Origin of the sequence: Streptomyces sp. NPDC127117, from assembly GCF_042677325.1 — a bacterium.
Taxonomy (GTDB): Bacteria; Actinomycetota; Actinomycetes; order Streptomycetales; family Streptomycetaceae; genus Streptomyces.
The window spans coordinates 1-53,257 of sequence record NZ_JBHXTM010000053.1; the positions used below are offsets into that span (position 1 = coordinate 1).

The 53,257-nt window shown below is 69.2% G+C and carries 47 protein-coding genes, 1 tRNA gene and 4 pseudogenes; 26 read left to right on the forward strand and 26 right to left on the reverse strand.

Annotation, left to right across the window (positions count from 1 at the left end):
- Positions 1-128: 128 nt before the first annotated feature.
- The gene (grpE, locus tag ACFVH0_RS32860; RefSeq protein ID WP_266417311.1) at positions 129-779 is read right to left on the reverse strand and encodes a nucleotide exchange factor GrpE; all 651 of its coding nucleotides are present in this window, start codon (positions 777-779) and stop codon (positions 129-131) included.
- Positions 776-2,629 carry a molecular chaperone DnaK gene (dnaK, locus tag ACFVH0_RS32865; RefSeq protein WP_385698714.1) on the reverse strand — a complete coding sequence of 618 codons (1,854 nt, stop codon included), beginning with the start codon at positions 2,627-2,629 and terminating at the stop codon, positions 776-778. The genes grpE and dnaK overlap by 4 nt, the downstream gene beginning before the upstream one ends.
- Before the next feature lie 297 nt (positions 2,630-2,926).
- On the opposite strand from dnaK, the gene ACFVH0_RS32870 reads away from it, so the two are divergent.
- From ACFVH0_RS32870 to ACFVH0_RS32890, 5 genes are all read left to right on the forward strand, one after another.
- Positions 2,927-3,655 carry a sugar transferase gene (locus tag ACFVH0_RS32870; protein ID WP_385826237.1) on the forward strand — a complete coding sequence of 243 codons (729 nt, stop codon included), beginning with the start codon at positions 2,927-2,929 and terminating at the stop codon, positions 3,653-3,655.
- Between the two features lie 98 nt (positions 3,656-3,753).
- Positions 3,754-6,021 carry a (Fe-S)-binding protein gene (locus tag ACFVH0_RS32875; protein WP_385826239.1) on the forward strand — a complete coding sequence of 756 codons (2,268 nt, stop codon included), beginning with the start codon at positions 3,754-3,756 and terminating at the stop codon, positions 6,019-6,021.
- 202 nt (positions 6,022-6,223) lie between these two features.
- On the forward strand, positions 6,224-7,198 hold the full coding sequence (locus ACFVH0_RS32880) for a Yip1 family protein (protein WP_385826241.1): 975 nt from the start codon (positions 6,224-6,226) through the stop codon (positions 7,196-7,198).
- A gap of 180 nt (positions 7,199-7,378) precedes the next feature.
- A complete protein-coding gene (locus tag ACFVH0_RS32885) occupies positions 7,379-7,786 on the forward strand; it encodes a YciI family protein (RefSeq protein ID WP_385826300.1) in 408 nt (135 codons plus the stop codon).
- An 8-nt stretch (positions 7,787-7,794) separates the two neighbouring features.
- Positions 7,795-8,940, forward strand: coding sequence for an RNA polymerase sigma factor (locus ACFVH0_RS32890; protein WP_385826301.1), 1,146 nt, complete (start codon positions 7,795-7,797; stop codon positions 8,938-8,940).
- A gap of 78 nt (positions 8,941-9,018) precedes the next feature.
- Here the strand turns inward: ACFVH0_RS32890 and ACFVH0_RS32895 are convergent, their stop codons facing one another.
- Both ACFVH0_RS32895 and dcd read right to left on the reverse strand, forming a co-directional pair.
- A complete protein-coding gene (locus ACFVH0_RS32895) occupies positions 9,019-9,534 on the reverse strand; it encodes a phosphoribosyltransferase (RefSeq protein WP_385826243.1) in 516 nt (171 codons plus the stop codon).
- Between the two features lie 5 nt (positions 9,535-9,539).
- Complete coding sequence (gene dcd, locus ACFVH0_RS32900; RefSeq protein WP_072487843.1) at positions 9,540-10,115, reverse strand: dCTP deaminase; 576 nt, start codon at positions 10,113-10,115, stop codon at positions 9,540-9,542.
- 467 nt (positions 10,116-10,582) lie between these two features.
- Here dcd and ACFVH0_RS32905 point away from each other — a divergent pair.
- Positions 10,583-10,656: transfer RNA gene (locus ACFVH0_RS32905), tRNA-Gly, on the forward strand.
- 216 nt (positions 10,657-10,872) lie between these two features.
- On the opposite strand, the pseudogene ACFVH0_RS32910 reads toward ACFVH0_RS32905, so the two are convergent.
- Positions 10,873-11,199 (reverse strand): annotated as a pseudogene (locus ACFVH0_RS32910) (site-specific integrase); the annotation flags it as partial.
- 12 nt (positions 11,200-11,211) lie between these two features.
- Between ACFVH0_RS32910 and mobC the strand changes: the two are divergent.
- Positions 11,212-11,484 carry a plasmid mobilization relaxosome protein MobC gene (gene mobC, locus ACFVH0_RS32915; protein ID WP_385826245.1) on the forward strand — a complete coding sequence of 91 codons (273 nt, stop codon included), beginning with the start codon at positions 11,212-11,214 and terminating at the stop codon, positions 11,482-11,484.
- Positions 11,485-11,534: 50 nt separating this feature from the next.
- On the opposite strand, the gene ACFVH0_RS32920 is transcribed toward mobC, so the two are convergent.
- From ACFVH0_RS32920 to ACFVH0_RS32945, 6 genes are all read right to left on the reverse strand, one after another.
- Positions 11,535-12,794, reverse strand: a complete 1,260-nt coding sequence (locus ACFVH0_RS32920; protein ID WP_385826247.1) for a hypothetical protein — start codon at positions 12,792-12,794, stop codon at positions 11,535-11,537.
- Between the two features lie 468 nt (positions 12,795-13,262).
- Positions 13,263-13,700, reverse strand: a complete 438-nt coding sequence (locus tag ACFVH0_RS32925; protein WP_385826249.1) for an NUDIX domain-containing protein — start codon at positions 13,698-13,700, stop codon at positions 13,263-13,265.
- A gap of 30 nt (positions 13,701-13,730) precedes the next feature.
- Positions 13,731-14,522 carry an SDR family NAD(P)-dependent oxidoreductase gene (locus ACFVH0_RS32930; RefSeq protein WP_385826251.1) on the reverse strand — a complete coding sequence of 264 codons (792 nt, stop codon included), beginning with the start codon at positions 14,520-14,522 and terminating at the stop codon, positions 13,731-13,733.
- Positions 14,503-15,621 (reverse strand): hypothetical protein, encoded by a 1,119-nt coding sequence (locus tag ACFVH0_RS32935; protein ID WP_385826253.1) that lies wholly within the window; start codon positions 15,619-15,621, stop codon positions 14,503-14,505. The genes ACFVH0_RS32930 and ACFVH0_RS32935 overlap by 20 nt, the downstream gene beginning before the upstream one ends.
- Entirely contained in the window at positions 15,618-17,525 is a 1,908-nt protein-coding gene (locus tag ACFVH0_RS32940; protein ID WP_385826255.1) for a nucleotidyltransferase domain-containing protein, read from the reverse strand. The genes ACFVH0_RS32935 and ACFVH0_RS32940 overlap by 4 nt, the downstream gene beginning before the upstream one ends.
- Before the next feature lie 118 nt (positions 17,526-17,643).
- On the reverse strand, positions 17,644-17,829 hold the full coding sequence (locus ACFVH0_RS32945; RefSeq protein ID WP_385826257.1) for a hypothetical protein: 186 nt from the start codon (positions 17,827-17,829) through the stop codon (positions 17,644-17,646).
- A 564-nt stretch (positions 17,830-18,393) separates the two neighbouring features.
- Here ACFVH0_RS32945 and ACFVH0_RS32950 point away from each other — a divergent pair.
- Together ACFVH0_RS32950 and ACFVH0_RS32955 are read left to right on the forward strand one after the other, a co-directional pair.
- Entirely contained in the window at positions 18,394-19,419 is a 1,026-nt protein-coding gene (locus ACFVH0_RS32950) for a tetratricopeptide repeat protein (protein ID WP_363068770.1), read from the forward strand.
- A gap of 661 nt (positions 19,420-20,080) precedes the next feature.
- Positions 20,081-22,282 (forward strand): P-loop NTPase fold protein, encoded by a 2,202-nt coding sequence (locus tag ACFVH0_RS32955; protein ID WP_385826259.1) that lies wholly within the window; start codon positions 20,081-20,083, stop codon positions 22,280-22,282.
- Between the two features lie 595 nt (positions 22,283-22,877).
- Here ACFVH0_RS32955 and ACFVH0_RS32960 read toward each other — a convergent pair.
- The 4 genes and pseudogenes from ACFVH0_RS32960 to ACFVH0_RS32975 all read right to left on the reverse strand — a co-directional run bounded on the left by ACFVH0_RS32960 (position 22,878) and on the right by ACFVH0_RS32975 (position 27,170).
- A complete protein-coding gene (locus ACFVH0_RS32960) occupies positions 22,878-23,807 on the reverse strand; it encodes a hypothetical protein (protein ID WP_350979680.1) in 930 nt (309 codons plus the stop codon).
- Positions 23,808-24,319: 512 nt separating this feature from the next.
- Positions 24,320-25,096 (reverse strand): annotated as a pseudogene (locus ACFVH0_RS32965) (ABC transporter ATP-binding protein); the annotation flags it as partial.
- Positions 25,093-26,058, reverse strand: a complete 966-nt coding sequence (locus ACFVH0_RS32970) for a FecCD family ABC transporter permease (RefSeq protein ID WP_385826303.1) — start codon at positions 26,056-26,058, stop codon at positions 25,093-25,095. The pseudogene ACFVH0_RS32965 and the gene ACFVH0_RS32970, both read right to left, overlap by 4 nt.
- A gap of 56 nt (positions 26,059-26,114) precedes the next feature.
- A complete protein-coding gene (locus ACFVH0_RS32975) occupies positions 26,115-27,170 on the reverse strand; it encodes an ABC transporter substrate-binding protein (protein ID WP_350979675.1) in 1,056 nt (351 codons plus the stop codon).
- 312 nt (positions 27,171-27,482) lie between these two features.
- Between ACFVH0_RS32975 and ACFVH0_RS32980 the strand changes: the two genes are divergently transcribed.
- The 7 genes from ACFVH0_RS32980 to ACFVH0_RS33010 all read left to right on the forward strand — a co-directional run bounded on the left by ACFVH0_RS32980 (position 27,483) and on the right by ACFVH0_RS33010 (position 33,507).
- Positions 27,483-27,863, forward strand: a complete 381-nt coding sequence (locus ACFVH0_RS32980) for a DUF5134 domain-containing protein (RefSeq protein ID WP_385826261.1) — start codon at positions 27,483-27,485, stop codon at positions 27,861-27,863.
- Between the two features lie 203 nt (positions 27,864-28,066).
- Complete coding sequence (locus tag ACFVH0_RS32985) at positions 28,067-28,285, forward strand: hypothetical protein (RefSeq protein ID WP_350979673.1); 219 nt, start codon at positions 28,067-28,069, stop codon at positions 28,283-28,285.
- Positions 28,285-30,564, forward strand: coding sequence for a heavy metal translocating P-type ATPase (locus ACFVH0_RS32990; protein ID WP_385826263.1), 2,280 nt, complete (start codon positions 28,285-28,287; stop codon positions 30,562-30,564). The genes ACFVH0_RS32985 and ACFVH0_RS32990 overlap by 1 nt, the downstream gene beginning before the upstream one ends.
- Positions 30,564-31,082: a copper chaperone PCu(A)C gene (locus tag ACFVH0_RS32995; RefSeq protein WP_385826265.1), complete on the forward strand. Its 519-nt coding sequence runs from the start codon at positions 30,564-30,566 to the stop codon at positions 31,080-31,082. Before ACFVH0_RS32990 ends, ACFVH0_RS32995 begins: the two co-directional genes overlap by 1 nt.
- 136 nt (positions 31,083-31,218) lie before the next feature.
- On the forward strand, positions 31,219-32,049 hold the full coding sequence (locus tag ACFVH0_RS33000) for a hypothetical protein (RefSeq protein ID WP_385826266.1): 831 nt from the start codon (positions 31,219-31,221) through the stop codon (positions 32,047-32,049).
- Positions 32,050-32,298: 249 nt separating this feature from the next.
- A complete protein-coding gene (locus tag ACFVH0_RS33005) occupies positions 32,299-32,928 on the forward strand; it encodes a sigma-70 family RNA polymerase sigma factor (protein WP_385325894.1) in 630 nt (209 codons plus the stop codon).
- 360 nt (positions 32,929-33,288) lie between these two features.
- On the forward strand, positions 33,289-33,507 hold the full coding sequence (locus ACFVH0_RS33010) for a hypothetical protein (protein ID WP_385826268.1): 219 nt from the start codon (positions 33,289-33,291) through the stop codon (positions 33,505-33,507).
- 285 nt (positions 33,508-33,792) lie between these two features.
- On the opposite strand, the gene ACFVH0_RS33015 is transcribed toward ACFVH0_RS33010, so the two are convergent.
- Positions 33,793-34,323: a MarR family transcriptional regulator gene (locus tag ACFVH0_RS33015; protein WP_308427402.1), complete on the reverse strand. Its 531-nt coding sequence runs from the start codon at positions 34,321-34,323 to the stop codon at positions 33,793-33,795.
- Between the two features lie 91 nt (positions 34,324-34,414).
- Here ACFVH0_RS33015 and ACFVH0_RS33020 point away from each other — a divergent pair, with 91 nt between their 5' ends.
- The 6 genes and pseudogenes from ACFVH0_RS33020 to ACFVH0_RS33045 all read left to right on the forward strand — a co-directional run bounded on the left by ACFVH0_RS33020 (position 34,415) and on the right by ACFVH0_RS33045 (position 38,012).
- Entirely contained in the window at positions 34,415-35,008 is a 594-nt protein-coding gene (locus tag ACFVH0_RS33020; RefSeq protein WP_385826270.1) for a malonic semialdehyde reductase, read from the forward strand.
- Between the two features lie 134 nt (positions 35,009-35,142).
- Positions 35,143-36,384 carry an MFS transporter gene (locus tag ACFVH0_RS33025; protein WP_385826272.1) on the forward strand — a complete coding sequence of 414 codons (1,242 nt, stop codon included), beginning with the start codon at positions 35,143-35,145 and terminating at the stop codon, positions 36,382-36,384.
- Between the two features lie 78 nt (positions 36,385-36,462).
- Positions 36,463-36,984 (forward strand): cupin domain-containing protein, encoded by a 522-nt coding sequence (locus ACFVH0_RS33030; protein WP_385826274.1) that lies wholly within the window; start codon positions 36,463-36,465, stop codon positions 36,982-36,984.
- Between the two features lie 188 nt (positions 36,985-37,172).
- Positions 37,173-37,313, forward strand: a pseudogene (locus tag ACFVH0_RS33035) (IS30 family transposase); the annotation flags it as partial.
- A gap of 52 nt (positions 37,314-37,365) precedes the next feature.
- Positions 37,366-37,614, forward strand: a complete 249-nt coding sequence (locus ACFVH0_RS33040; RefSeq protein WP_385826275.1) for a hypothetical protein — start codon at positions 37,366-37,368, stop codon at positions 37,612-37,614.
- The gene (locus ACFVH0_RS33045; protein WP_385826304.1) at positions 37,611-38,012 is read left to right on the forward strand and encodes a PIN domain-containing protein; all 402 of its coding nucleotides are present in this window, start codon (positions 37,611-37,613) and stop codon (positions 38,010-38,012) included. The genes ACFVH0_RS33040 and ACFVH0_RS33045 overlap by 4 nt, the downstream gene beginning before the upstream one ends.
- Before the next feature lie 1,157 nt (positions 38,013-39,169).
- Here the strand turns inward: ACFVH0_RS33045 and ACFVH0_RS33050 are convergent.
- From ACFVH0_RS33050 to ACFVH0_RS33085, 8 genes are all read right to left on the reverse strand, one after another.
- The gene (locus ACFVH0_RS33050) at positions 39,170-39,769 is read right to left on the reverse strand and encodes a hypothetical protein (RefSeq protein WP_385826277.1); all 600 of its coding nucleotides are present in this window, start codon (positions 39,767-39,769) and stop codon (positions 39,170-39,172) included.
- Positions 39,770-40,689: 920 nt separating this feature from the next.
- Positions 40,690-41,304: a TetR family transcriptional regulator C-terminal domain-containing protein gene (locus ACFVH0_RS33055; protein WP_385826279.1), complete on the reverse strand. Its 615-nt coding sequence runs from the start codon at positions 41,302-41,304 to the stop codon at positions 40,690-40,692.
- Between the two features lie 598 nt (positions 41,305-41,902).
- A complete protein-coding gene (locus ACFVH0_RS33060; RefSeq protein WP_385826280.1) occupies positions 41,903-43,495 on the reverse strand; it encodes an oleate hydratase in 1,593 nt (530 codons plus the stop codon).
- Between the two features lie 431 nt (positions 43,496-43,926).
- Positions 43,927-44,496 carry an AAA family ATPase gene (locus ACFVH0_RS33065; RefSeq protein WP_385826282.1) on the reverse strand — a complete coding sequence of 190 codons (570 nt, stop codon included), beginning with the start codon at positions 44,494-44,496 and terminating at the stop codon, positions 43,927-43,929.
- Positions 44,493-44,978 carry a hypothetical protein gene (locus ACFVH0_RS33070; RefSeq protein WP_385826284.1) on the reverse strand — a complete coding sequence of 162 codons (486 nt, stop codon included), beginning with the start codon at positions 44,976-44,978 and terminating at the stop codon, positions 44,493-44,495. The genes ACFVH0_RS33065 and ACFVH0_RS33070 overlap by 4 nt, the downstream gene beginning before the upstream one ends.
- A 163-nt stretch (positions 44,979-45,141) precedes the next feature.
- On the reverse strand, positions 45,142-45,924 hold the full coding sequence (locus ACFVH0_RS33075) for a polysaccharide deacetylase family protein (RefSeq protein WP_385826286.1): 783 nt from the start codon (positions 45,922-45,924) through the stop codon (positions 45,142-45,144).
- 266 nt (positions 45,925-46,190) lie between these two features.
- Entirely contained in the window at positions 46,191-47,510 is a 1,320-nt protein-coding gene (locus ACFVH0_RS33080) for a phosphatase PAP2 family protein (RefSeq protein WP_385826288.1), read from the reverse strand.
- Positions 47,511-47,766: 256 nt separating this feature from the next.
- Complete coding sequence (locus ACFVH0_RS33085) at positions 47,767-48,291, reverse strand: IPT/TIG domain-containing protein (protein WP_385826290.1); 525 nt, start codon at positions 48,289-48,291, stop codon at positions 47,767-47,769.
- A 473-nt stretch (positions 48,292-48,764) separates the two neighbouring features.
- Between ACFVH0_RS33085 and ACFVH0_RS33090 the strand changes: the two genes are divergently transcribed.
- The gene (locus ACFVH0_RS33090) at positions 48,765-49,526 is read left to right on the forward strand and encodes a DUF1838 family protein (RefSeq protein ID WP_385826292.1); all 762 of its coding nucleotides are present in this window, start codon (positions 48,765-48,767) and stop codon (positions 49,524-49,526) included.
- Between the two features lie 42 nt (positions 49,527-49,568).
- Positions 49,569-49,775, forward strand: coding sequence for a hypothetical protein (locus ACFVH0_RS33095; protein WP_385826294.1), 207 nt, complete (start codon positions 49,569-49,571; stop codon positions 49,773-49,775).
- 217 nt (positions 49,776-49,992) lie between these two features.
- Here ACFVH0_RS33095 and ACFVH0_RS33100 read toward each other — a convergent pair whose 3' ends face one another.
- Positions 49,993-50,946: an alpha/beta fold hydrolase gene (locus tag ACFVH0_RS33100; protein WP_385826295.1), complete on the reverse strand. Its 954-nt coding sequence runs from the start codon at positions 50,944-50,946 to the stop codon at positions 49,993-49,995.
- Positions 50,947-51,107: 161 nt separating this feature from the next.
- Here ACFVH0_RS33100 and ACFVH0_RS33105 point away from each other — a divergent pair, with 161 nt between their 5' ends.
- Both ACFVH0_RS33105 and ACFVH0_RS33110 read left to right on the forward strand, forming a co-directional pair.
- The gene (locus ACFVH0_RS33105; protein ID WP_385826297.1) at positions 51,108-51,719 is read left to right on the forward strand and encodes a TetR/AcrR family transcriptional regulator; all 612 of its coding nucleotides are present in this window, start codon (positions 51,108-51,110) and stop codon (positions 51,717-51,719) included.
- A gap of 90 nt (positions 51,720-51,809) precedes the next feature.
- Positions 51,810-52,922 (forward strand): hypothetical protein, encoded by a 1,113-nt coding sequence (locus ACFVH0_RS33110; RefSeq protein WP_385826298.1) that lies wholly within the window; start codon positions 51,810-51,812, stop codon positions 52,920-52,922.
- Here ACFVH0_RS33110 and ACFVH0_RS33115 read toward each other — a convergent pair.
- Positions 52,922-53,071, reverse strand: a pseudogene (locus ACFVH0_RS33115) (SMP-30/gluconolactonase/LRE family protein); the annotation flags it as partial. The gene ACFVH0_RS33110 and the pseudogene ACFVH0_RS33115 sit on opposite strands and share 1 nt — an antisense overlap.
- Positions 53,072-53,257 lie beyond the last annotated feature (186 nt).

The following is a 53,257-nucleotide window of genomic DNA, read 5'->3' on the forward strand; positions in this document are numbered from 1 at the left end:
TGTGTGATTTGGGGGGGGGGCTTTGTTTTTTTTATCCCCCCCCCGCCCCCCGCGGGCGCGCGCGGGCCCCCGGGGGGGCCCCCCCCCCCCGCCCCGGGCGGTGGGCCGCGAGGTGGTCGGACGGAATGTCAGACCTCCTCGGTGCCACCGCTCTCCTCGTCGGTTGCCTTCTCTTCCTTCGCTGCGGCCGGCGTCGCACCCGGCTGGGGTTCGGCCACCGCCACCCGCGCGGGGCGGATGGTGCGCTCGCCGATCCGATACCCCGGCTGCAGGATCGCCACGCAGGTCGTCTCCGTGACGTCCGGCGCGTACGAGTGCATCAGGGCTTCGTGGATCGTCGGGTCGAAGGGCTCGCCCTCCTTGCCGAACTGCTGCAGGCCCAGCTTGGCGACGACCGTCTCCAGAGACTCGGCCACCGACTTGAACCCGCCCACGAGCTCGCCGTGATCGCGGGCCCGGCCGACGTCGTCGAGCACGGGCAGGAGCTCGGACAGGAGACCCGCGACTGCGATCTCCTTGACCGTGGCCCGGTCCCGCTCGACGCGGCGGCGATAGTTCTGGTACTCGGCCTGGAGCCGCTGGAGGTCGCCCGTGCGCTCGTTGAGCGCGGTGCGGACCTGGTCCAGCTGGGCCGTCAGGCCGACTGTCTGTACTCCGTCCCCGGCCGGGGCCGCCCCCTCCTCCGAAGAGGAAGAGGCGTCCTTCGGCTCAGCTCCGTCAGGGGTGGCGCCGGAGGGGACGTCGGGCTTCTCCTCGAAACCCGGAGTCTCCTCGGTCACACCGCACCGCCCTTGGCGTCCTTCTCGTCGTCCACGATCTCGGCGTCGACGACATCGTCATCGGCCTTGGCCTGCTGGGCACCCGGCTGCGGGTCGCCCTGCGGGGCACCGTCGGCCTGGGCGTTGGCGTACATCGCCTGGCCGAGCTTCTGCGAGACGGCCGCGACCTTCTCGGTGGCGGTACGGATCTCGGCGGTGTCCTCGCCCTTGAGCTTCTCCTTCAGCTCGGTGAGCGCGGTCTCCACCTCCGTCTTCACGTCGCCGGGGACCTTGTCCTCGTTGTCCTTGAGGAACTTCTCCGTCTGGTAGACGAGCTGCTCGCCCTGGTTGCGCGACTCGGCGGCCTCGCGGCGGCGGTGGTCCTCCTCCGCGTACTGCTCGGCCTCCTCACGCATCCGGTTGACCTCGTCCTTCGGCAGCGAGGAGCCGCCGGTGACGGTCATCTTCTGCTCCTTGCCGGTGCCGAGGTCCTTGGCGGCGACGTGCATGATGCCGTTCGCGTCGATGTCGAACGCGACCTCGATCTGCGGGACGCCACGCGGGGCCGGCGGCAGGCCGGTCAGCTCGAACATCCCGAGCTTCTTGTTGTACGCCGCGATCTCGCGCTCGCCCTGGTAGACCTGGATCTGCACGGACGGCTGGTTGTCCTCGGCCGTCGTGAAGATCTCGGAGCGCTTGGTCGGGATCGTGGTGTTGCGCTCGATGAGCTTCGTCATGATGCCGCCCTTGGTCTCGATACCGAGGGACAGCGGGGTGACGTCGAGCAGCAGGACGTCCTTGACCTCGCCCTTGAGGACACCGGCCTGGAGCGAGGCGCCGATGGCGACGACCTCGTCCGGGTTCACACCCTTGTTGGCCTCCTGGCCACCGGTCAGCTCCTTGACGAGCTCGGCGACGGCCGGCATACGGGTGGAGCCACCGACGAGAACGACGTGGTCGATCTCGGAGAGCTGGATGCCCGCGTCCTTGATGACGTTGTGGAACGGGCTCTTGCAGCGGTCCAGGAGGTCGGCCGTGAGCTGCTGGAACTGCGAGCGCGTGAGCTTCTCGTCCAGGTGCAGCGGGCCCTCGGCGGACGCCGTGATGTAGGGCAGGTTGATCGTGGTCTCGGTCGAGGACGAGAGCTCGATCTTCGCCTTCTCCGCGGCCTCGCGGAGACGCTGGAGAGCCATCTTGTCCTTGGACAGGTCCACGCCGTGCCCGTTGGCGAACTGCTTCACCAGGTAGTCGACGACGCGCTGGTCCCAGTCGTCACCACCGAGGTGGTTGTCACCGTTGGTGGCCTTCACCTCGACGACGCCGTCACCGATCTCCAGGAGCGACACGTCGAAGGTGCCGCCACCGAGGTCGAAGACGAGGATCGTCTGGTCGTCCTTGTCGAGCCCGTACGCCAGCGCGGCGGCGGTCGGCTCATTGACGATGCGCAGGACGTTCAGGCCCGCGATCTCGCCGGCCTCCTTGGTCGCCTGACGCTCGGAGTCGTTGAAGTACGCGGGGACGGTGATGACCGCGTCGGTCACCTTCTCACCCAGGTACGACTCGGCGTCGCGCTTCAGCTTCTGCAGGATGAAGGCGCTCATCTGCTGCGGGTTGAAGCTCTTGCCGTCCAGGTCGATCTTCCAGTCAGTGCCCATGTGGCGCTTGACCGAGCGGATGGTCCTGTCGACGTTGGTCACTGCCTGGCGCTTGGCGACCTCGCCGACCAGCACCTCGCCGTTCTTCGCGAAGGCGACGACGGACGGCGTGGTCCTGGCGCCCTCTGCGTTGGTGATGACGGTGGGCTCGCCGCCTTCGAGAACGCTGACGACGGAGTTAGTCGTGCCCAGGTCGATGCCGACCGCACGTGCCATTTCAATTCCTCCAGCTTGACTACTTGAGTGGATCTGACTCAAGGATGCACGACCCCCGCCTCACTGTCAACAGACCTGAGTCGAGGCGACTCAACTATCGTGCACAGACCCCGCGCGGACCGCCATTTCCCGGCCTTTCGGCCCGATCGCGCGCCACACCCCCACCCGCGACACCCCCACCCCCCGGGCGGCGCAGCCCTTCCCCATCATCACCCCGTGGGATCGTTCTGTCACAAAATGCCGTGAGCCACGCAAAACCGGCACTCGATCCGCCGTGAACCCAGGCAGGTGCGAACGATGCAGACACAAGGACAGAGGGGGAGCGCGAGGCACTCCGGGCCGCCACCGACCCGGAGCACGAGGCGGAACGGGCCGCCACCGGCCCTGTCCGCGGTACGCGCACGGGTACGGCAGTGGGAGCCCCCGCCGGCCAAGCGCGTACTGGACCTGACCCTCGGCTCGGCGCTCCTGACCCTGGCCACCCCGCTGCTCGCCGCGGGCGCCCTCGCCCTGGCGGCGCGGCGACCCCCGGGCGGCGTACTGACCCACTCCCCCCGGGTCGGCCTGGACGGCCACGTCTTCGTACTGCGCTCACTGCGCACCCGGCGGCTGCGGCTGGACCTGCTCTCCCGGCTGCCGTACGTCGTCCGGGGAGACCTCTCCCTGGTCGGCCCGGAACCCCTGGCACCGGACGACCCGCGGACCGGCACCGACCCCGCCGGAACCTCGGCTTCCTCCGGCGCGAGACACTGGCGGCAGGAACTGAAACCGGGACTCACCGGCCTGGCCCAGGTCCGCTCCCGCTCCGGGATGCCGTGGGACGAGCCGGCCCTGCTGGACCAGCACTACGCCGAGCACCACGGAGTGCGGCTGGACCTGGCCATCCTGGCGAGCGCCGTACACACTCCGCTGCGCGAGGCGGCCCAAGGCTTCGCCCGGCGCGGCAAGGCACGCCTGAGCGACACAGATCACCGCCTGTCCGGCTACAGCGCGGCGGAAGAAGTGGGTAGTGTCAGCACAGACTGATTAAGTTACTGCTTAGTAATCACTGATAATCGCCAGTACGCGTCTCATTGACGCCGGATCCGACCCTCCCCACCCTCGCAGGCCCGAGGAGCCCTCAAATGCAACTCGCCGCGATCATCGTGTCGCTGGTTCTGATCGTGGTCGGCGTGGCCCTGTTCCTCCGCGCCCTCCTGCAGATCTACAACTTCATGCGGCTCGGCCAGAACGTGCCCGCGGGCACCCGCACGGACGAGCCCGCACAGCGCACCGTCACCGTGGCCAGGGAGTTCCTCGGCCACACCCGGATGAACCGCTGGGGCATCGTCGGTGTCGCGCACTGGTTCGTGGCGGTGGGCTTCTTCTCCCTGCTGCTGACGATCGTCAACGCCATCGGTCAGCTCTTCAAGGCCGACTGGCTTCTGCCGATCATCGGCGACTGGGCGCCGTACAACGTCTTCGTCGAGTTCATCGGCACGATGACCGTGCTCGGCATCCTGACCCTGATCGTGATCCGGCAGCTGGCCCATCCGCGCAAGCCGGGCCGCAAGTCCCGCTTCGCCGGGTCCAACTTCGGCCAGGCGTACTTCGTCGAGGCCGTCATCCTCATCGTCGGCGTCTGCATCTTCATGCTGCACGCCCTCGAAGGCGCCCAGCACCACGTCGACGGCTACGAGTCCTCCTTCTTCATCTCGTACCCGGTCGTCAACTGGCTGGAGGGCATGGACGTCTCCACCCTCCAGAACCTCACCTACTTCTTCGCCGGCCTGAAGATCGCGACCTCCTTCATCTGGATGATCACGGTCGCCCTGAAGCAGGACATGGGTGTCGCCTGGCACCGCTTCCTGGCGTTCCCGAACATCTGGTTCAAGCGCAACGCCAAGGGTGAGACCTCGCTCGGCGAGCTGCTGCCGATGACCTCCGGCGGCAAGGAGATCGACTTCGAGGACCCGGGCGAGGACGACGTCTACGGCGTCTCGCAGATCGAGCACTTCTCCTGGAAGGGCCTGCTGGACTTCTCCACCTGCACCGAGTGCGGCCGCTGCCAGTCGCAGTGCCCCGCCTGGAACACCGGGAAGCCGCTCTCCCCGAAGCTCCTGATCATGTCCCTGCGCGACCACGCGCACGCCAAGGCCCCGTACCTTCTGGCCGGCGGCGGCAAGGACATGGAGGGCAACGAGAAGGCGACCGCGGAGCAGCTGAAGGACGTCCCCGCCTCGGCCCTGGCCGAGGCCGAGCGCCCGCTGATCGGCACGGTCGAGGAGAACGGCGTCATCGACCCGGACGTGCTGTGGTCCTGCACCACCTGCGGTGCGTGCGTGGAGCAGTGCCCGGTCGACATCGAGCACATCGACCACATCGTCGACATGCGCCGCTACCAGGTGATGATCGAGTCCGCGTTCCCGTCCGAGGCGGGCACGATGCTCAAGAACCTGGAGAAGAAGGGCAACCCCTGGGGGCTGGCCAAGAAGCAGCGCGTCGAGTGGACCAAGGAGGTCGACTTCGAGGTCCCGATCGTCGGCAAGGACGTCGAGGACCTCACCGAGGTCGACTACCTCTACTGGGTCGGCTGCGCCGGCGCCCTGGAGGACCGCGCCAAGAAGACCACGAAGGCCTTCGCGGAGCTGCTGCACATCGCGGGCGTCAAGTTCGCGATCATGGGCGGCGACGAGAAGTGCACGGGTGACTCGGCCCGCCGTCTGGGCAACGAGCCGCTGTTCCAGCAGCTCGGCCAGGAGAACGTCGCGATGCTGAACATGGCGTTCGGCGAGGACGACGAGGACGACTCGACGAAGAAGGCGAAGGCGACGAAGAAGATCGTCGCGACCTGCCCGCACTGCTTCAATACCATCGCCAACGAGTACCCGCAGCTCGGCGGCGAGTACGAGGTCATCCACCACACCCAGCTGCTCCAGCACCTCATCGACGAGGGCAAGCTGATCCCGGTGACCCCGGTCGAGGGCCTGATCACGTACCACGACCCGTGCTACCTGGGCCGTCACAACAAGATCTACACCCCGCCGCGCGAGATCATCGCGAAGGTCCCGGGCCTGCGCAACGAGGAGATGCACCGCCACAAGGAGCGCGGCTTCTGCTGCGGCGCCGGTGGTGCCCGGATGTGGATGGAGGAGCGGATCGGCAAGCGCATCAACAACGAGCGCGTCGACGAGGCCCTCTCCCTCAACCCGGACATCGTCTCCACCGCCTGCCCGTTCTGCCTGGTCATGCTGACCGACTCGGTCAACGGCAAGAAGAACGACGGCAAGGCGAAGGAGTCGATCCAGGTGGTCGACGTCTCGCAGCTGCTGCTGGACTCCGTGAAGACCCCGGCCGACCCGGCCGGGGAGGCGGAGTCGGCCGACGCTCCGGAGCCGGAGCCGGTGAAGTAGCCCGGCGAGCCGCACGACGGAAGCGGCCGGACCTGCCCATGGGGGCGGGACCGGCCGCTTCCGCTTTCCTCCGCGACTCCCCCGACGCCCTGGGGCTGTCCCCCCGGGGTTCCCCTAGGGGATGTCACAGCTCGGCGGCAATGGCGGGCAGGTTCCCCAGGCCCCCTGACCGCACCGGCCCGGACCAGGTACGTTCGATGACGTGGCTGGATTCAGGATCGGACGCGGCCGGGACAACCGCACCCCGCAGCAAGCGCAACAGCAACCGCGGCAGCAGCCGTACGGCACACAGGCACCACCGCCGTACGGTCAACAGCCCTGGCCGCCGGCAGGAGGCAACGCGGCCCCGCCCCCGTACAACAACGGCGGACACGGCGGACACGGCAACGGCGGCTACAACGGTGGTGGCCACGGTGGCGGCTACAACGGCGGCGGTCAGGGCGGCCACGGCGAACCGGAGTACTTCGGCGACCCGTACAACCAGCCCCCGCACCCCCAGCACCCCCACAATTCCCCGCAGCACGGCGACCCGTACGCCAACTCCCCCGGCCACACCCAGGCGTTCAGCATCGGCGAGGACCCGTACGGCCCCGGCGACACCTACCGCGCCGGCCAGGCCCCCGCCCAGCCCGCGGGCCCCCGGCTGCCGTGGAAGCAGCTGCTCAGCGGCATCGTGCTCCGCCCGGGGCCGACGTTCTGGCAGATGCGCGACTACCCCGTCTGGGGTCCGGCGCTCATCGTCACGTTCCTGTACGGCCTGCTCGCGCTCTTCGGCTTCGACCAGGCCCGGGACGACGCGATCCACGCGACGATCTCCACGGCCGTGCCCTACGTCGTCATCACGGGCCTCGGCTTCGTCATCGGCGGCCTGGTCCTCGGCGCGGTCACCCACACCCTCGCCCGCCAGCTGGGCGGCGACGGCGCGTGGCAGCCGACGGTGGGCCTGTCCATGCTGATCATGTCGATCACGGACGCGCCCCGCCTGATATTCGCGGTCTTCCTCGGCGGCGAGAACTCCCTGGTCCAGATCCTCGGCTGGGTCACCTGGCTGGCCTCGGCCGCGCTCTTCACCTCGATGGTGAGCAAATCGCACGACCTGCCGTGGCCGAAGGCTCTGGGCGCGTCCGCGATCCAGCTGATCGCCCTGCTGTCGATCATCAAGCTGGGCACCATCTGACGTACGCCCGCGCGTCCACACCCCCGAAACCCCCGGCACATTCCGTGAGCCGGGGGTTTCGGAGTTCCCGGGCAAACTATTTCGGGATCCATGGGCGGGTGATGTCGAGAACCCGTGCCGTGCTCCGTCCCGGTGGTGAGCGCGACCACAATGGTCCGCACCGGCACCGAGGAGAACACGATGGCCAAGTACCTGCTTCTCAAGCACTACCGCGGCGCACCGAGCCCCGTGAACGACGTCCCCATGGACCGGTGGACGCCGGAGGAGATCACCGCGCACATGAAGTACATGAACGACTTCGCGGCCCGGCTGGAGCAGAGCGGTGAGTTCGTCGACGCGCAGGCGCTCGCCCCCGAGGGGACCTTCGTCCAGTACGACGGCGAGGGCCGCCCGCCGGTCACCGACGGTCCGTTCGCCGAGACCAAGGACCTCATCGCCGGCTGGATGGTGATCGACGTCGACAGTTACGAGCGCGCCGTCGAGCTGGCCGGGGAGCTGTCGGCAGCCCCCGGGGCGGGCGGGAAGCCGATCCACGAGTGGCTGGAGCTGCGCCCGTTCCTGACCGCGATGCCCACCATCACCGAGTGACCTCGCCGATGAACGAGGCCCTGCTCCGGAGCCTCACACCGAGCGTGCTCGCGATCCTCGTCCGCCGCGGAGCCGACTTCGCGGCGGCCGAGGACGCCGTGCAGGACGCGCTGGTCGAGGCGGTCCGCGTCTGGCCGGCCGACCCTCCGCGTGACCCGAAGGGCTGGCTGATCACCGCGGCCTGGCGCAAATTCCTCGACGCGACCCGGGCGGAGACCGCCCGCCGTCGGCGCGAGGACCTCGTCGACGAGGAACCGGCGCCCGGACCCGCTCCCGGGGTGGACGACACGCTCCAGCTCTACTTCCTGTGCGCCCACCCGTCGCTGACCCCGTCGTCCGCGGTCGCGCTCACCCTGCGCGCCGTCGGCGGGCTCACCACCCGCCAGATCGCCCGGGCCTATCTGGTGCCCGAGGCGACCATGGCGCAGCGCATCAGCCGGGCCAAGCGCACCGTCTCGGGCGTGCGGTTCGACCGGCCCGGCGACGTCGCCACCGTGCTGCGCGTCCTCTACCTGGTGTTCAACGAGGGCTACTCCGGCGACGTGGACCTCGCCGCCGAGGCCATCCGGCTCACACGGCAGCTCGCGGGCGCGATCGACCACCCCGAGGTGTCGGGGCTGCTCGCCCTCATGCTGCTCCACCACGCCCGGCGCGCCGGGCGGACCGCGCCGGACGGCAGTCTGGTCCCGCTCGCCGAGCAGGACCGCACCCGGTGGGACACCGAGTCGATCGCCGAGGGCGTCGAGATCCTCCAGGCGGCCCTCGCCCGCGACCGGCTGGGCGAATTCCAGGCCCAGGCCGCCATCGCGGCCCTCCACGCCGACGCACCCACCGCCGAGGAGACCGACTGGGTGCAGATCGTCGAGTGGTACGACGAGCTCGCCGGCCTGACCGACAGCCCGGTCGTCCGCCTCAACCGCGCGGTGGCCGTCGGCGAGGCGGACGGACCCCGCGCCGGCCTGGCAGCACTCGCGACGCTGGACGAATCACTCCCCCGCCACACCGCCGCGGCGGCCTACCTCCACGAACGCGACGGCGACCTGACGACAGCGGCACGCCTCTACGCGGAGGCGGCCGGAAAGGCCCCCACCCTCCCGGAGCGCGACCACCTGACCCGCCGGGCAGCCCGCCTCAACGCCCTCGGCCGCCACTGACCGACCCGCGTCCGGACCGGTCCGGGCCGCGTCCGGGCTGCCGGTCCGGGCTGCCTGTCCGGGCTGCCTGTCCGGGGCTCAGGCGTCCAGAACCTGCCCGCTGCGTCGCACGACGGGCTTGTCCACACTCCACGGGAAGTTGATCCAGCGGTCGGTCTTCTTCCACACGTATTCGCACTTCACCAACGAATGCGACTTCTCGTAGATGACCGCGCTGCGCACCTCGGCGACGTGATCGATACAGAAATCACGTACCAGCTTCAGCGTCTTCCCGGTATCGGCGACATCGTCGGCGATCAGGACCTTCTTGTCCGAGAAGTCGATGGCATTCGGAACGGGCGCCAGCATGACCGGCATTTCCAGGGTGGTGCCCACCCCGGTGTAGAACTCCACGTTCACCAGATGAATGTTCTTGCAGTCCAGCGCGTAGGCCAGCCCGCCGGCGACGAATACCCCGCCCCGCGCGATGCTGAGCACCACATCCGGTTCGAACCCGTCGTCCGCCACGGTCTGCGCCAGTTCACGCACGGCGCGGCCGAACCCCTCGTAAGTGAGGTTCTCCCGCGCGTCGTCCACGTTCGCATCGCCGCTCATGGTCATCACACCTGGGTCCGGTGGAAATTCATGAAGGAACGCGACGCGGTCGGCCCGCGCTGGCCCTGGTACCGCGACCCGTACCGCTCGGAGCCGTACGGGAACTCCGAGGGCGAGCTCAGCCGGAACATGCACAGCTGCCCGATCTTCATCCCCGGCCACAGCTTTATCGGCAGCGTCGCCAGATTCGACAGCTCCAGCGTCACGTGCCCCGAGAATCCGGGGTCGATGAACCCGGCGGTCGAATGCGTGACGAGCCCGAGCCGCCCCAGCGAACTCTTGCCCTCCAGTCGCGACGCGAGATCGTCGGGCAACGAAATGACTTCGTACGTCGAAGCGAGCACGAACTCACCGGGGTGCAGGATGAACGCCTCGTCCCCGTCCGGCTCGACCATGCGAGTCAGATCGGCCTGCTCGACGGCCGGATCGATATGCGGATAGCGGTGGTTCTCGAACACCCGGAAGTAGCGGTCGAGCCGCACATCGATGCTCGAGGGCTGCACCATCGACGCGTCGAACGGATCAATGCGCACACGTCCGGCGTCGATCTCGGCCCGGATGTCCTTATCTGAGAGAAGCACGCCCCGAGGATACGCAGAACGCGCGGGCCCACCCCAATCCGGGACCGCCCGCGCGCCCTGCCACCGCCACTACCGCCGCTCGGACACCACGGGCACGGCATGCCGCAACCGCGCACAACGCGGACAGCGAATAAGCCGCCCGGGACCGATCCGCCCGGACCCGAGCTGCTGCATCGGGAACGAAGCGGTAGCGAAAACGTGCCCTTCGGCACAGCGGACGACGGTGCGCTCCATGGAGTCCATCAAGTCCCTTCCCCAACAAGCCTTGGACGAGAAAGCCACATTAGGGGATGAACAGGACGCCACTCCAGGCGGCACTCCGACCACCCACGCTACGCCCCCAACTCCCGCCCACGGCACACGCATCCACCCTCCTCCCACAACAAAAAGGCCCCACGGCTCAAACGCCGGGGACCTGGCATGGGGTACAGTATGGGACGGTAGACGCCGCTTCGGCGGCACACCTCGCGGGTGTAGTTTAATGGTAGAACATGAGCTTCCCAAGCTCAGAGCGCGAGTTCGATTCTCGTCACCCGCTCCATGATGAAGGCCCTGGTCGGAGACCAGGGCCTTGTTTGTTGTCTAGACCATTTTTAGGGCTCGTGCCATTCGCGTGCCATAACGACCCTTCCATCTGCATCAATAGTGGATCCGTCACCCTTGAGGGCGAGCGCTCCACTACCGGGTTCCGCATCGTGAGATCACTTCCAAGTGCCCTGCGTCACACACACGGTGCGGACTGTCTGCTCCTGTGCGATCAACCCCGCGCAGCCCGTGGGGCGGATGGTCCGAGAGGACGCGGCACCAGCGGGTGAACGGTCGCGCCGCCACATCCCGAGGCTGCAGCCGACTGTTGGCGGCGCACGTCGAGATCGATGTTGGCGGCGAGCCTGCGCTGATGCTCCTTGGTGGAGTGCTGATAGATCAGTTGCGCGCGCTCGGATGACTGGCCGGCTCGGACCATGAGGTCCTTGAGCTTGGCACCGGTGTCAGCCGCCAGCGTGTTGCCCGTGTGCCGTAGGTCGTAGAAGCGGAAGCCTTCGGGCAGCCCCACCTTGTCCCGGGCCCTGCGCCACTTGCGGCCGGCGCCGTCGTCATGGCGCACCTCAACGACGACCTCGCCCTTCCCGCCGGGCGCACCGCCGCCGACGACCTGATCGACGAGTACGCGGCCCTACGCGAGCAGGTCGCCAGGATCGGCATGAACTCGAACCAGATTGCCAAGCGTCTCAACTCCGGCGGCGACGCACACCCTGTGGACGCCGCCGTGCTCGCCAAGGCCAGACGACTCGTGGCCCTCATCCAGAAGACGGTCACGGCTGTCGACGTCGCAGCCGATGTGGCGGCCACGAAGCGTTGGGCGGCCTGACTGATCGCGAAGATCGTCAAGCCCGGCCACAAGACCCGAGGCGTCCTGAACTACCTCTGCGGGCCCGGCCTCGCCAACGAGCACACCGACCCCCACCTCGTCGCCTCCTGGGACGGCTTCGCCCCCGACCCCGGCCGCGACCCCGCCGGCACCCTCGCCCAGCTCGCCACCGCCCTTGACCTGCGGGTCAAGCAGGCCGGCCACAAAGCGCCGAAGAGCCACGTCTGGCACTGCTCGATCCGCGCCGCTCCCGAAGACCGCCACCTGACCGACGACGAGTGGGCCACCATCGCCCGCCGCGTCCTCGACGCCACCGGCATCGCCCCCGCCGGCGACCCCGACGCCTGCCGCTGGGTCGCCGTCTGCCACGCCGACGACCACATCCACATCGTCGCCACAAGGTCCGAGGCGACCTCCACCCGCCCCGCAACTGGAACGACTTCCTGCACGCCGACAACGAGCTCGTCGCCATCGAGAAGGAATACGAGCTGTGCCAGGTGCCGCGCGGCGACCGCACCGCCGCCAAGCGCCCCACCCGCGCCGAGCAGGAGAAGGCACGCCGCACAGGGAACACCCGGACCGCACGCGAGCACCTGCGCACCATCGTCCGCACCGCCGTCTCGGCAGCCACGACCACCGAGGAGTTCTTCCGGCTCGTCGAGGGGACCGGCGCCCTTGTCGACGTCCAGTACTTCCCGTCCGGGGACGTCCGCAGCTACAAGGTCGCCCTCGACAGCGACACCAACGCCCAGGGCGAGCCGGTGTGGTTCTCCGGCTCCACCCTCGCCCCCGACCTCTCCTACCCCAAGATCGCCGAACGCCTCACGGCCACCGAGGCAACTCCGCCGGAACGGACCGAAGCCCCGGCTTGGCGACGGCTCGCCTTCGCCATCGACCAGACGCCAGACCACCTCGCCCACGACGAGGACGAGACCGGACAGGCCCACATCACCGTCCTCGCCGAAGCCCTCGACGCACTCCCCCTGATCACCTCCACCGGCCTCCGGCCACACCTCATCCAGGCCGCCACCACCTTCGAACGCGCAGCCCGGTCCCGCATCCGTGCCCAGCACCAACAGGCCCAGGCCACCCGCCGAGCGGTGAAAGCGATCCTGCGTGAACCCGCCCCGAAGGACGGCGTCCTCCTCGCAACCCTCCTCGACGCCCTTCTCCTGGCAGTCGTCGCCGCCCAGCACTGGCACCGCACCCTCGACCACCAGCAGCAGGCCGAAGCCGCCCGCCAGGCCGCCGACCACCTCCACGCCGCCTACCGGGCCGCAGCCACCGAGCCCCTGACCGCGCTCCACCACCGGGGCCAGAATCTCGCCCAGTGGCTGCTGAAGCGACAGGACGCCGCAGTACGCCAAGCGCTACCCGGCCTGGCCGAGCAGATCTTCACCGAACCCGGCTGGCCCGCCCTCGCCGCCACCCTCAACGACGCCACGACAGCGGGCCACGACCCCGCCGCGCTCCTCACCCAAGCCGCGCGCCACCGAGAACTCGACACCGCCACCAACCTCAGCGAAGTCCTCACCTGGCGCCTGAACCGCTTTCAGAAACCGGCAATCGAGAAGCCTCTGGCCGCCAAGGCCGCAGGGCTCGTCCAGCCCGGCTCCGCCCCCCGAGCCCCACGCCGACGGCTTCCCGCCCAAGGAGTCGGTGACGCGGAGACCGCCCAAGCAACGCACCCTCACGTTCATGCAGCAGTACATGGGAACGCCGTCAGGGCCGGCTCATCTCAGTGCCGGTCCTGGCGGCGTGTTGATGTACTCGAAGGCTCAGAGCGATGCCCCGGCTCCAAGGCTTCCGGCGCTGATGGCTCCCCGCAGGACGTGGGCGATCTCCTCGGGCTTGAGGTCGATGCCGTCGAGGCCCTCCATGGTCAGTGGGATCTCCTCCAGCGCGTATTCGCCTCGGCCTTCGGCGCTGAACTCGGGACCGGTGCGGTCGTCGAAAGACCAGGTCGCGATGCGGGCGAGGTAGAAGAGCTGGCGCTCGTCATCGGACTCCATCGTGTGGAAGAGGCGGACGATGTCGGCCTTCCCCGCGATCTCCTCGTGGATCTCCCGATGGAGGGCGGCCTCGCGGGACTCGTCGCTGGGTTCGACGCCGCCGCCGGGCAGGACCCAGTACTCGGGGATGCCGGGCCTGGTGCGGCGGATGACCAGCATCGTGTCGTCCGCGGTGACGAGGACGGCACGGACTCGTTCGATCATTTCGGTTCGTCTCCTTGCTTGTTGACGGTCTCAGTGCAGCAGCCAGCCGCCGTCAACGTGGACGGACTGCCCCGTGATGAACGAGGCGGAGGGGCCTACGAGGAACGCCACCAGAGCCGCGACGTCCTCGGGCCTGCCACGGCGCGGGACGCACTGGCGCTTGATCTGGTCCTCCGGCCGCGCACGGTGCCGGGCGGGGAGGGCGTTCTCGGCCTCCACCTGGATGGCCCCGGGCATGACAGTGTTGACACAGATCCCGTACGGGCCCAGTTCGCGGGCGAGGGAGCGGGTCAGGCCCAGCAGTCCGGCCTTCGCGGTGCTGTACGCGACGAGGTTCGTCCGGCCGGCGCGGGCGTTGACGCTGCCGATGTTCACGATCCGGCCCCAGCGGCGTTCGATCATGCCGGGGGTGAGCGCGTGGCAGGTGCGGTAGTGGGCGGTGAGGTTCACGTCGAGGGAGTAGTTCCAGGCGGTCTCGTCGGTGTCCTGCCAGGTGACGCGGGGGTAGGAGCCCGCGTTGTTGACCAGGATGTCGACGGGTCCGATCTCGGCGCGAACGAGGTCGGCCATGGTCCGGACGGAGTTTGGGTCGGACAGGTCGGCGTTCACCGCGATCCCGGGGCTGCCCGCGCGCTCGAAGGCTGCAAGGAGAGTGTGGGCGTCGAGGTCCTGGCCGAGGTGGTTGACCACGACGGTCGCTCCGGCGGCGGCGAGTGCCCGCCCGATCTCGGCGCCGATGCCAGTGGCGCCGCCAGTGACAAGAGCGTTGCGGCCCTGGAGCGGCCGGGTCCGGAGAGGGGTCTCAAGCAGAGGAAGGGACATCGCTGCTCCGTTCTCCCGGGTGGGGTTGAGGGGCCGGTGTGGTGGTGAAGAAGGTGTCGAGCGTCGTGTGCGGGTCCTGGCTCTCGGCGAGCTTGATCAGGACGAGCAGGAGGTCGTGTCCGGTCAAGCGGGTGGGCAGGATGACCCCGAGGAGGCGAAGGGCGAGGAAGGCGCGGATCTCCTCCAGGTCGCTGCCGTTCTCCCAGTGGAGGCCCTCCAGGGCGCGGGTGATGGCTGCAGTGCGGCCGGGGCCGGTGTTCCAGAAGTACCGGACGTCGATGTGCCGACTGCTTCGGTGCAGTTGCAGGCGTTCGATGTGCGGGCAGGCCAGGGGCGGCAGGGCGAGGCGGAGGGTGCGGGCGTACACGTCCGGCTGGTAGCGGGGGACGAGCCAGCCGCCCAGGGCCATCAGGTACCAGAGCAGGTTGGCTGCCTCGCCCGCGACGGTGTTGCGGCCGGCGAACTCGAAGTCGAGCCAGCACAGCGGGTCGGCGATGTTGGGTTCCGTGGGGTCGCCCTGCGTCAGACCGGCGAGCCAACAACGGTCCGGAGTCAGGGCCTGGCGGAGGCGGTCGATGGTATCGGCGACGTTCAAGCTCAGCGGTCTGCCGTTGGCGGTGATAGTGAAGTCGGCCAGCTCCCGGAGAGTGAGGGTCGTACCGGTGTAGGGCAGGGCGAGCGACAGGTCATGGCGCAGGTACCAGCGGTCCAGCCGGCCACCGGGCCGGATGCGGTCGAGGTAGAGGTCCGGGACGCACTCGGCCAGCCGCACGCTCTTCCCGGTCTCCTCGGCCGCTGCCCGCAGGTCGGCGCAGACGCCGTCCACGAGGCGGTCCAGGCGGGGCTGGACCGCCGGATCCCGGTCTGCGAGGGCGATCACGTCGCCCATGAGTAGCTCGCACCGGCCGGTGGCAAAGACGTCCTCGTAGGCGAGGAGCTGCCTGTCCGGTAACGCGATCTGTCCGCGGAAGGCCGGGACTGCGATGCGAGAGGCAAGCCGTGCCCATCCCTTCGCCTCGGCTTCGGCCTGCTCGCGGGTCGCCACCGGCTTGTTGAAGACACCGGCCGTGGCTGCGGCTCGCCGGGGGATCGCGTTCACCGTGTCTCCCCGGGGAGGGTGTCCAGCCAAGCCTGGAGAACGAGGCGTGCGAGCGCTTCGGCGTCCGGCCGCTCGGTACAGGCGGTGGTCACCAAGCTCGTGTCCTGCCGCTTGGCGTCGAGGAGGACGGTGAGGGCGTCGCTGTCGGAAGGGCACTCGATCCCGCAGAAGCGGAGCTGGATCTTCGCGAGCAGCGCAGTGACCTTGTAGAGGGCGCGGAGGTCGGGTGTTCCCTTGAGGAGCTGGCGGCGGATCTCGACGGCGGCCTGGATGCCGTCGCGCAGGCTCACGGCGACGTCGGTGGCCGCGTCCGGAGCAGGCAGGGCCAGTCCGGGGGTGGCCCACAGGGGGACCAGAGCGCCGCTGCCGATGAGTGCGAGGACATGGAGGAGCCGGGAGGTGACGGCGCCGGCCCGGCACTCGGCCCGGGTCAGCACGGTCATGCCCAGCTTGACCCCGCCGAGTTCCGCCTCCAGATCCGCGAGGATCTGGCGCATCTCGCCGAGGGAGGAGGCGTCGGCCACGACCAGGACGTCGAGATCGCTCCAGCCGTGCTGGTACTTGCCCCGGGCGCCGCTGCCGGTGACCGCCAGCAGGTCGATCAGCGGGCGCAGGCCGGTGGTGCGGTCGAGGAACTCGGAGAGGTACGACTCCAGGTGCACGGGGAGTCCGAGCGCGTTGACCGGCATGGTGGAGGGCTGGTGCTCCGGCCAGCGACGGTCGAGCGCCATGCGGTCCAGCCGCCGCTCCAGCATCAGGCGCGGCCCGTCGTTGTCGATGACCTCGTGGGCGATGGAGACAATCTTGTCCGCACCTCGTGCGCTCTTGACGAGGTCACGGTCCACGACGTCCTGGGTCCCGGCGGTGCCCTGCCGGGTGCGGGTGACCTCGGAGGCGTCCAGGTAGGCGATGGTGAGCTGAGGTCCGAGCATCCGGGCGAGTTCGGCGGTCGAGTCGAAGTCGTGCAGCGACTCGATGCTGACGGAGTCGAGGAAGTGGTGGGCCTGGCAGAAGCGGTCCAGCGCATCCACGATCAGCTCGGCCTGCACGACCGACCCCAGCCGGTACGGGTCGTGGATCCCGGCCCGGCCGGCCGCTTCCTCGATGAGGTACCCGATCTTGAGGCGGGCGTGGCCGTGCTGGGTGCGCAGGTACTCGCCGGCCGTGCTCTTGCCGCTCTCCGACATGCCACCCAGCGCGGTGACGTGTACTCCGGCCAGGGCCCTGCCGGGTACCTCCGGGTGCAGGGGTGCGAGAAGCTGGCGCGCCTCGTCCTGGATGGCGATGGTGGGCCGGTCGCCGATGCGGATCGCCATCGGGAAGCGGCCGTCGTCGACGAGCCGGTTGATCTGCTCGTGGAGGTGGCGCTGGTACGCCGCATAGGTGCCGGTGACAGTGACCTCGTGGGCCAGGCTCCGGCGGGTGCCTTCCTCCGGGTCGTCGCAGTGCAGGAGGACGAGGGCGTACTCGCCCTTCTCTGCGGACCTCAGGTCGGTCTCGTACGGGGCCAGCAGGAGCCGGGCCCGGTCCGCGGCCTGCTCGGCGCCCAGGTCCTCCCGTACGGCGACCGTGGCGGCGACGGACGCCTCCAGCATCGGGATGCCCCGGTCCAGCAGGCGCACCGGCGCGGAGAAGGGGTGCCGGGAGCGTTCGAGGTAGGAGGTGGTGAGGACGTCGGCGACCTCCTCGACCGGTCCGGTCTCGAACCACCAGCGGGCCATGCCGTCGGCCTTGATGGCGGCCCAGCGCGGGTCGTAGTGGTCGAGCGGGCCCGCGGAGGTCGCGGCCGGGCCCATGCACCGGGCGAGGATTCCGATCTGCTTGGTCTTCCCGGTGTTGTCGGGGCCGCTGAACGCGACCGACACGGGGAGGGGATACGTGTCGCTGTTGTACGGACTGGACATCGGCTTCCCTTCACTGGTGATGCGGAGAGGGGGACGTCGGTGAGGCACCGTGGACGGCCTGCGGCGAATGAGGTGGGCTCCGGCCCCGGCCGGGGATGACAGACCGAGGCCGGAGGGTCTATACGGGGCCGTCGGTCGGCGGAGCGTCCTCGGCGCTGAGCGTCGGCTGCGCCAACGGGACCTGTGCGGAGGAGTGCCCGGTGTGGGCCAGAAGGCCGGCCGCGGCGAGCCCGGCGGCCGTTCCAAAGGCCCAGATCCAGCTCAGGACCGTCTCCAGCGGGTCGGATAACGGGGAACGGCTCACCGGATCGCCTCTCGTACGGCGGGGTGCTGTGCCGCACCGGGCCGTCGCGGAGGCGGGATCGTGCGGGGCCGTGCGCTGTCCGTGGGCATCTCCACCGTCGGGTCCTCTCACGTGTCCGGGCAGGCGCCAACAGGCCCTGAACGGGGCCTGTTCGAGCCATTCGGAGATCTGCGGGGTGATGTTCAGTGAACGGCGGGCCGCGCTCCCGGGACAGGGCCCAGGATGTAGTCCTGCGTAATCCCGCGTAATCCAGGTGGGGAGGGTGACGGGGTGCCGAGGAACCCGGCCGTCGCGGAACTGATCAAGCGGGCCTGCCAGGAACGAGGCTGGGGGCCTTCGGAGTTGGCACGCGCCCTCGGCCTCGCCGAATGCGGCGACCCGCGCCGCCTGCAGCGTCAGCACGCCAGGCGGTGGATAGAAGGCGAACGAACCCCCGGCCACTGGTGGCCCTACATCGCACAGGTGCTGGCACTGGATCCCGAGGCGATCAACCTCCCGGAGCCCACGCCTGCGGCACCCCACACAGATACCGTTGCATCAGTCCTGCACCTGGGAAGGAGCGACGTGGAACGCCGGGAGTTCATCCTCGCCTCCAGCGGATACGCGCTGTCCGCACTCGGCCTGCCCGACATGGACAGCATCACCCGCCGAACCAAGACCGCTCTTCCCGGAGCCATCCGCGTCGGCCAGGGCGAGGTGGCCGCCGTGCGGCACATGGTCAAGGCCCTCGGCGACTCCGCCTCCGAACTCGGTGGTGGGCACGCCCGCCACCTGGCCGTCCGCTACCTCACCCAAGACGTCGCCCCCTGGCTGGAGGGCCACTTCACCGAAGCCACCGGCCGCGACCTATTCGCCGCCACCTCCCAGCTCGTCCACCTCGCCGGTTGGATGGCCCAGGACGAAGGCGACACCCCCGAACTACGCGGCCTCGCCCAGCGCTACTACGCCCACTCCTTCCGCCTGGCCGCCGAGGCCGGCGATCCGGAGCTGTCAGCGACGGCTCTCCGCGGCCTTGCCGTGCAGTGCGTCGACCTCGGCTACCGCGCCGAAGCCGTCCAGCTCGGCGAAGCCTGCGTGGAGTACGGTCACCAGCTCGACAACCCGCGGGCCGTCGCCTACTACGAGGCCACCCTCGCCAACGCCGCCGCCCAGGACGACGACCGTCGCATGGCCACCAAGCACCTCGCCCTGTCCGAGACCGCCATCGGCAAGCCGACCGCCGCAGCCGGCGACTCCTGGGCCGCCCACTACTCCCCCGGCCGCTGGGCCCACGAATCCGGCATGATCCTCTCCCGCCTCGGCGACCTCGACGCCGCCGAGGAACACCTACACCTCGCCCTCGACATCCACGGCCTCGACCGCCGCCGCACCCGCGCCATCGTCCTCGCCGACCTCGCCGGCGTACGCCTCCGCCAAGGCGACGTCGACGGCGCCATGGCCACCTGGCGCGACTTCCTCGACTGCGCCGACGGCATCCGCTCGGTGAAGGTCCAAGCCGCGCTCCAGGACATGCGCGTCCGTCTGCGCCGGTACAACGGCGTCCCCGAGGCTCAGGAACTCCGCGAGCGGGCAGCCCGCGTCACGGGCTAGCGAACGCCCGCGCATAGCAGGTGAGGTGAGAGACATCGGTCAACGGCGGATGCCGGGGGCAGGCGCTCATATGCCCGACGAGGAGCTCAAGGACCTTCAGATCGGCAGCCCTCCTGGTTATGCACTACATCGACCATACGGGCGTCCAAGCCACCTTCGACGAGATCCTCCACTGCCGGACACACAGGGAGCGCGAGGCCGCCGCGGGCCGGACCACCCCCGAACGCACCTCCGACCGCGCACGCCAGGCACCCGGTCCGAGCCCGGTAGAACCTCACCTACTTCAACAAGTCGGCTCGCTCCGCTCGCCGCGCGCTCCCTGGCTCACCGCCGGGGCCCGACGCTCCTGCCTCCGGCCCGCTCTGGCCCCGGCTACGCCGGTCGCGCGGCTGGAGCGAGCACCATGGTGGGGAGAAACCCGCTGTGGCTGGGGCGGTCGGCTCCACGGCTTTAGCCACCTCCCCGGTTCGGGTCCCGCGTCGAGCAAGACCAGGGGGCCACTCGTTCAAATTCCGGGCAGGATCACAGCCTGCCCGAGTTGCCAACCAGCGTACGGCCCCCTGATCATGCTCGACCCCAAACCGGGCAGGACACCGGCCAAACCCGCTCCGCCGACCTCAGAGAGCCGGGATCGCCCGCACACGCGGGAGCAACCTCAGAGATGCCGATCCTCACACATGGGCGGATCTTGGATGCCACACTTGGGCGACTCTCCTCTGAAAGAACGGCGGCGGGAATGAGCGAAGCTGACAACAACGACAGCCCTCTTGTTTCTGGGGACGACCCCATCACGCGAGAACAGGACGACCTACTAAACCGGAGTTCCTTGGCATCTGCCCTTGCAGAGGAAATAGTGGGAATGAACGCCGACAACGGTGGCGTTCTGGCAATTACTGGGCGGTGGGGGACCGGTAAGACTTCCCTAGCCAACCTAGTCGCCAATAAGCTTGACCAGAACGAGACGGTTCGCACTATCCGCTTCAACCCATGGTTTTTCGCGGGCACCGATCAACTAATGGGCTTCTTCTTTACCGAGCTGGCCAGCCAGCTCCAAGATACAGAGAAGAAGATTAGTCGGTTCAGGAAGAGAAGTGTCTCGATAGCCGAAAATTTCACACGCTACTCTGCAGCACTGTCGCCTCTGAAATTCATACCCTTCGCTGGGACAGCCCTCGGTGCCACACAGGGAATATCATCCGGAGTTTCCCAAGCGTTCGGCCAACAAGCTTCCGTTCACGAACAGCGTACCGAGATTATCAATTCTCTCAATAAGCTGGACGGGCGCATCGTGGTGCTCATAGATGACATTGATCGACTTTCCCATGGAGAGATTAGAGACCTACTCCGATTGGTTCGACTGAACGGCTCTTTCCCTCGGATCATCTATGTCCTCTGCTTTGATCGAGCCGTAGTTGAAGCGGCACTCGATAATGAAGGAATCGACGGATCGGCCTACCTCGAAAAAATCGTACGCACATCAGTGGAGGTGCCACCAGCTACTGACGAGTCCATAGCCGACCTGCTCATCCGCGGCATAACCGAGTGCCTGCGAGATATACCTGCCGGGCCTCTGGATGAATCAAGATGGGCGGATGTATTTTGGCAGGTGGTACGCCCCCTGTTTTCCACCTTGCGGGAAATCAAACGCTTCCTATCCTCTCTTTCGCTTACAGTGCGATCCGTAGGCGAAGAATTGGGAATCGTTGACCTGATCGCTCTAGAAGCCATTCGAGTGCAGCGCCCACGAGCTTATGACCTAATCTCTCAAAGCGTGCCAGTACTTACAGAGACCCATGGCCCCTTCGGGCGTGACGACGGACTGCGCGCAAGACACACACCGACTGTACAGTCGATAATCAAACTCCTCCCAGATGACGTGGGAGGAAGTGTCATCAGGCTCATTTTTCCCGCTGCGCAACTGTACACAGAGAACGTGTGGCACGGAAACAAATCTGAGCAGACGTGGAAACGTGACAGGCGGGTAGCGCACGCCCAAATGCTCAAGTATTACTTCCATCGTGAACTCCCTGAGGGCACAACGCCGAGCGCCCAGGTTGACGTCATCGTTCACGCCCTCGGCGAAGAGGATGGCCTGAGGACGGCACTATCCAGCATTCCGGATGAACTCCTGGAAGATGCTCTCGATCGCCTACTAGCGCACCTAGCCTCGGTACCCTATGAGATTATTCAGCCGACAGTAATCGTACTCCTCGAAATGTTGCCCCGACTCAGAGTCGAACCGCAAGGATTCTTCGACCCAGGGGCCGACTACACCGTGCTGCGTCCAGTATTGAGATTGATGGAGCAGGCGGAGGACCAGGAAAATGCTGATCTGATAGCGCGAGGGGTCTATGATGCAACCAGCACCTTCTACGCGCGCCATCGTTTCATCGAGCTACTAGGAGAAAGGGCGAGCTCCCAATCTCGGATCATTTCCCCTGAGCTTGAAATGGAATTGCGTGACCGATTGCGCGACGACTTGTCTTCGGCTCCGGCAGATATCCTTGAGCACGAAAGAGAATTGCTGCGAACGGTCGTTCAAATTTTGCCGCGAGAGGAGAACGGCAATGATTTGCCGCTCATCGAAGCAGCAGAGAATCCGCACGTGGCAGCGCAGCTACTTTCGACTGGACTGACAACAGCCAGGAGCCAGACTATGGGAAGTGTTCAAGTACACAGGGAGGACAGACTGGCTTGGGATACGCTTCTGCTGGCATTTGGCAACGAGGAGAGATTTCGGAGTTCCATTTCCCAAATGCAGGCTTCTATTACTGCCGGAGAGATGGAATCCAACGACCGACTTTCCCGTGCACTGGTGCTCTTTGAAAAGTACTCTTCAGGCTGGCGACCTGAGAGATTTTAGAACTGCGACTGTCGGTCGAGGCCGGCGCATGACCGCAGCACAGCAGTTGCACGTCATGCGCCAGCTGGGCCCCGAGCTCAACACCACCGAAGAGCACCTGCAAGCGAAGCGTGGCCGAGGGTTGTGGCGGTGGCCGGCTGTCTCGCACAAGTCAGGGTCTCGAGCGGCCTGGACGTACTCGCGGCACTGCACAACACCAAGTCCGAGGATGCAGAGACGGTCGCACGGGCCAGCGAGCATGTCCCCGCAGTCCCAGCACCAGATGAGCACCAGAAGGCAGGGTAACCAGCGGTCAATGCGGGGCAGCGGACAAGTGCCACTACCGTGCCCTAGTCGGCCATTTTCCCTGCTCAGAAGCTTGGGGCCGCAAGATGATCTGTGATTCCCAAGCTCAGAGCGCGAGTTCGATTCTCGTCACCCGCTCCATGATGAAGGCCCTGGCCAGAGACCAGGGCCTTGTTTGCGGTCGACATCGCGCGACGCGAGACCCGCCACCGCAGCCTTCGGCTTCCACACATTCGTCACTGCGCCCATCGCGAAGTCAGCGTCATCGAGATGGTCACCACCAGGAACCCTGTTCATCCCTCCTGGGCCATCAGGGGCCCGGCTTGAAGAGCTCGAAGACGGGCAGGTGGCTCGCCCAATTGCTGCCAAACAAAGCCATGAGTATCAACACGGACCAGGCGGTTCCTACGGCAGCCATCGCCATGTCCGGCAGGCCGAGGAAGGCCAACCCGACAACGCCTCCAGCGATCAGCACAACTGCGGCGGCTACCCGTAGCAGCTCTCGGTCGCGGACCGGCTTCTTGCCCTCCAGCAAAGGCTCAGGGAGGAGCGCTCCAATGCGCCCGTCCACATACTGTTCGGCGATCGTCGCGACCAAGCCGGCGATCTCGCTAAGCGCTTCGGCCTGGGGCCTGTGATCCAGAGCAGCTTCCGCCTCGCGCAGCTTGGCCACCACCTGGCCGGCATGGGCCTTCAGCTCTCGCCGCCGGGGAGACAGGAAGGCGACTGTTCCCGAACGGCGATGCGCTCGCATCACGTTCCCTTCGAGACGGCGCAGTGCGGTCCCCACGGCGAAGAGCTTCTCCGGCCGCTGAGCGTGGCTGGCGCCATGTGCTTCCGCGCAGGCTCGAATCGTTGCCCTGCACGCCGAGGTGAGCTGGTTGCGGACGAACGGAAGACCGGCGCCTCTCGTCTTCACACACAGCTTCACGAGCAGCGTGACCAAGATGGCCCAGGCTGCCAGCCAGTGCCAATGTGGCTCCCGCCCGCGGTAGAGACCCAGCACAATCACGAAGTACACGACCACGACGTACGCGAGCATGACCGCAGCAAGCATGAAGAAGAACCACGGGAGATCCGCCGCGGACGCATGTCTGAGAGCAACCTTCATTCGCAGTGGGATGGGCCACCATCCATATCCCAGCCGATCAAGGTCAACGCGAAGTTCAGCCACCGACTCCTCGCCCCAGCCCCGTACACGCCGTCCCCACCGCGCCCGTAACGAGATGTTCAGACTCATGGCCGCGAGCATGCCACCTGGCACCGACAGCGGCAGTACGTCACTGGTGCCGACCGCAGGGCGCCATAGCCGAGCAGGAAGGAAGGGCGTGCCACAGCGTGCCAGTAGGGGCAGTAAACAGCGGTCAACAGCAGGCAGGGAAAGACGCCACCCACTTTGCTGGTTGGACTCATTTCCGCAGGTCAGGACCCAAGTAGTGGCCCGAGCGCCAGGGAATTCCCAAGCTCAGAGCGCGAGTTCGATTCTCGTCACCCGCTCTTGCAAGAGGGCCCAGGTCAGCGACCTGGGCCCTCTTGGTTGTCTGGACGTTTCTAGGTGTCACGCACCACCTCTGCACCACCTGCCCCCTTCTCCTGCTGCGCGTGTTCACTTTCTCGGGCGGCCTGCACCATCCGGTTCAGCCCGCCGGCGACCTCCCTCTGCCGCTCGTGGTCGGAGTGCGGGTAGATGAGCGCGGCCTTCTCGGGCGACGGCCCGGCGCGCACCATCGTGTCCTTGGGCGTCGCCCCGGATCGAGTCGCCGCGAGCGGGTCCGCCTCGTACGTGACCCGGATGACACCGTCCGGGTGTCGTTCGGCGCGGGCGCGGACCCCGAAGACCTCGAGAAAGAGGTCCGGAGTGAGGACGTCGAGGACCGGGCCCGCGGCGATGACACAGCCGTGGTGGAGGACGACGAGGCCGTCGCAGAGCCGGGCGGCCAGGTCGAGGTCGTGCAGCACGGCGAGGGTCGTGATGCCGGTGTTCCGGATCAGGCCGAGGAGTTCGAACCGGGCCCGGATGTCGAGGTGGTTGGTCAGTTCGTCCAGGACGAGGAGCTCCGGGGCCTGGGCGAGGGCCCGGGCGAGCAGGACGCGCTGGCGCTCGCCGCCGGAGAGGGCAGAGAAGTCCCGGTCTGCGAGCGATGCGATGCCGCAGCTCTCCATCGCCCCGGCGACGACGCGCCGGTCGCTCTCGCCGTCGCGTCCCAGCACCCCGTGGTGCGGGGTGCGGCCGAGCGCCACCGTCTCGGCGACGGTGAGGCCGCCCGCGCCCGCACCGTCCTGGAGGACGGCGGCGGTGTGCCGGGCTGCGGCCCGCGAGGAGAGCCGCCACACATCCCGCCCGCCCACCTCGACGACCCCCGCGACGGGCCGCAGCGAACGGTAGACGGCACGCAGCAGGGTGGACTTGCCGCTCCCGTTGGGGCCGACGAGGCCCACGATCTGGCCTGGCAACACGTCAAGTCCGACGTCGTGCAGGACCGGGGTGTCGTCGAGGGTGACGTGGAGGCCGTCCACGGTGAGTCTCATGCGGCGTCGAGCCCCTTGTTGCGGCGCAGCAGCCAGAGGAAGAACGGTGCGCCGAGCAGTGCGGTGAGGATGCCCAACGGCAGCTCGTTGGGCCGGTTGACGGTACGGGAGAGCAGGTCGACCAGTACGAGGTAGACGGCCCCGAGGAGTGCGCTCAGCGGGATCAACCTGCGGTGGTCGGCGCCGAGGGCGAGCCGTACCAGGTGCGGGATCATCAGGCCGACGAAGCCGATTCCGCCCGCGACGGCGATGACGGTCCCGGTCAGGAGTGCGCTCACCACGAGCAGCACCGCTCGGGTGCGGTGCACGTCCACGCCGAGCGATGTCGCAGACTCGTCCCCGGCGAGCAGTGCGTTCAAGCGCCGCCCGAAGAGGGCGAGCAGCGTCGCCCCGAGCGCCACCACGGCGGTGACGGTGGGCAGTTGACTCCAGCGGGCGCCGGAGACGCTGCCCAGCATCCAGAACATGACGCCGCGCAGCTCGTTCGGTGTGGCCCGCAGTTGCACGAAGCTCGTCGCCGACAGCAGCACGTAGCCGACCGCGACCCCGGCGAGCACGAGCCGCGTGGGCGCGAGCCGTCCCCTGCGTTGTCCGAGCGCGAAGACCAGCATCCCTGCCAGGAGTGCCCCCACGAACGCCGCTCCGGAGACGCCGAGTCCGCCGAGCCCCGCCCCGCCGAGCGTCATCACGAGGACCGCGCCCAGCGAAGCTCCGTGCGAGAAACCGAGGACCGTGGGATCGGCGAGCGGGTTGGTGACAAGGGTCTGGAGGACGGCGCCGGAGACGGCGAGTCCCGCCCCCACGACCGCCGCGAGGACGACACGCGGGGTGCGGAACTGCCAGACGATCTGGTCGAGGGCGACGTCGTCCACGGGCCCCCGGCCGGTGACGTGGTGGACGAGGACCGTCCACACGTCACCGACCGGCACGTTGACCGTGCCGATACCGACGGCGAGGACCATCGAGACCAGCAGCGCGACGGTGAGCACGAGGACGCAGGCCCACAACGGGAAACGGCTCAGAAGACTTCGGGGTGCAGCATCCTGGCGATCTTCTCGACCGCCATGTCGTTGCTGGGGCCGAGGTACATCGAGTCGGACAGCACCACGAACTTGTTCTTCTTGGCTGCGGGCCACTGGGGGAACTCCTTGAGCAGCTTCTTCGCGTATGCCGTCGGGTCCGAGTCGTTGTAGCTGACGACCACGAGGGCGTCCACGTCGGTGGCGGCGACCTTCTCCTTGCTGAGGTCGGCGAAGGAGGTCTTCGACGCGCTAGCGAAGGCGTTGCTGCCGCCGGCCTTGGCGAGGATGTCGTTGTAGATGCCGTGGGCGGCGACGGAACTGAAGTCGTTGCCGCCCATGGTCATGTTGGAGAAGACGACCATGACCTTCGGCTTCTTCGCGTCGCCGACCCTCTCCGCCACGTCGGCGATGTTCTGCCGTTCGGTGGCGACGAGCTTCTCGGCCCTGTCCTCGACGCCGAAGGCCTTGCCCATGTCCCGCAGCAGTGTGTAACTGTCGTCGATCGTCATGTTCAGGTTGTCCTGGCCGCAGCCCTCGGGCGAGACGTAGGTGCGCGCCCCGATTTCCTTGAGCTGCTCGCGGGTGGCGAATCCGTTCTTGGCATCGAAACCGTAGGACATGGTGGAGAGCACGAAGTCGGGACGCAGGCCGATCATGGCCTCGCGCGGGATGTCGAAGGCGTCGTTCGGCTTCACACCGCCCGTGGGCAGCTTCTTTATCTCCTCGGCGCGCCCGGGGACTTCGGACATGCCGTAGGACTGCTGGTTGGAGACGATCCGGTCCCCCTGGCCGAGGGCGAGCAGCGTGGACACCTCGGCGACCGAGGCCCCGTTCATCACGACGACCCGGCTGGGGGCCCTGTCGAACTTCTGGTTCAGCCCGCAGTTCTTGAGCGTGACGGGGTACTCGCCCCGCGCGGCGGGGGACGCCTTCTGGGCGGCGCCCGTCTTCTTGCCGTCCGCGCCGGAGCCGGAATCCGATTCGGAACAGCCGGCCGCGGCGAGACACAGGAGGGTGGCGAGGGCGATGGCTGCCGGCCTGGGTGTCGGCATGGGGTTCTCCTCGGTGATCAAGTGGGCGCGTCAAGGCGCTGTTGCAGGAGTCGGGGGCAGGGGCGGGGAAGTTCCCGGCGGTCGGGGGTGTGATGTACGCGGCGTAGGCGTTTGCCCGGCGCGGTGGGCGCGGGGAAGGCCGTACGCGCGGAGCGACCGGACCGGGGGCGGCGCCCGGCCCGGCGGGCCACCGGTCCGTACCGGGGGCGGGCATGGCGACAACCCGCGACCGCCGGGCGAGGGACCGGACCACGCTCGGGAAGGCACGCCCTCGCTCTGCCGAGCAGAACCGAACCGCGGGCGCGCACCCTCGTGAACGCACTGCCGCACGCCGCGATGACCGGAGCGATGACCGGAGCGATGGCGTGGATGGTCGCCGCGATGTCCTCGGCCATGTCCATGGGCGCGACAGGCGGGGGCCACGCGCACGACATGCCCGGGATGGACATCTCGGCCCCGGGCGCGACCGCGACGATGACGCTCAGCGACACCGGCGACCGCTGGAACGCGGGACTGCTCGCCCTCGTCCCTGCTGGCGCTCGCACCGTGGTGGCTCGCGAGGGGCTTCGACACGGGCCGCCTCGCGCCCCGCACGGCGAGCGGCGCGGCCTCGGGCGGCGCGGTGCACGCAGCGTGGGCTGTCACGGGCTGATGGCGCTGGGCATGGCGGTGATGTTCGTCGTGATGGTGTGATCCGCGGGAATCGACGCCGGCTGAACGGGCGTCGGCTCGTGCGGCCCCTGGCGCCGGGCGCGCGTCCCGGACCGTGATGCTCCTGGGACACGCGTGACAGGTGTCCGCTATGTGATGCAGGCCACTCGACCGCGGTGGAACTCGCGGCCCGGACCGGCCGACCTCTGGACCGTACGACCCGCACTCTCGCCGGAGCCTCCCTCATGGACCACTCGGTGACGCCTTCCGCCGGACGGCGTTCCACCCCCGTGCCGTACGCGCCGCTCGGGGGTTTCCTGCTTCTGCTCGTCGCGCTGTTCGCCGTCTCGTACGGGGTGGGGCACCTCGCCGGGCCGGTCGCCCCCGACATGCGCGGGGTCTCGCACCAGGATGACGCCCCGGGCCCGCACGACATGGGCGGCATGGGCGGGACGGGCCACTGATGGGCCGGGAGACCGCTCCGCGCGCCCTCGCCACGACCGATCTGGTCGTCGGCGGCATGACGTGCGCGGCCTGCGTGCGCAGGGTCGAGAAGAAGCTCGGCGCCCTGGAGGGCGTGCGCGCCACCGTCAATCTCGCGACCGGTACGGCCCGCGTCGAGCACCCGGCGGATCTCGGTACGGACGCGCTCGTCGCCGCCGTCGAGAAGGGCGGGTACACCGCCCGTCTCCCCGAGCCGCCCGCGTCCGGGGAGGATCGGGATGACGAGGCGACCGGCCCCGGTGTCCCGCAGCGGCTGCTGGTGACCGCGCTGCTCGCCGTCCCCGTCCTCGTCCTGTCGATGGTGCCCTCGCTCCAGTTCCGCAACTGGCAGTGGCTGTGCTTCGTGCTCGCCGCGCCCATCGCCTTCTGGAGCGCGTGGCCCTTCCACGAGCGGGCCTGGCGCGGGCTGCGGCACGGCGCGGCGACGATGGACACGCTCGTCTCGCTCGGCATCCTCGCCTCCTTCGGCTGGTCCTCGTACACGCTCTTCCTCGGCGGCGCCGGCGCCCCCGGCATGCGGATGCCCTTCACGCTGCTGCCCACCGCCTCGGACGGGATGGCGCACGTCTATCTCGAAGCGGCGGTCGGCGTCCCGCTCTTCGTCCTCCTCGGCCGCCATCTGGAGGCCCGCGCCCGGCGCGGCACCTCGGCCGCCCTGCGCGCGCTCACCAAGCTCGGCGTGAAGGAGGTGACGGTACGGGACGGGGCCGTGGAGCGCACCATCCCGGCCGCGCGCCTCGCGGTGGGCCAGGTCTTCCTCGTACGACCCGGGGAGCGTGTCGCGACGGACGGTGAGGTCGTGGAGGGCACGTCCGCCGTGGATCTGTCCCTCGTGACCGGCGAGACGCAGCCCGTGGAGGTCGCGGCCGGCTCCGCCGTCACGGGCGGCTCGGTCAACGCGGGCGGGCTCCTGCTCGTACACGCCACGGCCGTCGGCGCCGACACCCAACTCTCCCGCATCACGGCCCTCGTCACCGAGGCCCAGGCCGGGAAAGCCCGCGCCCAGCGGCTCGCCGACACTGTGGCCGGGGTCTTCGTACCGGTCGTCCTCACCCTCGCCGTCACCGTGCTCGGCTTCTGGCTCGGCGCGGGCGCGGACCCGCAGCCCGCCTTCACGGCATGCGTCGCCGTCCTCGTCGTCGCCTGCCCCTGCGCACTCGGGCTCGCGACCCCCACCGCCCTCATGGCGGCCACTGGCCGAGGCGCCCAGCTCGGCGTCCTCGTCAAGGGACCGCAAGCCCTCGAAGCCCTCCGGCAGATCGACACCGTCGTCCTCGACAAGACCGGCACCCTCACCTCCGGCCACCTCACTGTCACCGCCCTCACCGCGCGCACGGAAGGCCCCGGCGCGCAGGAGGTGCTGCGGCTCGCGGCGACCGTCGAGACCGGCTCCGAGCACCCGCTCGGCCGAGCCCTCGTCCTCCACGCCGAGCACTCCCTCGCCGAGGGCGCAGTCCGGCCCGACGCGCTCAGCGGTTTCACCGCGATGCCCGGCAACGGCGTGCGCGGACACGTGGAAGGACAGCTCGTCGAAGTCGGCGCCCCCGGGGGCGAGCTGCCCGAGGAGCTGGGCGCGGCCCTCGCCACCGCCCTGGAAGCCGCCCACACCCCCGTCCTGGTACGTGTCGACGGGCGGCCCGAGGCCGTCCTCGCGCTCGGCGACGTCCTACGCCCCGGCAGCTACCACGCCGTGGACCGGCTCCGCCGCCTCGGCGTGCACCCCGTCCTCGCCACCGGGGACCAGGAGGAGCCCGCGCGGGCCGTCGCCGCCGCGCTCGGCATCGACGAGACGTACTCCCGCTGCACCCCCGAGCGCAAAGCGGAACTCGTCCGCGCGCTGCGCGCGGAGGGGAAGCGGGTCGCGGTCGTCGGGGACGGCGTCAACGACGCGGCGGCACTCGCCGGGGCCGACCTCGGCATCGCAATGGGCACCGGCACCGATGTCGCCATCGGCGCCGCCGACGTCACCCTCGTCCGCGACGACATCGAAGCCCTCGCCGACGCCGTGCGCCTCGCCCGCCGCACCCTCGCCACCATCCGCGGCAACCTGCTGTGGGCCTTCGGCTACAACGTCGTCACCATCCCGCTCGCCATGGTGGGCCTGCTCAACCCGATGCTCGCCGCCGCCGCGATGTCCCTCAGCTCGGTCCTCGTCGTCCTCGGCAGCCTCCGCCTGCGCCGCTGGCAGCCCGCCGCCGTCGCGGGGCGCCGGCGCCCCTCCCCGAGGGCGGCCTTCTGATGCCCGTTCCCTCCGCGCGCCTGCGCGCCCCGCTCGCCGCCGTCGGCGTTCCCGTCCTCGCCTGCGCCCTCGCCCTCTCCGGTCTCGGCGCCTGGACGGCGGGCGGACGTGCCGGGAGCCCGCCACACGTGGCCGTCGCGAAGGCGTACGTCTACCAGCCGCTCGGCTCGACGCCCGAGACCGCCGCCTTCTTCGCCCTCACCAACGACGGCGGCTCCGCCGACCGGCTCGTGAAGGTCACCTCGCCCGACACGGCCGCGCCTCCCGCGCTGAGCGAACACCGCATGACGTCCTCCCGCGCCGCCTACCGGAAGCCGGTGGACTTTGCCACCGTCCCGGCCGAGGACGGGCTCACGATGACCCCGCACGGGATCGACGTGACCGTACGGCCGAAGGGGACGTGGCGGCCCGGCGAAGAGGTCTCCTTCACGCTGCGCTTCGCGCACGGGAAGCCGTTGAAGGTCCGGGCGGTGGTGGTCCGGCCGGGTACGGAGACGGACCGCCCTCTTCGCCCGTAGCGCCATGCCCCGCACCGCTGCCTGTTCCCGCCGCACATGCCGGAACTCCGTTCCAGCAGGCGCGTTTCCGGCATTGACGGCAAGCCGGACGCCCTGCCATGTTGTCCGGCCCCCCGCGATGGGAGGATGAGGCGCCATGGAAGCGGGACCGGTCGGACGCGCGGTGAGGGCGGCGATGTTCGCCGCCGTCTCCGTCACGCTCGCCGCGACCGGGCACGTCCTCATGTCCGAGGCCCCGATTCCCTTCTGGGTGCTCGCCACCGGCTTCCTTGCGCTCGCGGTTCCCGGCTGGTGGTTCGCCGCCCGCGAACGCGGCCCCTGGCTTGTCACGGGCCTCGCCGTCGCGACCCAGGGCGTGCTGCACAACGCCTTCGCCGCCGCGCAGTCCGCCCTCGGAACCATCAGGGGTACGGTCACGCGGACCGCCACCACGACGTCGCCCGCGCGCTTCCTGTACGACAACCTGTCCTCAACGGACGGCGACAGCACGGAGTGCGGCGGTACGGGCTCGTACGAGGCCGGAGCGGGCGCGGCGCCGACGGACGCCATGGCGGGCATGCACCACATGGCAGGCATGGACCACTCGGCCGCGAGCGGCGCGATGACCGGCATGGAACACATGGCCGGCATGGATCAGGCCACCGCCATGGGCCACATGGGCTCGATGGTCCACATGGGCCACGACATGGCCGGGATGTCCTCGACGGGGATGCTCGCCGCGCACGTCCTTGCCGCCCTCGTCTGCGGCGTGTGGCTGGCCCGCGGCGAACGCGCCGCCTTCCAGGTCCTGCGCGCGGTCGCGGGCCGGCTGCTCACTCCCCTTCGCCCCCTTCCCACAGCACCATTGCCGGCCCCGCGCCGCCGCCTGCGCCCCCACCGGGGCCTGAGCGACCGGCTGCCGCTGGGCCTGCGGTGCGCTCGCGCGCGGGACCGGCGCGGGCCGCCCGGGGTGCTCGCCGCGTTCTGAGGACGCGGCAGGCATTCCGGAGGACGTACACCCCCTGGCACGCGACCGGTCGCCGACCGCCCCGCCGCCGCGCCCGCACGCAGCGGGAGTCCTCCGGCACACCCGGCCCCGAAGGGCCCGGGTGCCCCATTCACCGGAGACCCGGACCCGTCCCCCGCGCCGCCCCGCGCGCCGCAGCCGCGTCGCGCGACCCCGCGCCGTGACCGGACGCCCGGGTGCCGGACCGATCCGTGAAGGACACACCTGGCGATGAACACCACACTGCCCGCCCCGCGCGGGTCACAGTGCGCCTCCGTCCCGCGCGACAGGACGGCGGAGGACACCGTCTCGACCGGCTGGGCGCTCGCCGCCCGCGCCGGGGACCGCGAGGCTGCCGACGCCTTCGTACGGGCCCTGCACCGCGACGTCGTGCGGTACGTGGCCTACCTGTCCGCCGACTCGCAGGCCGCCGAGGACCTCGCGCAGGACACGTTCCTGCGCGCGCTGCGCACTCTGCACCGCTTCGAGGGCCGCTCCTCGGCCCGTACCTGGCTCCTCACCATCGCGCGCCGCACCGTCGTCGACGACTTCCGCAGGACCGCCGCGCGGCCCCTGCTCGCCGACACCGACGACTGGCGCGCGACCGTCGAGCGCGCCCAGCCGACAGGGCTGCCCGGCTTCGAGGAAGGGGTGGCGCTCCAGGAACTCCTGGCCGCGCTCCCGTACGACCGTCGGCAGGCGTTCGTCCTCACCCAGTTGCTCGGGCTCTCCTACGCGGAGGCCGCCCGCGCGGCGGGCTGCCCGGTCGGCACGGTCCGCTCCCGGGTGGCCCGCGCGCGTACCGCCCTGACCGCACAGCTGGAGCGCGGCGAGGCGGAGGCCCTGGCGCCGGTCGCCTAGCTGGGGCCTGTCCGGCGGATCAGGGTCGGGCAGGGCGCGGCGTCTGGTGCGGTGCATCGCAAGGCGCCGGAGCGTCCTGATGGCGGAGCTGTCCGGGCGTTTCGGCAACGCCGCGAGGTGCCGTGCCAGACGCCGCGCCCCCGGCCATGATCCGCCGGACAGGCCCCAGCGCACACCACCGGGGCGGGCGCGCGACGCGGGCGCGCACCCCCTCGGCAGTCGGCCCCGCACCGTGCACAGTTCCCCGGTCACGTGGAGAGATGACACACCCGCCGCGCCGGTCTGGCGGCGCGTGGGCACGGGTATATCCGCTCCGTTCAAGGCCGCGTCGAGAGGGCGGCCCCGGCGGAAGGTGCCCCGATGACCCACGACTCCAGCGCCCTCGGCCTCACATCCTTCGAACCCGTCGCCACGTTCTGCGGAAACTGCGACTGCGGCTGCCCCCAGCTCTTCGTGGACCCCGTCGCGAGCGAGGACCGCCGCATCGTCCTCACCGACGACTTCGGCCAGCGCGTCCGGATGAGCGCCACCCAGTTCGCCGGCCTCGTCACCGAGGCGGAGGCCGGCCGGACACAGTGACGACGGCCTGAAAGCCGACGCCCAAACCGGCCGCGTGAAGCGACGAACGGTGCGGGAAGAGGCGGGACGCACCACACCCCGAGGATCCCGCGCTTCGGCACCACCCTCAACACATGGGAGCCCTGCCGGGAAGACCACCGACAAACACTGCGCGGTGACTTGGGTCACTCCACCTATGCGCTCCCTCGACCGAAGGCGGGCTGGGGCGGGGTCGTCGTCGGCATGGGTCATGCGCCTGAGGACGCGACGGCCTGTCACCTCCGGCTCACGACTGTCGGATGGTCCTCACTTGACGGTGGTGTCCCCCAGGGTCTCCAGCACCTGCCGGAGGCCCTCGGCGGTCTTCTCGACCAGGTCGCGGTCCACATCGGCCAGCAGCCGTGCGTAGTTCGCCAGATGGTCGGCGAAGGCGGCCCGGGTGACCTCGTGTCCGTGTTCGGTGAGGCGGATCTTGATGGTGCGCCGGTCGTCGCCCTCGCGCACCCGCTCGACCAGGCCCTTGGCCTCCATCTTGTCGATGCGGTTGGTGATCGCGCCGGAGGTCACCATGGACGCCTTGAGGAAGGATCCGGCGGTGAGGGCGTAGGGCGGCCCTGAGCGCTGCAGTGTGGTGAGTACGTCGAACTCGCCGTGCTCCACTCCGTGCGCGGCGGCCGTGGCCTTGGCGGACTTGTCGACCACCCGGGCCAGCCGCTGGATCCGCCCGAAGAGCTCCACTGGCCAGAGATCCTCCACCACGTCGGGGCGCTCCTTGGCCCACTGACCGATGATCGCGTCCACGGCATCGCTCATCGCCACATTCCTCTCAATGGACATCTTCTCAACGTTAAGAGACTTGACGTTGAAGGAGTCAGGCTGCTTTTATCTCAACGTTGAGATTATCAAGACTGAACGACAGGAGCACTCGGTGTCCTCGCTCACCCTCCATCCCGCCGCCCAGGACCTCCTCTTCCGTGAGGCCCGTACCGCCCACACCTTCACCAGCGAGCCGGTGACCGAGGAGCAGGTCCAGGCGATCTACGACCTGGTGAAGTACGCCCCCACCGCCTACAACCAGTCGCCGCTACGGATCGCCCTGGTCCGCCCGGCCGAGGCCCGCGAGCGGCTCGCGCAGCACATGGACGAGGGCAATCGGCCGAAGACCTCGGCCGCGCCGCTGGTCGCGATCCTCGCCGCCGACAACGAGTTCCACGAGGAACTCCCCGCGCTGCTCCCGCACTTTCCGCAGGCCAAGGACGTCGTCTTCGCCGACCGCCCGGTCCGCGAGGAGTCCGCCCTGCTCAACGCGACGCTCCAGGCGGCGTACTTCATCCTCGGCGTGCGCGCGGCGGGGCCGGCCGCGAGGCCGATGACCGGGTTCGACTTCCCGGGTGTCCAGAAGGAGTTCCTGGACGACGACCACACGCCGCTGATGGTCGTGAACACCGGCCGCCCCGGCGCGGACGCCTGGCACGCGCGCTCACCGCGGCTCGCCTACGACGAGGTCGTCACCACGGTCTGAGCGACCTGCTCCACCGAGCCTCCTGGCTGCTCGGACCACCGGAGCCTCGGACCGTCGGAGCCTCGGACTGTCCCGACCGCCTCGGCGCATTCGCGAACCGTCCGCGCCAACCGCCTCACCTTCCGGAGCCCGCCATGCCGCTGCTCGACCGAACCCACCCCCGCCCCACCGCGCAGACACCGGCCCCCGCTGCCGCGCGGGAATCGCACCATGTCCCCACCGCATGGCTGGCGTTGCTGGCCACGCCGCTCGCCGCGAGCGCCAACAGCCCGGTCCTGATCCTCCCCGACATGGCCGACTCGCTCGGCATCCGTACAGCCACGGCGACCTGGCTCGTCACGGCGTTCGCCTGGGCCATCGCCGTCGGCACTCCGCTGATGGCGGGCCTGCAGCGTCGCCGCGGGCTGGGCAGCACGCTCCGGCTGAGCACGGCCCTGATCGTGGCCGGCACCGCGGTCGTCGCCGTGGCGCCTTGGCTGCCGCTGGCCATGACGGGCCGGGCAGCCCAGGCGATGGGCGGCGCGGGCCTGGTCACAGCGGCGATGAGCCTGGCGGGCTCGGTCCGCAGGATGGGCGTGATCACAGCAGGCTTCGGGACGCTGGGCGCGGTCGGGCCGCTGCTCGGCTCGGCGATCGCGAGCACGGCCTCCTGGCGAGCGTCCCTCGCCGTCGGGGCGGTCGCACTCCTCGCCCTGCCGGCCGTCATGCGCCACGCCGACCTGTCCGCACCGCAGCAGAGCTCCCCCTTCGACGGCCGGGGTGCCGCCCTGCTGGCCCTGATGGCGACGGCTCTGGTACTCATCCCGCGCTACCCGCTCCCAGCTGTGACCGCCTCGTTGGTGATGGCCGCGCTGCTGGCCCTGCACATCCGGTCCAACCCCACAGGCTTCGTCCCGGCATCGCTGCTGCGCACCAGGGCGTTCGTTCTCTCCGCCGCGCTCGCCTGCACCTTCGCGACCTCGTACTTCACGCTGCTCTTCACCGTCCCGCAGCTGCTGCGGGACCGTACCGGCTGGTCGACCTCCGCGATCGGCACCGGCCAGTTGGTCGCCCTCCTCGCAGGGTCGGTGCTCTCCATGGTGCTGGCCGCCGCCTCGGCCCGGATGAGCCGCCCACGGGTCCTGACGATCCTGCTCACGGCCGGAGCCCTGGCTCCGCTCACCGCAGTACTGACCCCCTGGGCGCCACTGCTCCTGCTGGTCGCGACGCTGGCCGTCTTCACGACGAGTGCGGGCCAGGCGACTCTCGCGGTGTTCGCCACCCAGGCCGCGCCGACCGCCCAACGCCCCACGGCGATCGGCCTGTTCAACCTCTGCTACCAGCTCGGCGGCGCCTTCGGCCCAGCGATCGCGGCCCTGATCACCATGGGCGACTGAATCACCCTGCCCCCGGTCTCCAGCGCGACGCCGGAGACGACCTGTACGACGGCCATTCACAATCCGAGGATCATGATCATGAACAAGGAGACACCCACCATGTCCGCGTCCAAGACTCCGCCGGCGGCGCTACTGACCCGCCACGCAGACGCCGAGACCTGTGCCGACCCGAGCAGTGTGATGACTCTTCTGGCCGACTCGGACGGCACGGCAGGCGGCGTCACGAGCTACCGATCCACCTTCGCCGAGGGCGCGACAGGGGCGCCGGCCCACTTCCACACCAGGGCAACGGAACTGTTCTTCGTGATCAGCGGAGCTCTGCAGGTTCTGGTGGGCGAGGAAGTCACCGTCCTCGAGGAAGGCGACTTCCTCGCGGTGCCTCCCCACACCCCGCACGCCTTCGCGGCTGCCCCGGGCTGTGAAGCGGATGTCCTCTTCGTCTTCACCCCCGGCATGGGCAGGTTCGACTACCTGCGCCTGCTCGGCCGGGTGATGCGTGGCGAAGCGGACCCGAAGGAGATCGCCGAGTCCTCGGAGCGTTTTGACAACCACTACGTCGACAGCGCTGTCTGGCGCGCGGCGCTGGAGCGTTCCGCGTGATCGACTCCACGACCCCGATCCGGGTGGCCCGGCCCTCGCGGGACCTCACCGCCGCAGAACGCTTCTACAGGGACGGCCTGGGTCTGACCGCCCTGTGGCAGACGACCGAACGTGTGCCGGGCGAGCACGACCTGCTGATGCTCGGCCCTACCGGCGGCACCTGGCTACAGGACCACCTGACCCTGCGGTGGAGCCCGGAACAGATCTGCCGGGTCCTGCGCGCCCGCTTCCCCGACCGGCCGGAGATGCACGTGACCCACGAGACGATCCACCAGGCCCTCTACGTCCAGGGCCGCGGAGAACTGCGCCGGGAGCCGGCCCATGCCCTCCCCAAGGCAGCAATCACGAGACCCTTCGCGCATACTCCAGTATGCTTGCCACATGTCCTCAACGACCCGTATCACCGTCACCCTGCCCAGCGACCAGGTGGCGGAGCTTCGCAAGCTCACGGACAACGTCTCCGGCTACGTGGCGGAAGCAGTGGCCCGCCAGATCCGGCACCAGCTGCTGGGCGACGATCTGCGACGCCATGCAGAAGAGCACGGGCAATTCAGCGACGAAGAGCTCGCCGAGGCCCGCTCGAAGATCTTCGGTGCTGCCAGCTCCTCCAAGAACGCGGACGCCGCGTGAGCGAGCGCATCGAGACCGTTGTCCTGGACTCGGAAGGGCTCTCCGCCTGGATCGCGCAGGACCGCAAGTTCCTCGCGATGTTGCAGGTGTTTCACGAGATGGGGGCAGACCTCGTAATCGCAGCGAACACCATCGCGGAAGTCAGCCACTCCCGTACCAACATCCCACGCCTGAACTGGACCCTGTCCCGCATCAAGGTGGAGCCGGTCACCGAACAAGCGGCCAAAGCAGCAGCGGAGCTCCTCAAAGGCGCCGGACTGCACGGTCACAAGTACGCCATCGACGCCACGGTGGCCGAGGTCGCGCTGCGCCAGCCGAAACCGGTCGCCCTGCTGACGTCCGACAGCGACGACATGACCAGGCTCTGCGGTAGCCAGGTCCGCATCGTCCCTCTCTGACCCACCAACCCACCCGGAGCATGCAACTTGGCAGGCTCCGCTGCAATGGCACCACCCGTGCCCCATCCGTGCCCAGCAGAGCGGACAGCAGCGGTCATGTACGGCTCCCAGGGCCATAGCCAACCATCCCGCCCAGGGGAAAAGCACAGGTCAAAGCGGCTTGGGCCTACCAAGCGCCGGTGATTCCCAAGCTCAGAGCGCGAGTTCGATTCTCGTCACCCGCTCCATGAAAGAGCCCCAGGCCAAGCGCCCGGGGCTTCGTTGTTGTCTGGACCACTTCAAGCGTCCCGCACCAGCTCCGCACCGCCTCGGCCGATGGTTGGCCGTTCTGAGCTCTCTCCCGCGCTGAGGAGCGAACACAAGGCCGCGCATGTGTCGATACGAGGTCGACCGCCTGAGCCAGGACCTCGATGTCGCGACCGAGAACCCTGAGCACATGGAGGACGTCGCGGATGCCGTGTGTTCAGGAACTGGATCTACGTACATGGCGGGGGCACGTGCTGGAGACCGGCTCTTGTCCGCTCGACTGATCGTCACGGATCCGGACAGCCGTACCGGCCCGCGACCTCATCGACGTACGCGCCGCAGCAGACGGATGGAGCCCAATCGAGCTCGAACAACTGGATCGGCGACAGCGAATTCGCGGCATACGGCCTCAACGAGCCCTCCGCTAAAGCACCCCGCGAGTGGGCACGGAACCGGGCCGACGACATCGGAGAGCGGCTCCGGGAGGTGGAAGCGCCGAGAGAAGACTGACCTTCAGAACGCTGTGCTCGGCGTAAACGTGCGGTAGAACTCTCTCCGCTGCATCAAGGCGCCTCGCTCCGCTCGCCCGGCCGGCCCGGGTCAGGGAATCCCGCCGTCTGCGACTTCGCCTCCGCTCAGCCGTCACCCGGCTGATCACCACCGTCCGCCGACGACGCCTGCGTTTCACCCACTGCTGGACTGGGCCGACGTCATCACCAGCACGATCAAGCGACTCGACGCCCTCCCGAACCTCTGTTGATCAGCAGATCCATCTTCGGAAACATGGATCTCGGCGCCACCCAACGCGACAATTGAGTCAGGGGCCTGCCCGCACGACCCGAAAAACGAAGAGGAGCCCGTCAGCAAGCTGACGGGCTCCCGCGGAAAAACGAGGCTAACCCGCTATCGGGTCAGATCGTCGGTGTGTCATCGACGATCTCCTTGTGCGGTTCGACAATGAACTTCCAGCCCTCGCTGGGCTCCAGGAACCGCACTCGGGTCGGGTAGATGTCCAGGGCGCGGCGGTCGCGGTTCTGGCTGTTCGCGTTCTTCCGCGCCCTGGCTGGCTCCTCGTACAGGTCGACCTTGACGTCCGGCACCGCGACGACTTCCTCGCTCCAGCGCTGAACGACCCCCGCACCGAACGCATCCCGCGCGGCGGAGTAGAGCGAATCCAGGGATTCCTTGTTCCCGCTGGGCACGAAGAGGGCAAGGTTCAGGAGGACGCCAGCACTCTGGAGGACCTCGATCTCCTCCCCCGCCTTGTCAGCAATCCAGATTCCGGCCTCTTCAGCATTGTCCGGGAGAACATGAATTTCCTCACCGAAAATCGTCCTCGCGGTGAAGGACCCTCCCTCGAAATTCTTACCCGGCTTCGTCAGGAAAGCCGGGGCGTAGCAGTCGAGAGGAAGACCATCCGTCCCCGCCGAGACGAAGATGTCGTCCTGGAGGTCCAATTCTGAGACCTCTCCGGCCGTAAGACGTCGAGCCGTAACCTTCTCGGTATTCACGCCATTCCCCTTTTTCGCGGCGTCCTATAAATTCATTAGGACTATACCATGAAAGCGAACAGCCAGGCCCTTTACACACGCCTTCGCGCTCACGATAGCGCAGTCAACCCTCCGAGTAATTTCTTCCGACAGAACAGTAGACAAATCCTGTCGAATCACCGACGAAACGAAGCCCCCGTAAAGAAATACGGTGAGATCCATCCAAAAGGTGACTCACCGCTTCGTCCGGGTTTTCGAACCAAGTCGGCCGCCAAGTGAAATGGGCGGCCTTGGCCGAATGGCGGCCCGGCGGCCCGGCGGCCCGATCGAGCGAACCACGGCGGTCACCTCTCCGATCAGGCACTTCACGCGTCGCCCCCCTACGGCCGCCTTCGCGGGGCCACCGCTGTCCCTTCACCCACGACCCGGGCGGAGTCGAAGGAGTGGCACCGGTACCCCGCAGAACAGAACCGTGCGCACCGCAGCTCCGTCCGGCTCGCACGTTTCGCCTCGTCCCCTTTCGGAAGGCGGAAACGGGAGGCGCATACCTCAGCGTGCTTGCCGCATGTCCTCAACGACCCGCATCACCGTCACCCTGCCCAGCGACCGGGTGGCGGAGCTCCGCAGACTCACGGACAACATTTCCGGGCTACGTTGCGGGAGCAGTGGCACGTTCACAGCCGGTGCGGCCCACGGGTCGCCGCCTGACGGGTGACGCAGGAATCAGGCTCCGTACCGGCTACGTAGATGCCCGGTGATCTGCGACATGGGCGCGGTCGAGTCCCACACCTCTCTGCACCGGCGTCACCGGAAGGCCGGCCGGGCCGCCCGGGACCGCCCAACCCTGGGGACGCCCGGGGGCTGCAGTCACCGGGTGTTTCGCACGGAGCCCATGACGCCCTCATGAGCCTTCCGTGACGGCGGTCGGGCGGGGGCGCTCGTCAGGTCGGCCGGTCGAGCGCGTCCACCAGCACTGCTTCGAGCTGTCGCGCGACGCGGTCCAGGGGCTCCGTGCTGCGCTTGGCGCGGCACATGGCCACCGTCCCCTCGACGGCCGCGACGACGAGTGTCGCGACCTGAGCGGCGCGGTCCGGTTCGACGCCGTGCGCCTTCAGCGAGGCAACCAGCAGGTCCTCCCACTGATCGAAAACCTCGGCGGCCGCCGTGAGGGCGGGCGGGATCTCGGCCTCCGGAGGCTCCTCGATGGCGACGGCGAGAACCGCACAGCCGGCACGGAAGTCGGTGCCAACGACGGTCTCGCGCCACAGGGCGAGAAGGGCTCGCAGCCCCGCGACCGGGCCGGCCTCCAGTTCCCTGCGCAGATTCCGGGCGATCGCCTCCCCCGCGTACCGGACGGCCTCCGTGGTGAGCTGCTGCTTGCCGCCGGGGAAGTAGTGGTACGTGGAGCCGAGCGGCGCCCTGGCGTGCTCGGCCGTGAGAGCCTGCTCGGCCCGGTCGGATCGGGCCAGGTCTATGACCTGGTGGCCCGCCGAGATGAGTTCGTCGACAACGGCGGATGAGATCCAACCGGTCGCTCCAGTGACAAATGCACGCATGAGCGTGTCCCCCTTCGCCCGGAAAGGGTCGCGGGATTGGCGGAGATGGGTGGGAATGCCCTGATCACGACGCCGGCACCGAAGTCAGGTGACGTGGGGCCCCTGTGCTGTCGCGGGGCGGTCCGGTGGGCGCGGCGGGCGCCGGCGACGACGAGGGCTCCGGCCAGCAGCACGACGAGGGCCGCGGCGCGCAGCGCGGTGTCGGCACCGTGGGTGAACGCTTCGGTCACGGCGGTGCGGTGGGCCGGGGCCGGCGTGAGCGCTTCCTGCACCGTGTGCGGGAGCGGCGTGTGCCGGCCCAGGTCGGCAGGCAGATGGCGCGTGAACCCGGCTGTGAGGATGGTGCCGACGACGGCCACACCCAGGGCGCTGCCCAGTTCGCGGGTCGCGGACTGCAGACCTCCGGCGATGCCCGCCCTCTCCACGGCCGGGCCGCACCGCGCTGTCTCGGAACAGTCGGAACGGTCGGAACGGTCGGAACGCGGGTCCGATTCCCTCACCCGGTCCATGACAAGGCCCCAGGTCAGCGACCTGGGGCTGTGTCATCGTCCGGGCCTCCGGCCCCGACGGGTGCGGACCGGAGCGGCCCGCTTCCTCATCAGGCGAAGGCGGTCTTCAGCGCGGACCAGGCGATCTTGGGGTCGGCCAGGCCGTGGTACATCGGCGGGATCTCCTTGTCGACGCCGAAGTGGTGGTAGACGGCGATCATGGCCGCGCGGACCGAGTACTCGACGGTGAAGACGACGTCCTCGGGGATCTCGACGAACTGGCCGAGAAAGGCGAAGTTCTCGGCGCCCTCAGGGACGACCCGGGGGCGGTCGGCCACGACGCGGCGCTGGAACTGGGCGTCGATATAGGGCATCTGGACGGTGGTGACCTTGGTGGTGGCACGTACCTCGTCTGCGATGTCGTCGAAGCCGAGGTGGCCGAGGAGCTCGTCGAGGATCTCGGCTCCGGTGCAGTCGTCCATCTTCTTCGGCACGTGGTCGCCGGGGACGCCGCCGAACAGCGAGTATCCCCACAGGGTGTACGTGTTCTCCTGCTGGTCGCGGAAGTGAGGCTGGGCCGGGACCACGACGGAGAGCAGCCAGCGCGAGTCCTTCCAGGTCATCAGGGCGCCTTCGCCGGGCACGTTGCCGGTGTACTCCTGGATGCGGTCCAGGAGGGTGCGGCCGGTCATGGTGAGGGTGAAGGATTCCCATTTCGTCTCGTCGATGTTGCCGCAGAAGGCGGTCGGGCGTCCGAAGTCCGGTGCCTTCTTGGCGATCGACTCCCACAGCCGCCAGGAACCGTCCCGCTTGTCGCGGATCAGCTCGGGGACGGTGGTGCGGTCGCCGTAGGTGGTGTCGGCGGTCATGGAGCCGATGGTCAGGAACGCGTAGTCGTCATCGCCCAGCTCGATCGTCCCGGCTTCGGCGCCGTCCCGCTCCAGGTACAGCCGGGAGATCCGGCGGGCGGCGGGGTCGGAGAACTCGACGTCGGCGACGGTCACTCCGAAATCGGTGTGGACGCCCTGGGCGGTGAGCCAGTCCTGGATCGGGCGGATGACGGAGTCGTACTGGTTGTACTTGCTGCGCCGCACTCCGGACAGGGTGTGGATGCGGTCGAATTCCTGCACGAAGGCGAGGAAGTACCGCTTCAGCTCGATCGCCGAGTGCCAGGTCTGGAAGGCGAAGGTCGTACGCCACATGCACCAGAAGTTGGTGGCGAAGAAGTGCGGCTGGAAGAAGTCGTCGATGCGGCGGGCACCGATGACCCGTTCGGGCAGCGCGAGCAGCCGGGTCATGTCGGCGCGGTCGCGGGCGTCCAGGCCGAGCCGGGAGGCGTCGGCGATGGTGCGGTCGCCGTTGATGATCCGGGCCTTGGCGTTCGTGGGGTGCTCGATGTTGAAGGCGAGCATCTCCTGCCGTACCGAGATCGCCGGGTCGTCCAGGGTCGGGATCGTCTCCAGGAGGTTCCACAGGCACACGTAGTGCTCTTCCTCGAACATCCGGCCGCCCCGGGTGACGTACCCGCCCTCGGGTGTGGGGGCGATGGCTCCGTCCATCGAGCCGCCGGCGATCGGCAGCTGCTCCAGGATGTGCACGTTCTCTCCCGGGACTCCCGCGTCCCGGACGAGGAAGGCTGCCGCGGCGAGCGAGGCGACGCCGCCGCCGACCAGGTGGACCTTGGAGTTCTTCGATACCGGCACGGGCGGACCTCCGGTGCGTCGTGGTGAGGATTGCGGCGCACATCGGTTCCTGGGTGGGGCCGATGTGCGCAGGGCACGCTCACACGAGCCTGCCCCAGATGTGCTTCCTCCGCGATCGGAGACCCCGCACGGGCAAGGGGCCACGACATGGGGCACGTTCCACGCCCGGTCGCGTTCGGCCCGGTGCCGTCCGGCAGGGCACGCCGACCACCGACGACCACCGACACCGCGAGCCATCGCTACCGGCCGGCGGCCGTCCTCCGCCCGGCCCGGACGAGCGGGCCGCCCGTCAAGGACCGCGCTGCCGTGCGGTCCCAGTGGTCCTCGCTCTTTGTCGTCCGGAACTCTCACAGTCGTCCGGAACTCTCACGCCTCACCTCGCCCACCACGTGCACCTCGCACACTGCGGGCTCTGCTCACCCCGGGGCAGCTCAAGGCGGGCAGAACGTGAATCGCCGGGCGGCTTCCGCGGGAGTGACCCCTTGCCCCCGGCCGGGAACGTCGTACACGAAGGCGGCGCCTTCCGTACGCAGCCGGGCACTGCTCGCTTCCCGCCTCATGATGGCGGCGTAGGCGCTGACATCCGCGGCAGAGACGTCGTTCCTCTCCCGCTCCTCGTTCTGTCCGAGAAGATCCGCCTCGTCCTGGGGGAAGCGCAGCGCGGTCACCGGTGCACCGAACCGTTCGGCGATGGCCACCAGGCGTGCGCGTGCCCGGAGTGTGACGTTCGTCGATTCGGCGACCGCGATGCGGCCCGCGGCGAGTCTGTCGGTGATCCGACGGTCACGCTCGTCGAAGACCCGCGCATCAGCCGTGCCGGAGGCGGCATCCACCGACTCGCCCCCGTAGAGCTCCGCACGGATGTCGTCACTGGAGACAACGGCTTCCGGGTCGAGAATCCCCTGAGCGACCAGCTCACGGACGAAGGCGGTCTTGCCCGAGGCCGGCGGTCCGACGAGTACGACGAGTCCTGCGGGGATCACCATCGGTCCGGGGCTCATGACGTCTGGTCCGACGGGGGTGACAGGCTCGCGCGGGCCGCGGTCATGAAGGCGGCCTTGTGCTGCTCCAAGTGCTCGTTCACCTCGGTGTCGCCGATCTCGCGCCATACCGCTTGGTTGAGCGCGCGGCCGTACGCGTGGACAGCGGCGTGCAGGTCCGGATCGCAGAGCAGCACGAGGTGCCGTTCGGCGACCCAGAGTGTGGTCATGGTGGCGCCTGCGGATCCATTCCAGTCGTCGTCACCGCCCCATGCATCAGGGCGGTTGTAGGCCGCTCGTTCGGCCTCCTGGGCACATGCGATGAATTCCTTGATCGCATGCAGCTGTTCGGCCCGGCGCGCCTCGCCGGTGGCCGCCTTCAGCCGTCGTTCCTCGGCCCGCTCCGCGGACCTCTGGGTGAATTGCTGGGAGAGGGCCGTCAGCCCGCCGCCGAGCGCCACACCCGTGAGCGAGAGGACCGAAGTCCACACTTCCAAGGCCACACTGTCCCCCCTGAGACAAGTTCTTGCGCGTCAGCGTGCACATGGTCTCGTACCGGCGCGGCGAACTCGGAGCGCGAGTTCGATTCCCGTCACCCGCTCCATGACGAAGCCCCCGGCCGTGGCCGGGGGCTTCGTCGGAGACAGGGACGGGGGCGGGTCTCAATTACCGTACGGGGAAGCCGAAGGAGTATCCCTGCTGCTTCAGCCAGGGGAGGATCTCGCGCAGGGCGGCCAGGGTCTGGGAGCGGTCGCCGCCCGCGTCGTGGAAGAGGACGGTCGGGCCGTTGGTGATCTCGCGCTTGACGGTGGCGACCATGGCGTCCGCGCCGGGGCGCTCGAAGTCCTTGGTGTCGACGTTCCAGCCCAGCGGGCGCATGCCCCGGGACGCGGCGAGGTGTCGGCTGTACGGGGTGAAGGCTCCGCCCGGGGCCCGGTAATACTGCGACCGGACGCCTCCGGATGCCTTGGTGATCATGCGTTCGGCGTCCAGGATCTGCTGGGACTGGTAGGCCTCGGACTTGCCGTCCATGGCGGTGTCGTGCGAGACGGTGTGGTTGCACAGCCGGTGGCCGGCCGCCACGACCTGCTTGACCAGGTCCGGGTGTGCCTGGGCCTGGGTGCCGACCATGCAGAAGGTGGCCTTCACGCCGTTGTCCTTCAGCAGTCGCAGCACCTGGGGCGTCCAGACCGGGTCCGGTCCGTCGTCGATGGTGATGTTGACGCCCCGGGCTCCGCGGTCCGAGGCGTGGGCGATGTCCGCCGCCACCTTGGTCACGGCCCGGTCCTGGTGGCGGGCGTCCGGCGCCGAGATGCGTCCTTGCGGCTGCGGCCCTCCGGCGGTGTCGGCCTGAGCGGTCCACACCGAGGTCGCGGCGGCCACCGCTGTCACCCCGAGCGCCGCCGCGAGAAGCCGGCTGTGCCATCCCCTTCCCCTGTGCTTCGCCATGTCCGCCCGCCCCTTTGTCGTCTCCGCCGATTCCGTGCACCCATCTAGACATGCGAATGCCTGTACGGGATGCCTCTGTTACCGATCGCGGACGAATCCGCAGGGGTTCCGCGACGTGTGGGGCGCGGCGGGTACCGGTCCCCGTCCGCCTGTCCGTCCGCCTGTCCGTCTGTCCGTGCCGAGGGTTGCTCCCTCGGCACGGAGTCCTGTTGTCGTGGCACGGAGTCCCGTTGTCGTGGCCCGGACTCCCTTTGTCGTGGCCCGGTTCAGACCGGTTCGGGCTGTGCTTCCGGGTGTTGTGCCGGTGTGGTGGACGACTCCCACCGTGCGGTGGTCTTCACGTAGCCGTAGATCACCGAGGCCATCGCCAGCACGAGCAGTGGTCCGGACACCCACGGAAGCTTCGCCATCTCCAACGGCAGGTAGCGGTAGGACACCAGGAGCGCGGCGAAGACGGCCGTGCCGTAGGCGACCAGCCGGATTCCCGATCGGTCCCAGCCGCGGTCGAACGAGCGCAGGGCTGCCTCGATCGTGAGGGTGAACACCACGCCGGCGATGAGGTCCGCGCCGTAGTGGTAGCCGAATCCCAGCGTCGCGGTGAGCGTCGCGATCAGCCAGAACGTGCCCGCCCACCGCAGAACCTGTGGGCCCTTCCGGGAATGGATGAAGATCGCGGTGGCCCACGCCGTGTGCAGGCTGGGCATGCAGTTCCGCGGGGTGATCCCGTCGAACGGCATGTGGTGCGGGACATCGACCGGCGGCGCCGTCACCGGCCACAGGTCGGCCACCGCCCATTGCGCGCTGGACGAGGTGTTCGACCACCACAGACTGACGGACTCCCAGTGCTCGGTGCCGGTGCCATAGGCGTAGAGCGGCCCGACCACCGGGAAGATCATGTAGATGGCGGGCCCGAGAAGGCCGATCACCAGGAAGGTGCGCACCAGGTGGTGGACCGGGAAGCGGCGCTCGGCGGCCACGTTGCGCAGTTGGTACAGCGCGACGATGACCGCGGCCACCGCGAGCTGGCCGTAGACGATGTCGAGGAAGTTGAAGCCGATCGGGCCGGTGGCCGTGACGAGCCGGCCCACCAGCCACGACGGGTTGCCCAGCGCGTGATCGGCGACCGCCACGTACTGGTCGAGCACCATCGGGCGGGCCTTGGAAGTGATGATCAGCCAGGTGTCGCCGGTCTTGCGGCCGGCCACCAGCAGCAGGCCCAGCCCGACGCCCTTCAGCAGCAGGGCGCGTTCCCTGCCGGTACGTCGGGTGACGGCGATGACCGCGCAGCCCAGGATCACCCACAGCGCGCCGTTGCCGAAGGGGTGCCCCTCGGTCACCTCGATGTCGGCCGCCCACCGGACCACCAGGAAGACGAGGTCGATACCGATCGCGGTGGCAACCGCGATGAACCGTTGCCGCCAGGTGAGCACCAGCATCATCAACGCCATGCCGGCGTACAGAAGGGAGCCCGACTTGGGTGGGACCACGACCTCTCGCGCCTGGCTGGCCATCGGCCCCGGCAGGCCGTAGTGATGCGCGGTGATCTCCAGCGCGACGAGGAAGCCGACGGCCACGACACCCGCCAAGGCCCAGAGTCTCGCCCGTGGTCGGCGCCACAGGGGGAGCGCGGTTCTGGAATCCGTTCGCGAAAGGTCCTGCGATATTCGATTTCTCAATTTTCGGCCGATTTTCTAGATTTTGGTCAGATGTGAAGGTTGGTTCCGCTCGCCACCTTCCGGCCGGGCCGCCTTTCTCCCTCACGAAGAACAGTCCGCCCGACAAGGGAAGACGAAAAGATTACCGTCCGGGTTCAGCCGCGCTCCCGGCCGCCCATTGACCTGGTCACTCGGTGACGGTGAAGGGGGTGTCCGCCCGCTTTTCGCTGTCCAGTCCTCTGACCTCGACCGACTTCTGCATGTCGTCCACGTAGGTCGCTGGGACCTTGATCTCCGCGACGAAGCCCCCCTCGGACGAGGCCGTGACGTCCCGGAGGTCCCATTCCGAGCTGTAGCTGCCGTGGAAGGTGATGCGTACGCGCTCGCCCGACGCGAAGCCGGAGCCGGTGAGGGTGATCACCGCGCCGACGGGGCCACTGTCCGGGTTCGCCTCGATCCGGGGATTCGCCGACATCTTGGGGGCCGGACTCCGGACGGGCAGGGACTGGACCGGCTCCCCCGCGGACGGGGACTCGGACTTGGTCCTGGACGGGGAGGGCGCGGTGGCGGACGGCTGAGTGGAGGCGCCCGCGGCCGGGCCGGGCTGCGCGGCGGGCCTGTCGCCGTCACCCACGGCCACGGCGGTGATGACGGCGGCCACGATGGTGGCCGCCGCGGTGACCATCGCCGCGATCACGGCGCCCTTGTTCATCCCGCCGCTCGGGGTGGGCGACGGGGGCGTCGGCCCGGGCGAAGGCGGGGGGCCGGGCGGGGGCGTCGGGGCAGGTGAAGGCGGGGGCCCGGGCGGAGTCGTCGGGGCGGGCGAAGGCGGGGGCCCGGGCGGGGGCATCGGGGCGGGTGACGGCGTCGGCCCGGGCGGAGTCGTCGGGGCGGGCGGGGGCGGTACCGCGGGACGGGGCGCGTGGGCCGGGGGCGGGGGAACAGCGCCGGGCGAGGAACCCGCACCGCCGGATTCGGACACCGTGCAACCTCCAAAAACAGTGGCCTGATCAAGAATGACCAGCCTATCGGAGGTGACTATTCGTCATTTGTCTTTTATCCAGCGCCGATTGTCGATCCCTGACCACGGCGCCTTTCGGCGGAATCGGCTCTTTCCGGCCGCTTCCACACCGGCCCGGGGTGTTTCCCGCCCGGCCGGGACGGCGGTCGCGCAGAGTGGCCCGTATGACGACACCCGCAGAGCTGCTCCGTTCCTTCGCCCGCACCCGCGCATCGCTCGACGGCGAGGAGGTCACGTACTGGTGGTCCGGGGACGTGTATTCGTGGGCGCCCGACGAGCCCTACCAGCGCGTCTTCGGGTTCGAAGGGCTCAACGTCGCCCGCCTGGTCCAGGACGCCGAGGCCGGGCCGGACGCCTACCGGCTGCTCACCCGTGAGGCCGCCTTCTACCTGGACCCGGCCACCCGCGAGATCCTGGAGACCTGGCAGGACCTGCCGGTGGTGCACGTCTGGAACGACCCGGCGAACCAGAAGTGGCGCCCCTTCCCGATCCCGACGACCGAGCTCGGCGGACAGGTCTGCTTCAGCCTGGAGATCCCGCTCGCCTACCCCTCGCCGCTGCCGGTGGCCCAGTACCCGGTCCACTCGGCCGGTGACACGTACAAGGCCCTGGAGCTCTTCCAGTTCTTCGCCGACCGGGCCGATCTGGCCGGTACGGCACCCGGTGTCCCGGCGACCATGTCGTGGTCCCGGATGTCCCCGTGGCTCCCGTGGATGGCCCGCGGTCAGCGGCCCGGTGGCCTCACCTTCCACTGCCGGGGCCGCAAGCTCGGCTCGTACGCCGAGGTCCCCGAGCGGACCCGTGCCTACATCGCCGACCACCACCCGGAGTTCGCCCGGGCCCCGGAGAAGTGGAGCGAGCCGAACGAGACCAGCTGGACGTATTTCCGCAGGCTCAATCCGCCGGAGCAGCCGACGGAGGAATAGCCTGGCTCGCCCCCCCGGTCGATCGCCTTCGGGGGCTACAGCGTGCTGGAGGACACGCCGCATCGCGATGTACACCGCATCGCCCTCGAAGTCCTCGAAGTCCTCGGATTCCTCGAAGCCCTCGAAGCCCTCGGATTCCTCGAAGGGCACTTCGATCTCACGCTGCCCCGCACACGGATCCTGGACGCGCCACTCCCCGCCGTCGAGGGGTCCGGAGGGCCGTCCCCCTCGACGCCGATCGCAGAGTGACATGGGTGAGGATGCCGGCGGACGACCCGGACCTCCTGGCCGGGATCGTGTTGGGTTTCGGCAGCCTGTGCCTGGTCAAGGCCGTCGACGATGACGACCGGTACATGGGCAGGCTGAACGACGACGGCAGTGTGATCTGTTGGGACGCCTACGACGACCTCCACGAAGCCCTTCGTGGCCTCCAGGGTCTTTTCGTCCGCACCGGGTGCGGGCGATGTCATCCGTCGGCGGTGCCGGTGCGGTTCGCGGGTGGAGTGGCGGCGTCGGTGTCGTTCATGAAGTCCAGCATCCGGGCGTTGACCAGCTCCGGGTAGTCGATCTGTGGGCCGTGGCCGGTGGCGGCGATGATTTCGGCCCGGGCTCCGGGGATCAGGCGCGGCACTCGTTCCAGTTGGCGCTGCGGGTGAACCAGGAGGCTGCGCTTGCCCATGATCAGGTGGAACGGCGTGCGAATGGTGGCCAGTTCGTCGTCGGACAGGGGCAGCGGCGCGGGGCGGCGGATACGGAACGCCCGCACGCCCGCACGTATCATCGCGCGCAACTCCGGGACGATCAGCACGGGTTGTTCCAGCCAGGCGGCCAGACGGGGGCGCAGCGCCTTGGGGGCGGAGGTGGCGAAGAGGCTGGCGAAGATCCAGACGAAGAAGCGCAGGCCCACCTTTTCCAGGCCGCCCGGGTCCAGCGCGGTGACCGAGGCGAGCCTCCCGGGGCGCAGATGGGCCTGGTTGATGACGAGCCAGCCTCCATAGGAGGAGCCGACGAGGTGGACCCGGTCCAGACCCAGCGCGTCCAGGGCCTCGTCCATCCACCGGGCGGCGCGCTCGGGCTGCCACATGGGTTCCCGGTGCACGCTGCGGCCGGGGTCGCCGGGGGTGTCCAGAGCGTAGACGGGGCGCTCGGCACCGAGCGCGCGGGTGTTGGGGTACCACTGCGCGGAGCAGCCGCCGGAGCCGTGGATCAGGACGACCGGGGTACGGGACTCGGCGGCCGGATCGGCGGGGCCGTAGCGGTAGACGTGGGTGGTACCGAAGGAGGTCTCGACGTCCGTCTCGGAACGGGCCGGGGCGCCGAGCGCGTAGACGGCCTCGCAGGCGGCGAAGTACCGGTCGCGCAGGGTGTCGTTGACGTAACGGCCGATGTCACGGCGTACGCGGGTCGTGTTTTCGGGCACGGCGGCACCTCCGGTGAGGATGTCGTTCTTCGTTCTCGTTCTTCGTGATACGACCGTACCATTATGTTGGTACGGCGGTACCATGAAGGCGTCCGGTCAGCCGCGCCATTCCGGGCAGCCCTGGCCATGCGGGCGCGACCGACGGGTGGAGACACGAGAGCATGCCGAAACGCGTGGACCACGAGGAACGGCGGGGCCAGATCGCCGAGGCGCTCGTCCGGGTCGCCGGGCGGCGCGGCCTGCACACGGTCGGCATGCGGGACGTGGCGGCCGAGGCGGGCGTATCGCTGCGGCTGGTGCAGTACTACTTCGGGACCAAGGAGAAGCTGCTGCTCTACGGGCTCCGGCATCTGACCGACCGGTTCACCGCACGCGTGGGCGCCCGGCTGCGGGCCGCCGGCGACAACCCGGGACCGCGCGCGACCGCCGAGGCACTGCTCCTGACCTCCCTGCCGACCGACGAGGAGAGCCGGACCTTCCACCTCCTCTACAGCTCGTACGCGATCCTCTCCGTGACCGACGAGGCGCTGGCGGCCCAGCCGTTCATCGACAGCCCCGACGCCGCCGAGGACGCCCTGGCCGGACTGTTGCGGCGGGCGCAGGAGGACGGTCTCGCCGATCCCGGCATGGACGCGCGCACCGAGGCCATCAGCCTGCTCGCCATGGCGGCCGGCATGGGCACCAGCGTCCTGGTGGGCCAGCGGCAGGCGGAATCGGCCGCAAAGGTGCTGCGCCACCACCTGGACCGCATCTTCAGCCTTCCGCAGGCGTGACCGTCCATCGGCACCCTGCCTGCGGGCGGCGCGGCGGGCTGTTCACACTGGTGTGGCCGGAGTCGGAGCACGAGTGGACCGGGGGAACGGGTGGAGAACTGGGCGCGGCGGCACCGCGTGTTGTTGTGGGCGGCGGTCTGTGCGCTGGCCGTGCTGGTCGCCGTCGGGGCGTCGGTACGCGCGCCCCTCAAGGACTGGTGGCTGGCGCGTGAGGCGTGCGGCGGCAAGCTGCCGGGCGGCGACCTGAAGACCGTGCGGCCGGATACCCGGCTCGGGAAGCAGGAGGAGTCCTTCGACGAGGAACTCGGCGAGTACCACTGCGTGCTGACGACCGACAAGGACAAGGTCGTGGTCGCCGTGGACACCTATCCGGACGGTGCGGACCGGGACGAGGAGATGTCGTTCATCGGCAGCGGCCGTCCGCCGTACGCCGTGCTGCCCGGCGGGCTGCCCGGCTTCGAGACCGACAACAGCGTCGTCTACCTGATGCCCGAGTGCCCGCGCGGCGGCAAGCGGCCCGCCGCGGAACACCGCAGGTTGCTGGTGGGGACCTGGGCCTACTTCGCCGAGAGCCGCGAGGAGAAGGCAGCCATGCTGCGGCTCGCGGTGCGGATGACGAACGAGGTGACCGAGAAGCTCGGCTGCGGGGGTACGCCGCTGCCCGCGCCCGAGGACGGGGCGGTGCCGGACACGGGTGCGTACGTGCCCCGCGCGGAGGCGAAGGGCACCGCCTGCGGGGCCCTGGCCACCGCAGGCGTACCGGCGGAGGGGCGCGACGGGCAGGTGCGCATCGCCGTCGCCGACGGTGGGGTCGTCGGACGTTGCACCCTGCACGCACCGCGCCGGGACGGCGACGGCACACGGCCGGGCGAATCGATGGTGGAACTCACCGGTTGGCTCGGGGACTGGGGCCCCGACCTGCGCGTGACGGGCTCGCCGAAGGGCGAGGGCGTCTTCCGGGAGCCCTCGTCGACCGACTCCCGGGCATGGGCCGTCGCCGAATGCGACGGCGAGAACATCGGCTTCGCCGCGCAGTGGGGGGAGGACTACTCCTACGGGAAGGCGGGCGAGAAGTCCGGCCCGCCCACGGAGAAGCAACGCGCCGAGCGCAGCGCCCTGTTGCGCGAGTACGTGGCCGCGTTCGCGAAGGACCAGGTGCGGCGCGGGAAGTGCACGGGGCTGCGGTTGCCGACGGCTCCGTGAGGGGCAACCGGGAGAAGTCGTGTGACACCCATGACCGCTGAATAGAGGCTGGTCTCGGCGGCGATGAAGAGGCGGTTGCGCCTGGCGCCGCCCCAGGAGATGTTGGCAACCGCCCCGGGGACGTCGAGCCGCCCGATCAGCGTGCCGTCGTCGCGCACGTCGAATTCCGGGCGGCCGGTCTCCCCGTACGCCGGTGAGCGGGGGCCGGAGCGAGGGCCGGAGCAAGGTCCCGATGGGGGCCGGAGCGAGGTCCCGATCGGGAGTCGGAGCGAGGTCCCGATCGGGAGTCGGAGCGAGGTCCCGATCGGGAGTCGGAGCGAGGTCCCGATCGGGAG

Excerpts from the sequence above, each read along its gene's own strand:
- dnaK (WP_385698714.1), bottom strand. The coding sequence starts at position 2,629 with ATGGCACGTGCGGTCGGCATCGACCTGGGCACGACTAACTCCGTCGTC.
- ACFVH0_RS32870 (WP_385826237.1), top strand. The coding sequence starts at position 2,927 with ATGCAGACACAAGGACAGAGGGGGAGCGCGAGGCACTCCGGGCCGCCA.
- ACFVH0_RS32875 (WP_385826239.1), top strand. The coding sequence starts at position 3,754 with ATGCAACTCGCCGCGATCATCGTGTCGCTGGTTCTGATCGTGGTCGGC.
- ACFVH0_RS32885 (WP_385826300.1), top strand. The coding sequence starts at position 7,379 with ATGGCCAAGTACCTGCTTCTCAAGCACTACCGCGGCGCACCGAGCCCC.
- ACFVH0_RS32890 (WP_385826301.1), top strand. The coding sequence starts at position 7,795 with ATGAACGAGGCCCTGCTCCGGAGCCTCACACCGAGCGTGCTCGCGATC.
- ACFVH0_RS32895 (WP_385826243.1), bottom strand. The coding sequence starts at position 9,534 with ATGAGCGGCGATGCGAACGTGGACGACGCGCGGGAGAACCTCACTTAC.
- mobC (WP_385826245.1), top strand. The coding sequence starts at position 11,212 with ATGGCGCACCTCAACGACGACCTCGCCCTTCCCGCCGGGCGCACCGCC.
- ACFVH0_RS32925 (WP_385826249.1), bottom strand. The coding sequence starts at position 13,700 with ATGATCGAACGAGTCCGTGCCGTCCTCGTCACCGCGGACGACACGATG.
- ACFVH0_RS32930 (WP_385826251.1), bottom strand. The coding sequence starts at position 14,522 with ATGTCCCTTCCTCTGCTTGAGACCCCTCTCCGGACCCGGCCGCTCCAG.
- ACFVH0_RS32940 (WP_385826255.1), bottom strand. The coding sequence starts at position 17,525 with ATGTCCAGTCCGTACAACAGCGACACGTATCCCCTCCCCGTGTCGGTC.
- ACFVH0_RS32955 (WP_385826259.1), top strand. The coding sequence starts at position 20,081 with ATGCCGATCCTCACACATGGGCGGATCTTGGATGCCACACTTGGGCGA.
- ACFVH0_RS32960 (WP_350979680.1), bottom strand. The coding sequence starts at position 23,807 with ATGAGTCTGAACATCTCGTTACGGGCGCGGTGGGGACGGCGTGTACGG.
- ACFVH0_RS32970 (WP_385826303.1), bottom strand. The coding sequence starts at position 26,058 with ATGGTCCTCGCCGTCGGTATCGGCACGGTCAACGTGCCGGTCGGTGAC.
- ACFVH0_RS32975 (WP_350979675.1), bottom strand. The coding sequence starts at position 27,170 with ATGCCGACACCCAGGCCGGCAGCCATCGCCCTCGCCACCCTCCTGTGT.
- ACFVH0_RS32985 (WP_350979673.1), top strand. The coding sequence starts at position 28,067 with ATGGACCACTCGGTGACGCCTTCCGCCGGACGGCGTTCCACCCCCGTG.
- ACFVH0_RS32990 (WP_385826263.1), top strand. The coding sequence starts at position 28,285 with ATGGGCCGGGAGACCGCTCCGCGCGCCCTCGCCACGACCGATCTGGTC.
- ACFVH0_RS32995 (WP_385826265.1), top strand. The coding sequence starts at position 30,564 with ATGCCCGTTCCCTCCGCGCGCCTGCGCGCCCCGCTCGCCGCCGTCGGC.
- ACFVH0_RS33000 (WP_385826266.1), top strand. The coding sequence starts at position 31,219 with ATGGAAGCGGGACCGGTCGGACGCGCGGTGAGGGCGGCGATGTTCGCC.
- ACFVH0_RS33005 (WP_385325894.1), top strand. The coding sequence starts at position 32,299 with ATGAACACCACACTGCCCGCCCCGCGCGGGTCACAGTGCGCCTCCGTC.
- ACFVH0_RS33010 (WP_385826268.1), top strand. The coding sequence starts at position 33,289 with ATGACCCACGACTCCAGCGCCCTCGGCCTCACATCCTTCGAACCCGTC.
- ACFVH0_RS33015 (WP_308427402.1), bottom strand. The coding sequence starts at position 34,323 with ATGTCCATTGAGAGGAATGTGGCGATGAGCGATGCCGTGGACGCGATC.
- ACFVH0_RS33025 (WP_385826272.1), top strand. The coding sequence starts at position 35,143 with ATGCCGCTGCTCGACCGAACCCACCCCCGCCCCACCGCGCAGACACCG.
- ACFVH0_RS33030 (WP_385826274.1), top strand. The coding sequence starts at position 36,463 with ATGAACAAGGAGACACCCACCATGTCCGCGTCCAAGACTCCGCCGGCG.
- ACFVH0_RS33040 (WP_385826275.1), top strand. The coding sequence starts at position 37,366 with ATGTCCTCAACGACCCGTATCACCGTCACCCTGCCCAGCGACCAGGTG.
- ACFVH0_RS33055 (WP_385826279.1), bottom strand. The coding sequence starts at position 41,304 with ATGCGTGCATTTGTCACTGGAGCGACCGGTTGGATCTCATCCGCCGTT.
- ACFVH0_RS33065 (WP_385826282.1), bottom strand. The coding sequence starts at position 44,496 with ATGAGCCCCGGACCGATGGTGATCCCCGCAGGACTCGTCGTACTCGTC.
- ACFVH0_RS33075 (WP_385826286.1), bottom strand. The coding sequence starts at position 45,924 with ATGGCGAAGCACAGGGGAAGGGGATGGCACAGCCGGCTTCTCGCGGCG.
- ACFVH0_RS33085 (WP_385826290.1), bottom strand. The coding sequence starts at position 48,291 with ATGAACAAGGGCGCCGTGATCGCGGCGATGGTCACCGCGGCGGCCACC.
- ACFVH0_RS33090 (WP_385826292.1), top strand. The coding sequence starts at position 48,765 with ATGACGACACCCGCAGAGCTGCTCCGTTCCTTCGCCCGCACCCGCGCA.
- ACFVH0_RS33105 (WP_385826297.1), top strand. The coding sequence starts at position 51,108 with ATGCCGAAACGCGTGGACCACGAGGAACGGCGGGGCCAGATCGCCGAG.